The sequence below is a fragment of the Sphingobacterium siyangense genome (assembly GCF_007830445.1).
In the GTDB taxonomy this organism is placed as follows: Bacteria; Bacteroidota; Bacteroidia; order Sphingobacteriales; family Sphingobacteriaceae; genus Sphingobacterium; species Sphingobacterium siyangense.
Map to the genome: position 1 here is coordinate 1 of NZ_VLKR01000013.1, position 57,671 is coordinate 57,671.

The 57,671-nt window shown below is 39.8% G+C and carries 54 protein-coding genes and 1 tRNA gene (1 of these 55 running past the window's edge); 23 read left to right on the top strand and 32 right to left on the bottom strand.

What is annotated here, in order from left to right:
* The 4 genes from IQ31_RS12720 to IQ31_RS12735 form a co-directional block, all read right to left on the bottom strand.
* Nucleotides 1-217, bottom strand: a 217-nt coding sequence (locus IQ31_RS12720) for a transposase (RefSeq protein WP_483259535.1), incomplete at its 3' end; no start/stop codon positions are given.
* 129 nt (nucleotides 218-346) lie between these two features.
* On the bottom strand, nucleotides 347-2,836 hold the full coding sequence (locus tag IQ31_RS12725) for a TonB-dependent receptor (RefSeq protein ID WP_145328224.1): 2,490 nt from the start codon (nucleotides 2,834-2,836) through the stop codon (nucleotides 347-349).
* A 143-nt stretch (nucleotides 2,837-2,979) separates the two neighbouring features.
* On the bottom strand, nucleotides 2,980-4,908 hold the full coding sequence (gene nagB, locus IQ31_RS12730; RefSeq protein ID WP_145328225.1) for a glucosamine-6-phosphate deaminase: 1,929 nt from the start codon (nucleotides 4,906-4,908) through the stop codon (nucleotides 2,980-2,982).
* Between the two features lie 141 nt (nucleotides 4,909-5,049).
* On the bottom strand, nucleotides 5,050-6,198 hold the full coding sequence (locus IQ31_RS12735) for a methionine aminotransferase (protein ID WP_145328226.1): 1,149 nt from the start codon (nucleotides 6,196-6,198) through the stop codon (nucleotides 5,050-5,052).
* A gap of 72 nt (nucleotides 6,199-6,270) precedes the next feature.
* On the opposite strand from IQ31_RS12735, the gene IQ31_RS12740 reads away from it, so the two are divergent.
* Nucleotides 6,271-6,954, top strand: a complete 684-nt coding sequence (locus tag IQ31_RS12740) for a peroxiredoxin family protein (RefSeq protein WP_115045986.1) — start codon at nucleotides 6,271-6,273, stop codon at nucleotides 6,952-6,954.
* A 153-nt stretch (nucleotides 6,955-7,107) separates the two neighbouring features.
* On the opposite strand, the gene radA is transcribed toward IQ31_RS12740, so the two are convergent.
* The 3 genes from radA to IQ31_RS12755 form a co-directional block, all read right to left on the bottom strand.
* Nucleotides 7,108-8,493 (bottom strand): DNA repair protein RadA, encoded by a 1,386-nt coding sequence (gene radA, locus IQ31_RS12745; protein WP_070562381.1) that lies wholly within the window; start codon nucleotides 8,491-8,493, stop codon nucleotides 7,108-7,110.
* A gap of 238 nt (nucleotides 8,494-8,731) precedes the next feature.
* A complete protein-coding gene (locus IQ31_RS12750) occupies nucleotides 8,732-9,892 on the bottom strand; it encodes a dipeptidase (RefSeq protein WP_115045989.1) in 1,161 nt (386 codons plus the stop codon).
* Complete coding sequence (locus IQ31_RS12755) at nucleotides 9,889-11,613, bottom strand: serine hydrolase domain-containing protein (protein ID WP_145328227.1); 1,725 nt, start codon at nucleotides 11,611-11,613, stop codon at nucleotides 9,889-9,891. Before IQ31_RS12755 ends, IQ31_RS12750 begins: the two co-directional genes overlap by 4 nt.
* A 224-nt stretch (nucleotides 11,614-11,837) precedes the next feature.
* Here IQ31_RS12755 and xseA point away from each other — a divergent pair, with 224 nt between their 5' ends.
* Nucleotides 11,838-13,124: an exodeoxyribonuclease VII large subunit gene (gene xseA / locus IQ31_RS12760; RefSeq protein WP_145328228.1), complete on the top strand. Its 1,287-nt coding sequence runs from the start codon at nucleotides 11,838-11,840 to the stop codon at nucleotides 13,122-13,124.
* Nucleotides 13,125-13,173: 49 nt separating this feature from the next.
* On the top strand, nucleotides 13,174-13,395 hold the full coding sequence (gene xseB, locus IQ31_RS12765) for an exodeoxyribonuclease VII small subunit (RefSeq protein ID WP_070562394.1): 222 nt from the start codon (nucleotides 13,174-13,176) through the stop codon (nucleotides 13,393-13,395).
* A 25-nt stretch (nucleotides 13,396-13,420) separates the two neighbouring features.
* On the opposite strand, the gene IQ31_RS12770 is transcribed toward xseB, so the two are convergent.
* From IQ31_RS12770 to IQ31_RS12780, 3 genes are all read right to left on the bottom strand, one after another.
* A complete protein-coding gene (locus IQ31_RS12770) occupies nucleotides 13,421-14,065 on the bottom strand; it encodes an MgtC/SapB family protein (protein WP_070562397.1) in 645 nt (214 codons plus the stop codon).
* A 148-nt stretch (nucleotides 14,066-14,213) separates the two neighbouring features.
* Nucleotides 14,214-14,927 carry a pirin family protein gene (locus tag IQ31_RS12775; protein ID WP_070562400.1) on the bottom strand — a complete coding sequence of 238 codons (714 nt, stop codon included), beginning with the start codon at nucleotides 14,925-14,927 and terminating at the stop codon, nucleotides 14,214-14,216.
* 99 nt (nucleotides 14,928-15,026) lie between these two features.
* On the bottom strand, nucleotides 15,027-15,773 hold the full coding sequence (locus tag IQ31_RS12780) for an aspartate/glutamate racemase family protein (protein WP_145328229.1): 747 nt from the start codon (nucleotides 15,771-15,773) through the stop codon (nucleotides 15,027-15,029).
* Nucleotides 15,774-16,106: 333 nt separating this feature from the next.
* Here IQ31_RS12780 and IQ31_RS28240 point away from each other — a divergent pair, with 333 nt between their 5' ends.
* Together IQ31_RS28240 and IQ31_RS12790 are read left to right on the top strand one after the other, a co-directional pair.
* On the top strand, nucleotides 16,107-16,466 hold the full coding sequence (locus IQ31_RS28240) for an AraC family transcriptional regulator (RefSeq protein WP_145328230.1): 360 nt from the start codon (nucleotides 16,107-16,109) through the stop codon (nucleotides 16,464-16,466).
* Between the two features lie 47 nt (nucleotides 16,467-16,513).
* On the top strand, nucleotides 16,514-16,888 hold the full coding sequence (locus tag IQ31_RS12790) for a VOC family protein (RefSeq protein WP_145328231.1): 375 nt from the start codon (nucleotides 16,514-16,516) through the stop codon (nucleotides 16,886-16,888).
* A gap of 692 nt (nucleotides 16,889-17,580) precedes the next feature.
* Here the strand turns inward: IQ31_RS12790 and IQ31_RS12795 are convergent.
* Both IQ31_RS12795 and purD read right to left on the bottom strand, forming a co-directional pair.
* Nucleotides 17,581-17,652 (bottom strand) — tRNA-Glu (locus IQ31_RS12795).
* An 89-nt stretch (nucleotides 17,653-17,741) separates the two neighbouring features.
* Entirely contained in the window at nucleotides 17,742-19,016 is a 1,275-nt protein-coding gene (purD, locus tag IQ31_RS12800) for a phosphoribosylamine--glycine ligase (protein ID WP_112375194.1), read from the bottom strand.
* Nucleotides 19,017-19,140: 124 nt separating this feature from the next.
* Between purD and IQ31_RS12805 the strand changes: the two genes are divergently transcribed.
* From IQ31_RS12805 to idi, 7 genes are all read left to right on the top strand, one after another.
* A complete protein-coding gene (locus IQ31_RS12805) occupies nucleotides 19,141-21,813 on the top strand; it encodes a carboxypeptidase-like regulatory domain-containing protein (RefSeq protein WP_145328232.1) in 2,673 nt (890 codons plus the stop codon).
* Between the two features lie 36 nt (nucleotides 21,814-21,849).
* Complete coding sequence (locus tag IQ31_RS12810; protein ID WP_088159781.1) at nucleotides 21,850-22,614, top strand: enoyl-CoA hydratase/isomerase family protein; 765 nt, start codon at nucleotides 21,850-21,852, stop codon at nucleotides 22,612-22,614.
* Nucleotides 22,615-22,631: 17 nt separating this feature from the next.
* Nucleotides 22,632-23,315: a hypothetical protein gene (locus IQ31_RS12815; protein WP_145328233.1), complete on the top strand. Its 684-nt coding sequence runs from the start codon at nucleotides 22,632-22,634 to the stop codon at nucleotides 23,313-23,315.
* 32 nt (nucleotides 23,316-23,347) lie between these two features.
* Nucleotides 23,348-25,084, top strand: coding sequence for a phospho-sugar mutase (locus tag IQ31_RS12820; protein ID WP_145328234.1), 1,737 nt, complete (start codon nucleotides 23,348-23,350; stop codon nucleotides 25,082-25,084).
* Nucleotides 25,084-25,626, top strand: coding sequence for an NUDIX hydrolase (locus tag IQ31_RS12825; protein WP_088159778.1), 543 nt, complete (start codon nucleotides 25,084-25,086; stop codon nucleotides 25,624-25,626). Before IQ31_RS12820 ends, IQ31_RS12825 begins: the two co-directional genes overlap by 1 nt.
* Nucleotides 25,627-25,705: 79 nt before the next feature.
* A complete protein-coding gene (locus IQ31_RS12830) occupies nucleotides 25,706-27,019 on the top strand; it encodes a nicotinamide mononucleotide adenylyltransferase (protein WP_075990474.1) in 1,314 nt (437 codons plus the stop codon).
* Nucleotides 27,020-27,095: 76 nt separating this feature from the next.
* Complete coding sequence (idi, locus tag IQ31_RS12835) at nucleotides 27,096-27,635, top strand: isopentenyl-diphosphate Delta-isomerase (protein ID WP_088159777.1); 540 nt, start codon at nucleotides 27,096-27,098, stop codon at nucleotides 27,633-27,635.
* A gap of 77 nt (nucleotides 27,636-27,712) precedes the next feature.
* Here idi and IQ31_RS12840 read toward each other — a convergent pair whose 3' ends face one another.
* From IQ31_RS12840 to gcvP, 3 genes are all read right to left on the bottom strand, one after another.
* Nucleotides 27,713-28,540, bottom strand: a complete 828-nt coding sequence (locus IQ31_RS12840) for an N-acetylmuramoyl-L-alanine amidase (protein WP_145328235.1) — start codon at nucleotides 28,538-28,540, stop codon at nucleotides 27,713-27,715.
* Nucleotides 28,541-28,747: 207 nt separating this feature from the next.
* Entirely contained in the window at nucleotides 28,748-29,404 is a 657-nt protein-coding gene (locus IQ31_RS12845; RefSeq protein ID WP_075990471.1) for a hypothetical protein, read from the bottom strand.
* A 212-nt stretch (nucleotides 29,405-29,616) separates the two neighbouring features.
* Nucleotides 29,617-32,490, bottom strand: a complete 2,874-nt coding sequence (gene gcvP, locus IQ31_RS12850) for an aminomethyl-transferring glycine dehydrogenase (RefSeq protein ID WP_088159775.1) — start codon at nucleotides 32,488-32,490, stop codon at nucleotides 29,617-29,619.
* A gap of 575 nt (nucleotides 32,491-33,065) precedes the next feature.
* Here gcvP and ctlX point away from each other — a divergent pair.
* Nucleotides 33,066-34,016 (top strand): citrulline utilization hydrolase CtlX, encoded by a 951-nt coding sequence (gene ctlX / locus IQ31_RS12855; protein ID WP_120335663.1) that lies wholly within the window; start codon nucleotides 33,066-33,068, stop codon nucleotides 34,014-34,016.
* 158 nt (nucleotides 34,017-34,174) lie between these two features.
* On the opposite strand, the gene IQ31_RS12860 is transcribed toward ctlX, so the two are convergent.
* From IQ31_RS12860 to rpmB, 7 genes are all read right to left on the bottom strand, one after another.
* Nucleotides 34,175-37,360 (bottom strand): TonB-dependent receptor, encoded by a 3,186-nt coding sequence (locus tag IQ31_RS12860; RefSeq protein WP_145328236.1) that lies wholly within the window; start codon nucleotides 37,358-37,360, stop codon nucleotides 34,175-34,177.
* A 297-nt stretch (nucleotides 37,361-37,657) separates the two neighbouring features.
* Nucleotides 37,658-39,247: a bacillithiol biosynthesis cysteine-adding enzyme BshC gene (gene bshC, locus IQ31_RS12865; RefSeq protein ID WP_145328237.1), complete on the bottom strand. Its 1,590-nt coding sequence runs from the start codon at nucleotides 39,245-39,247 to the stop codon at nucleotides 37,658-37,660.
* A 363-nt stretch (nucleotides 39,248-39,610) separates the two neighbouring features.
* Complete coding sequence (gene rimO, locus IQ31_RS12870) at nucleotides 39,611-40,948, bottom strand: 30S ribosomal protein S12 methylthiotransferase RimO (protein ID WP_120335660.1); 1,338 nt, start codon at nucleotides 40,946-40,948, stop codon at nucleotides 39,611-39,613.
* 18 nt (nucleotides 40,949-40,966) lie between these two features.
* Nucleotides 40,967-41,929, bottom strand: coding sequence for a signal recognition particle-docking protein FtsY (gene ftsY, locus IQ31_RS12875; protein ID WP_046672598.1), 963 nt, complete (start codon nucleotides 41,927-41,929; stop codon nucleotides 40,967-40,969).
* Between the two features lie 139 nt (nucleotides 41,930-42,068).
* A complete protein-coding gene (locus IQ31_RS12880) occupies nucleotides 42,069-42,230 on the bottom strand; it encodes a DUF4295 domain-containing protein (protein WP_070562566.1) in 162 nt (53 codons plus the stop codon).
* Nucleotides 42,231-42,281: 51 nt separating this feature from the next.
* Nucleotides 42,282-42,464 (bottom strand): 50S ribosomal protein L33, encoded by a 183-nt coding sequence (rpmG, locus tag IQ31_RS12885; protein WP_002998409.1) that lies wholly within the window; start codon nucleotides 42,462-42,464, stop codon nucleotides 42,282-42,284.
* 75 nt (nucleotides 42,465-42,539) lie between these two features.
* Nucleotides 42,540-42,773 carry a 50S ribosomal protein L28 gene (gene rpmB, locus IQ31_RS12890; RefSeq protein WP_046672597.1) on the bottom strand — a complete coding sequence of 78 codons (234 nt, stop codon included), beginning with the start codon at nucleotides 42,771-42,773 and terminating at the stop codon, nucleotides 42,540-42,542.
* 217 nt (nucleotides 42,774-42,990) lie between these two features.
* Between rpmB and IQ31_RS12895 the strand changes: the two genes are divergently transcribed.
* The 3 genes from IQ31_RS12895 to IQ31_RS12905 all read left to right on the top strand — a co-directional run bounded on the left by IQ31_RS12895 (nucleotide 42,991) and on the right by IQ31_RS12905 (nucleotide 44,677).
* Nucleotides 42,991-43,242, top strand: coding sequence for a signal peptidase (locus tag IQ31_RS12895; RefSeq protein WP_145328238.1), 252 nt, complete (start codon nucleotides 42,991-42,993; stop codon nucleotides 43,240-43,242).
* On the top strand, nucleotides 43,226-43,948 hold the full coding sequence (gene recO / locus IQ31_RS12900) for a DNA repair protein RecO (RefSeq protein ID WP_145328239.1): 723 nt from the start codon (nucleotides 43,226-43,228) through the stop codon (nucleotides 43,946-43,948). The genes IQ31_RS12895 and recO overlap by 17 nt, the downstream gene beginning before the upstream one ends.
* A 240-nt stretch (nucleotides 43,949-44,188) precedes the next feature.
* Nucleotides 44,189-44,677: a DUF805 domain-containing protein gene (locus IQ31_RS12905; protein WP_145328240.1), complete on the top strand. Its 489-nt coding sequence runs from the start codon at nucleotides 44,189-44,191 to the stop codon at nucleotides 44,675-44,677.
* A 144-nt stretch (nucleotides 44,678-44,821) separates the two neighbouring features.
* On the opposite strand, the gene IQ31_RS12910 is transcribed toward IQ31_RS12905, so the two are convergent.
* Together IQ31_RS12910 and IQ31_RS12915 are read right to left on the bottom strand one after the other, a co-directional pair.
* A complete protein-coding gene (locus IQ31_RS12910; protein ID WP_088163406.1) occupies nucleotides 44,822-45,016 on the bottom strand; it encodes a quinol oxidase subunit 4 in 195 nt (64 codons plus the stop codon).
* Between the two features lie 201 nt (nucleotides 45,017-45,217).
* Nucleotides 45,218-45,409, bottom strand: coding sequence for a cold-shock protein (locus tag IQ31_RS12915; protein WP_046672593.1), 192 nt, complete (start codon nucleotides 45,407-45,409; stop codon nucleotides 45,218-45,220).
* Nucleotides 45,410-45,571: 162 nt separating this feature from the next.
* On the opposite strand from IQ31_RS12915, the gene IQ31_RS12920 reads away from it, so the two are divergent.
* The 6 genes from IQ31_RS12920 to gcvT all read left to right on the top strand — a co-directional run bounded on the left by IQ31_RS12920 (nucleotide 45,572) and on the right by gcvT (nucleotide 49,965).
* A complete protein-coding gene (locus tag IQ31_RS12920; protein ID WP_075990460.1) occupies nucleotides 45,572-46,288 on the top strand; it encodes an SIMPL domain-containing protein in 717 nt (238 codons plus the stop codon).
* A gap of 2 nt (nucleotides 46,289-46,290) precedes the next feature.
* Nucleotides 46,291-46,782 (top strand): DUF4112 domain-containing protein, encoded by a 492-nt coding sequence (locus IQ31_RS12925; protein ID WP_075990459.1) that lies wholly within the window; start codon nucleotides 46,291-46,293, stop codon nucleotides 46,780-46,782.
* A 145-nt stretch (nucleotides 46,783-46,927) separates the two neighbouring features.
* Nucleotides 46,928-47,296, top strand: coding sequence for a DUF4359 domain-containing protein (locus tag IQ31_RS12930; RefSeq protein ID WP_088159766.1), 369 nt, complete (start codon nucleotides 46,928-46,930; stop codon nucleotides 47,294-47,296).
* 1 nt (nucleotide 47,297) lies between these two features.
* Nucleotides 47,298-47,990, top strand: a complete 693-nt coding sequence (locus IQ31_RS12935; protein ID WP_145328241.1) for a pseudouridine synthase — start codon at nucleotides 47,298-47,300, stop codon at nucleotides 47,988-47,990.
* Nucleotides 47,984-48,802: a DUF6929 family protein gene (locus tag IQ31_RS12940; RefSeq protein WP_145328242.1), complete on the top strand. Its 819-nt coding sequence runs from the start codon at nucleotides 47,984-47,986 to the stop codon at nucleotides 48,800-48,802. The genes IQ31_RS12935 and IQ31_RS12940 overlap by 7 nt, the downstream gene beginning before the upstream one ends.
* A gap of 80 nt (nucleotides 48,803-48,882) precedes the next feature.
* Nucleotides 48,883-49,965 (top strand): glycine cleavage system aminomethyltransferase GcvT, encoded by a 1,083-nt coding sequence (gene gcvT, locus IQ31_RS12945; RefSeq protein WP_075990455.1) that lies wholly within the window; start codon nucleotides 48,883-48,885, stop codon nucleotides 49,963-49,965.
* Nucleotides 49,966-49,998: 33 nt separating this feature from the next.
* On the opposite strand, the gene IQ31_RS12950 is transcribed toward gcvT, so the two are convergent.
* Genes IQ31_RS12950 through IQ31_RS12960 form a run of 3 tightly spaced genes read right to left on the bottom strand, consistent with a single transcriptional unit; the run spans nucleotide 49,999 to nucleotide 50,846 of the window.
* Nucleotides 49,999-50,229 carry a DUF6358 family protein gene (locus tag IQ31_RS12950; protein WP_046672586.1) on the bottom strand — a complete coding sequence of 77 codons (231 nt, stop codon included), beginning with the start codon at nucleotides 50,227-50,229 and terminating at the stop codon, nucleotides 49,999-50,001.
* A gap of 1 nt (nucleotide 50,230) precedes the next feature.
* Nucleotides 50,231-50,530 (bottom strand): hypothetical protein, encoded by a 300-nt coding sequence (locus IQ31_RS12955; protein ID WP_046672585.1) that lies wholly within the window; start codon nucleotides 50,528-50,530, stop codon nucleotides 50,231-50,233.
* A 1-nt stretch (nucleotide 50,531) separates the two neighbouring features.
* Nucleotides 50,532-50,846 carry a rhodanese-like domain-containing protein gene (locus IQ31_RS12960; RefSeq protein ID WP_088159763.1) on the bottom strand — a complete coding sequence of 105 codons (315 nt, stop codon included), beginning with the start codon at nucleotides 50,844-50,846 and terminating at the stop codon, nucleotides 50,532-50,534.
* Between the two features lie 257 nt (nucleotides 50,847-51,103).
* Here IQ31_RS12960 and IQ31_RS12965 point away from each other — a divergent pair, with 257 nt between their 5' ends.
* Nucleotides 51,104-52,408: a M20/M25/M40 family metallo-hydrolase gene (locus tag IQ31_RS12965; protein WP_145328243.1), complete on the top strand. Its 1,305-nt coding sequence runs from the start codon at nucleotides 51,104-51,106 to the stop codon at nucleotides 52,406-52,408.
* Here the strand turns inward: IQ31_RS12965 and IQ31_RS12970 are convergent.
* The 5 genes in view from IQ31_RS12970 to secA are tightly spaced (at most 20 nt apart) and all read right to left on the bottom strand, a layout consistent with a single transcriptional unit that may run on beyond the window.
* Nucleotides 52,405-52,905, bottom strand: a complete 501-nt coding sequence (locus tag IQ31_RS12970; RefSeq protein ID WP_088159761.1) for a GNAT family N-acetyltransferase — start codon at nucleotides 52,903-52,905, stop codon at nucleotides 52,405-52,407. The genes IQ31_RS12965 and IQ31_RS12970 overlap by 4 nt on opposite strands.
* Nucleotides 52,902-53,480: an MBL fold metallo-hydrolase gene (locus IQ31_RS12975; RefSeq protein ID WP_088159760.1), complete on the bottom strand. Its 579-nt coding sequence runs from the start codon at nucleotides 53,478-53,480 to the stop codon at nucleotides 52,902-52,904. Before IQ31_RS12975 ends, IQ31_RS12970 begins: the two co-directional genes overlap by 4 nt.
* Before the next feature lie 7 nt (nucleotides 53,481-53,487).
* Nucleotides 53,488-54,678 carry a M20 metallopeptidase family protein gene (locus tag IQ31_RS12980; protein WP_145328244.1) on the bottom strand — a complete coding sequence of 397 codons (1,191 nt, stop codon included), beginning with the start codon at nucleotides 54,676-54,678 and terminating at the stop codon, nucleotides 53,488-53,490.
* 13 nt (nucleotides 54,679-54,691) lie between these two features.
* Nucleotides 54,692-55,150 (bottom strand): SPOR domain-containing protein, encoded by a 459-nt coding sequence (locus tag IQ31_RS12985; protein ID WP_088159759.1) that lies wholly within the window; start codon nucleotides 55,148-55,150, stop codon nucleotides 54,692-54,694.
* A gap of 20 nt (nucleotides 55,151-55,170) precedes the next feature.
* Nucleotides 55,171-57,671, bottom strand: partial view of a preprotein translocase subunit SecA gene (secA, locus tag IQ31_RS12990; RefSeq protein ID WP_088159758.1) — the 3' portion only. Its footprint extends 787 nt past the window's final position; 2,501 of the gene's 3,288 nt are visible here — the last part of the coding sequence; its start codon lies off the right edge, out of view; the stop codon is at nucleotides 55,171-55,173.

The window sequence follows — 57,671 nt, forward strand, 5'->3', positions numbered from 1 at the left end:
AGCCAAACACCAAAACTTTCAACAACATCTGCGGATGATAACTGGAGCAGCCTTTTATCTTATAAGCGTCCAATAGGGACTGGATGTTGATCCGGTTGATTACATCGTTAACGATACGTACCGGATGACCTTTGGACACCAGTTCGTCCAAAGTTGGAGGAATGGCCATGATCTGGTCCTGATAGTAAGGCTTAAAAGTAGCTCTTTGAGATGGCATATATCCTTTTTGTTTACACTATAAATATATGAAAATCAAACAGTTAAAACAAATAATAAACCTTAGATAATGCAAAAAAAGAGACTGCCTTTTTGAGACAGCCTCTTCTGTTTATATAGACTTATATCTTTAAAACTTATAACTCAATGCAACCGCAGCATTTCTTGGATCAATCTGATTAATAAAACCACCGCGGAAGTATGAATTCAATCCGATCTCATTGGTGATATTATTTACGAAGACTTTCGCATCAAATTTGCGCCATTTATATCCCACCTGTGCATTTAATGTGGTATATGCGGGCATATTGAAAGGTTCTGTACCATAATATTCGCCGTGTCCATTTGGGGTTAAGCTATATTCATTGACAGGTCGGTCTCCAACATAATAAACTCCGGCACTTAAGCTCAGGTTCCGAAGAGCTCCTTGATTAAATACATATTGTATCCATGCATTTGCCGTATGTTTTGGCGCATTCATCGGTGCCGATCCATCCATATAAGATGGTGAATTTTTATAACGTGCGTCTAAATACGCATAGCCCAACATCACTGTCAAATTTTCCAATACACGACCGTTCAACTCTGCCTCAATACCATCGCGCACCAAATCCCCGGCCTTAAAGTATAATCCTGTGGCGACATTCGTGCCTGGTGTATACTCCGCATTCGTCAAGTTTGAGGTATAAATATGGAAATAGGTTAAATTGAAACGTAAACGATTATTCAGCCAATCGGATTTAATTCCCCCCTCAAATTGTTCGGTTTTAGAAGCACCTGCCGCTGTACCATCTGTTAAAGGATTTGCCGCATTTCTTAAATTCGTTGAGTTTGTATAAGATCCAAATACGTTGAAATTCTCAAATGGCGTAACAATCACTCCCGCCATTGGATTCCAAGCCGACTCCCTTTTATTACCGTTTGATGTAAAATCTTTTGTTGTAATTTCGGAATAACGTAAACCTAATACAGCCTTAATGTATTTGTTAAATTCAATAACGTCTTGCCCCATAAATCCTATAGAAGAATAATAACTCCGTACAGGAGTTCCTGCTGTATAGACAATTTGCTTTCCTTTCCGCTGGTTACCCAACGAATCGACGTATACCACTTCCGAAAGATCATTCACCCAATCACCATGGATATCAATAATATCAATTACATTGCTATTTTGATCGGCTTTTTTCAAAAGAACATTTTTCTCCAGTGGACTTAATTTTCCGGCAAAAGAAGTTGTTGTCGCATCAGCAATACGATAGTCCACCCCTGCCTGAACCAAATGTTTTACCTTACCCGTATAAAGATCTTTTCCGATCAAGTCAAACTGGAAAGTTTTATTTTTGTCATCGCGCAGGCTCTTACTCATTGAGCGCGAGAAGGTATTATATTGTTTTGCATCATCTTTAATCAATGAGGAAGATGATGATTGGTTATCAACCTGATAAGATGACGTTGCGATAGAGGCTCGGATGCTCCAGCGATCAGTCAGTTCATGATTGATCTGCGCCATAAAGCTCTTCATCTCTGTATTATTATTATCGGAATTGAAGCCCAAAAACTTATTGTTCGGGATAACATATAGCGCATTCACCCCCTGTGAAGGATTTAAATTGACAGCGGAATTAACCGGCGTGCGATTATCATTAAAATAATCACCCTCCAAAGTAATTGTTGTCTTATCCGTTGGTTTCCAAGCTAACGATGGATTTAAATAAACACGGTTAGAGGATACACTTTTACGGTAGCTATCACTACGTTCATACGCGCCATCCATTCGAAAAGCAACGGTCTGTTTTTTATCCAGTACCGTTTGGAAATCAAAGGTTGGGCGGAATTGTCCCCAACTTCCTGCACGAACACCCACCTCACCGGAATTCGTGAAATTAGGGGTTTTAGTGACCACATTAATTACACCACCGGCATTACCAATATCGGTAATAACACCCTGTGTAACGGCAGCAGACCCTTTAATCATTTGAATAGACTCCACACCTTGCATATCAACAACTCCAGATGCAGTTTGAAATTGAGAGTCCATCCGCACGCCATTCTTCAATACAGGCACCCCTCTGAACCCACGGGTTGACAAAGATTCTTTAACACCCCCATAAGAACCAAACAAGGTTACACCGGGAATATTTCTTACAGCATCCGTCAAAGTAAGAATACCCTGATCTTGAATTACCTTATTGGAAATGACAGAAATACTCTGAATTTGATCCGAAGGTTTTAATGGCATACGTGTAATCATCTCCAAGCCTTTTGGCTTTTTGTTACGTTCACCAAACACTTCTACCTCATCAATGGCCTGCTCATTGCTCACTAGCGTAATGGGATCAATAATCACTTCAGGGCTTTTCGTGCTAAAAACATAATCGACAACGGTTGTTTGGTAGCCCATGTAGGTGAATTTAATCACCGTATTTTGGTCGATGCCATGCAGTCTAAAATGACCTCTATGGTCCGTACGTACTTTTTTATCTCCGATTGAAACGGTTACTGAACTTAAAGGATTATTTTGTGTATCGACGACTTTACCTTTGACGATTCCCGAAGTTTGACCATATACTGCACCTCCGATTAAAAATGTAGAAGCAAGAGCTAGTAAGTGTTTGTCCATGTTAATAATTTTGGGTAATTATTTTTAATTATTCTAAATAATAACGCAAAGGTATAAAAAATAAGCTATTTAGAATGATTAAAAACAAAAAAGTCCTGAACCAACTCAGGCTCAGGACTTTTTTGTTTATTTAGACAATCATTTTAGTCAAATTTCCATCTTACAAACGCTTCGATAGCTTCATAGTTTGCCAAACCTAGTTGGTCATATAAAGCTGCTGTTTCGCTTGTACGATCTTCAGCACGCACCCAGAATTCACGTGGATCATCTCCAGGGAATACAGGCAAATCTTTTTGAGACTGGTGTTTAAAGATGGCTAAACGTTTGCGATAAACTTCTTGTGGTGATAAAGGAACGGCCATTTGGATCTCGTGGATAGGATATTCATGCCATGCTCCACGGTATAACCACAACCAACAATCTTTTGTCCACTCATCCGTTTTACTCAATCTGTTTAGTGCTTCAAACAGAATGTCGAAACATACTTTATGTGTACCGTGTGGATCTGCAAAGTCACCCGCAGCAAATACCTGATGTGGTTTTACCTGACGCAACAATTCCATTGTTTGTCGAATATCATCTTCAAAAGATACATTTTTTGAAAACTTCTGTCTATCATAGAAAGGTAGATCCTGGAAATGGATATTCTCATCTGGCAAACCAACCAAACGGGCTCCTGCGATCGCCTCACCCTTACGGATTAATGCTTTGATTTTACGGACAAGTTCAGTATCGATCTGATTTGGTTTTTTTGTTGCAAAAATTGCTCTTTCTTCATCATAAATGCGGCCGATCTGAGAAGCTTCTGCCTCTGCCCCAATTTGTTTTGCAAGATCTTCAGCAAACTCCAGATAACGTACCACATCATCATCCCAAACTGCTGTATTACCACAAGTTTGGTAAGCAACATGGACATTGTGTCCTTGATCTGCCAGGCGAATAAATGTACCGCCCATCGAGATGACATCATCATCCGGATGTGGAGAAAATACAATCACATTTTTCTCCGCTGGGTTAGCACGCTCAGGACGTTGTGAATCGTCAACATTGGGTTTACCTCCTGGCCATCCCGTAATCGTATGTTGAAGTTCGTTAAATATACGGATGTTAATATTATATGCTGGACCGGTCTCTGTAACCAACTTGGCCATCCCGTGCGCATTATAATCCTCGTCGGTAAGTTTCAGGATTGGTTTTTTGATCTCTAAAGCCAACCAAACGACTGCTTTTTTAATTAATGAAGGTGTCCAGGTAACATCTTCTGCCAACCAAGGAAGATCAAAACGTGTCAATAATGATGCTGCCGCTTCATCAAGAATAAATTCAACGTTGTCCGATAACTGAAGATAAGTTGCAGGAATCTCCGAGGAGATTTCACCTTCAACTGCTTTTTTAATGATCTCAGCCTTTGTCTCGGTCCAAGCCATTAAAATAATCTCTCTCGCTTTAAAGATTGTACCTACTCCCATGGTAATCGCTTTTGTTGGTACATTTTCTTTTCCACCAAAAGCACGGGAAGCATCGCGACGAGTTAAATCGTCCAACGTTACCACACGTGTACCTGAGTTAGGTGCAGAACCTGGCTCATTGAAACCGATATGGCCTGTACGGCCAATACCTAATAATTGAATATCTAAACCTCCTGCTGCTGTAATCTTCTGTTCGTAAGCTTCACAGAATGCATTTACTTGGTCAGGAGCTAAGGTACCATCTGGAATATTTACATTAGCCGCATCAATATCTACATGATCGAACAAGTTTTTGTTCATAAAGGTCACATAACTCTGATCGGCATCAGGTTGCATAGGGTAGTATTCGTCAAGATTGAAGGTAATCACGTTCTTAAAGCTTAAACCTTCTTCTTTATGCAAACGAATCAATTCTTGATAGACTTTTACCGGAGTGGCACCGGTAGCAAGGCCCAGAACAGCTTTCTCACCTTTCTCTTGCTTTGCACGAATAATTTCAGCAATACGATTTGCAACGTTTTTCGAAGCTGAATTTTGATCTGGATAGACGCTCACAGGGACTTTTTCGAAGCGTGTTTCTTCCAATAAATTTAATCTAGCCATTTTATGGGTATGTTGATAAACGTGAATTACAAATTTATAAAATTAGTACCTCAAGTTGAAGTAAAATTTTAATAAAGTGGTTCTTTCTTAGCGATATTTTAAATAAAACCTTTTAGCTATTCTTTTACCCCAATAATACAGCTATACCTTATTCAGAATCTCGACAGCTTTTAATAGCGTTTCATCCTTTTTAGCAAAACAAACCCGCAAAACTTGTTGATTTGTAGCTTCTTTATAGAACGCTGAAAGTGGGATGGTTGCAATTTTGTGCTCCCTGGTTAACGAGCAAGCAAATTCAAATTCCTTCTCCTGACTGATCGCGCTATAATCGATATTCAGGAAATAAGTTCCTTCGCAGGGAAGAATCGTAAACCGGGATCCCTTTAATCCGTCTTTCAATAGGTTTCTTTTTCGCTCAAAAAATTCCGATAGACCTTTGACATAGCTTATATCCTCCAAATATTCCGCGATAGCGAATTGCATGGGTGTATTTACGCTAAATACATTGAATTGATGCACTTTTCTAAATTCCTGCGTTAATTGTGGCGGAGCAATGCAATAACCTATCTTCCAACCCGTGGTGTGCAATAGCTTTCCAAAGGAAGCAACAACAAAACTTCTCTCGCGTAATGAGTGTATTTCCAATACCGATTGGGGCGAGACACCATCGAAAACGATATGCTCGTACACTTCATCACTCAATAAGAGTGCGTTGGTACCTGCCAACAAGTCCCCAAGTTTAATTAACTCTTCTTTACCCAGCACTTTGCCTGTTGGATTATTCGGATTATTAATGATGATTAAACGAGTTCTGGAATTAATTAACGTAGCGACGTAACCCCAGTCAATCTGAAAATCAGGTGCCATTAATCGCACGGGAACAACTTTACCGCCAAACAATTCGATAGTCGGCGCATAACAATCGTATGCCGGTTCAAAAATAATAACCTCATCTTGCGGTCTAACGACTGCGGCAATAGCTGTAAAAATTGCTTGGGTACCACCTGATGTCACAGTAAGCTCCGCCGTTGCATCGACCGCCACGTTATAAACTTCCCGGTATTTTTTGGAGATCGTATCACGTAATGTCTGTGCTCCGATCATTGGCGCGTATTGGTTATGTCCCGCTTCCATTGCCTTAGAAACCAATTCCACCAACTTCGGATCGGTCTCAAAGTCAGGAAAACCTTGCGACAGATTTAAAGCGTGCTGCTCATTCGCAAGCATCGTCATTTTGGTAAAGATCGTCGTACCGACATGTGGAAGTTTAGAAGTTAGGTTAAAGTTCATTTTTTGACATTTTATTAATCTACTAAATTAGTGGATTTTCCTATATTTGTAAATATATATAAGAATAATAACATGATAAAATACATCACACTACTTTTTTTAATTCTGCCATTCATTGGTTCGGCACAAAAAAAGGAACTTACCAAAGAGGAGTATATTGCCCGCGTAAAGGCTGCTCCGGATTCTATTTCGACATTAGTTGACTTGCGTAGAGTTGGCGGATATGACCCGGTTTATCCCGAGCTTCAGGCGCTTTATAATACGTTGAGTAAAAATGTCAAGAATTCAAGTGAAGGGAAAGAGTTCCAAGACTATTTAAATACCTTGGAAACGGTTCAAATTGGAAAGACAGCGCCAGCGTTTACGCAAAATGACACCACTGGAAACCCTGTAAAGCTTTCGGACTTTAAAGGAAAATATGTGCTTCTTGATTTTTGGGCATCTTGGTGCCCCGATTGCCGTGTCGAAAGCCCGGATCTTGTCAAAACATACCAACAATTTAAAGGTGAAAACTTCGAAATATTGGGTATATCCTTTGATAAGGATCGCAATTCTTGGATCAAAGCCATCCATGCAGATAAATTGCACTGGCGTCATGTTTCGGATCTTAAACGTTGGCAAAATGATGTCGGAACATTATATGGCGTAAAATCTATTCCTCAGAATGTCCTGATCGATCCCAATGGGAAAATTGTCGCCAAGAATTTACATGGTGATGCTTTACGCGCGAAATTGAAAGAAGTCTTGAAAAAGTAAACTATAGACGATCCATAAAAAAGACCATGTTTTAGTAAAAGCATGGTCTTTTAATTTTTATTCTTTGAAGAAGGCCATTTTTCTGAAAAAATCTATTTTAAGATGATCCCAGTAAATTAGGATATTAAACGATTGATTACCCCTTTTTGTCGCTTAGCCAAACAAGGCACTGAAGATGTCCTCCAATTTGGCAACCGGACGGATGGCAATATTATATTTTTTAGCGTCCAATCCTTTGGTATTGAATTTAGAAATAAAAATACCATCAAAGCCCAGCTTCTCAGCCTCCTGTATCCGCTGTTCTATACGGTTTACAGCTCTGATCTCGCCCGATAAACCAATCTCACCTGCGAAAGTCAGATTGGAGCGAATCGCGATATCCTGTTGTGAAGAAATAATTGCAACAACGACAGCCAAATCGATCGCAGGATCTTCAACACGCAACCCACCGGCAATATTCAAAAATACATCCTGTGCGCTTAACCTAAAACCAAAGCGTTTCTCTAAAACAGCCAACAGCATATTTAATCGCTTCGTGTCGTAACCTGTGGAAGAGCGCTGTGCATTTCCAAATGCCGTATTACTCACCAGCGCCTGCACTTCAATCATCATAGGACGCATTCCTTCGAGCATCGCCGCAATGGAAACCCCACTTACAGGTTCATCGCGTTGGGAAATCATAATCTCCGAAGGATTTGACACTTCCCGCAGTCCCGACCCCTGCATTTCATAAATCCCGAGTTCTGAAGCCGATCCAAAGCGATTTTTGACGGCCCGTAAAATTCGGTAGACATGGTGGCGATCACCTTCGAATTGAAGCACCGTATCCACCATATGTTCTAAAACCTTGGGACCTGCAATAGACCCATCCTTGGTAATATGCCCTACAATAAAAACTGGTGTACTCGTTTCCTTTGCAAACCGAAGCAACTCTGCGGTACATTCGCGTACCTGAGAAACCGATCCTGGCGCCGATTCAATTTGTGAGGAATGTAAAGTCTGTATAGAATCTATGACTATGACATTGGGCTGTACCGTCTCGATCTGCTTGAAAATATTTTGAGTAGATGTCTCGGTAAGAATATAACAATTTGCTTTGGATGATTGTGACAATCGTTCTGCCCGCATCTTAATTTGCTGTTCGCTTTCTTCCCCAGAAATATAAAGGGTCTTCACTTGTGGAATCGATAAAGCGAGCTGTAACATCAACGTCGACTTCCCAATACCCGGTTCGCCTCCAATAAGGACCAATGACCCTGGAACAATACCGCCGCCAAGAACCCGGTTAAACTCCTGATCAGGAGTCAATATCCGTAATTCATCCTGATAGACAATTTCGTGAATGATTGCAGCTTTATTCGCTCTCTTTGTGCTTCCTCCTGTAGTAGAACTACGCCATTCAGGCACTTTTGAACTCGCCTTTTCGACGACTTCCTCAACAAAACTATTCCATTGTTTACAAGAAGGGCATTGCCCCATCCATTTGGGAGACTCGTAGCCACAGTTTTGACAGAAGTATGCAGATTTTGATTTTGCCATACTACGAAATTACAAATTTATAGCTGTTAAAAGCGCAATATCATGCGTCGCACGTATTATATGTTCCCCAAGACATTACGCAAGGACTGGTTAGCCCTTCGCTAATAATGCTTCGATAAGGGTTAAATTCATACGCTGTATTATTACGGTATATACTACATCACTGCTTTAACAATACCTCAACAATACTGCATGTATACTTGAACCCCACTGAAAAGCCTTAAAAAAGCCGACGTGTTTATCCTTCATTTTCTTTTAAGATCCGCAAGAAATTTTGTCCCATAATCTTCGCAACATCCGTCTTTGTATATCCTCTATCCAACAGCGCTTTGGTCAGTAACGGAAATTTAGAAACATCTTCTAGACCTTGGGGTGAGGATTCTATGCCATCGAAGTCCGAGCCTACAGCAACATGGTCTATACCCACTTTTTTGACCAAATAGTCAATATGATCCAATAATTTCGACAGTGGAGCATCGGCTTGCCGTTGAAGTTCCTTTGGCAACTTTTCATACATGGCCCAGGTACTCAATTTTGTATCTCCGGTATCGCCAAATTTACTTGCATACAAACCCTTAAGCCTTGTTTCATAGGCAGGATCCAAAAAACCTGAATAAAAATTCACACCAACAACGCCGCCATTTTTTTTCAGCGCCTCTAATTGTTCATCTTTCAGATTACGGAAATGTGGACATAATCCATAGGCGTTGCTATGCGAAACCAAGATCGGTTTGGTCGTTATCGACAGCACGTCATAGAAAGTCTGCTCTCCTCCATGAGACAGATCAATCATCATCCCCAATTCGTTCATTTTGCGGATAATTGCTCGCCCTTGCGCTGTCAACCCCTTATCTTTGGAACGCATATCTCCCGATTCCATCGCGGCACAGCTTGCCCAAGGCAAATTGTAGTTCCAGGTCAAAGTGAGGTATTTGGCGCCGCGCTCATGAAGCCGGACCAGATGGTCAACACTTCCTTCAATCATATTTCCACCTTCCACACCGATCAACGCAACTATTTTACCTGTTTTTAAGATCGCATCGATGTCACCTGAAGATTTTGCCAAACTTATTTTATCGGCATTTGCTGCAATCATCTTTTCCAATGCATCGATCTGGTCATTGGCATGCTTAAATGCTCCGGATTTCCACTTCGCGTCATCGGACCACACAGCAAAGACCTGCACATCTACACCGCCTTCCCGCAGTCGAGGCAAATCTGTCGCTCCCGTACTTATTCGCTGGCCGATATCTTTTCCCTGGAAAATGGACTCATAAATCACATCGTTGTGTCCGTCGACGACCACCAAATCTTGGTGTATCTGTTTATAGTCTTGACTATATCCAACATTGCTGAGTGTTGTCATTGCTAGTCCAAGTAATAAGAGGCCTTTTATCATTTTTGAATTTCATTGATCGTTTCATAAATAGCGTCCTGAATCCTGCTTCTGATATTTAGATCCAACAGCCTAGTACTCACCTGAGGATGTACGCGATTAGACAAAAAGATATAGATCAGTTGATTTTGTGGATCAATCCAAATACATGTTCCTGTATAGCCCGTATGTCCGAATACAGTGCTATTCGCTAACTTAGATGGATATTCATTTTTCGGATTCGGATCCCAGCGGTCAAAACCTAATCCCCGCCGACTGCTTGCCGATTGCCTAGAGGTAAATAAATCGATGGTTTCTGTTTTAAAGTAACGCTCACCTCCATACTCGCCTCTATTCAATAGCAACTGACCATAGATTGCCAAATCATTTGCGGTAGCAAATAATCCAGCATGCCCAGCAATACCGCCAGCCATTGCCGCACCCTGATCGTGTACATAGCCTTCTAACAATGTTTTTCGAAAGGAGGTATCCTGCTCGGTAGGAACGATTTCATCCTTTGCAAAACGCTCGCGTGGAAGGTAACCCGCACGGGTCATCCCCAATGGTCTATAAAAGTTTTCCTGCACATAATCTTGCATAGGCTCAGCAGTCTGATGTTCTGCAACTTCTTTCATCACATACATGCTGATATCACTATACACATAATTTCCCGTGGGTTTTACCGGTGATTTTAGCATTTCGGGCCACATGACATCACGGTAATAATTGTTGAGGATATAGCTGTTATCGGCCATTTTCACCTGATGGTTATCGTCGGCTGCCGACACAACATCGCCCCCCTTCAGATATTTATAAAAGGGAATAAAAGGTGTAAATCCCGCTTCATGTAACATGACGGAACGAAGTTTGATATCCTTTTTATTGGTATACTTTGCCTGCCACAGGTAGTGCCCCATAGTACTATCCAAATTAATAATATTCCGCTCGGTAAGACGCATAATGACAGGAGTAGTACCCGCAATCTTACTGACAGATGCGAGATCAAAAATATCAGTTGTTTTTGTGGGTATATCTTTGGAATACGTGTGAAAACCGTAAGATTTCTCCAAGAGTACTTGTCCGTCCTTCACGATCATGACTACAGCTCCTGGAGTTGCCTGCTTATCGATGGCTTCTTGTGCAATGGCATCAATTTTCTTCGTCAATTTGGTCAGGTTCAGATTAGAACTTGAGGCAGCGCCATATTGTATTCTTGTCTGTGTGGTTTTGACGTTACCGGCGGTAATAGAAATCCCACCAAAAATAGACATTGCCATCTGCTGCTGTCCAATTTCTGAAAAAGGAGCAAGCAATTCGATCAAATCAGATTGTGGATGCTCAGATAGGCTCTTTTTGTTTTTGTCATTTTCAAAAAAATGGCAAAGGATAACTTTTTTATTGTTTAATACAGCCTGCTTCAACTGTGTTAGACAATCGGCATCTAAATCATCTTCCTTTCCCGCCACAATAATGGTATTATAATATTTGATGTCCTCATCAAATTTATTAAAATCGAAAACTTTGGTGTTTGCATAACGAGCCAGTTGGTCCGTAAACATCCTATATTTTGCCGCGTTAGGAACAACAACTGCGATACGAAGTTGATCCAGATTTTTTAAAGGCAGCAACTGATCGAGGTTATTAAACAGTATCGTTTCGTTTTTAATTGTAGACTTATATTGAGCAAACAGGGGGCTAATACAGAACAAACCTGCAAATAATGCCCCAAAAAATCGTTTTTTCATTCTGCTTTTATCGTTTTTTAGGTTCTATCAAATAAAAATACGAATTATATAACGAAGGAATAGGTTCGTACGAAAAAAAATCAATTTTGTTACTTATACCTATTGCGCGTTTCTAGATTGATCTACTATTTTACCATCCACTTCAGGCTATGCGCAATTCATGGGAACCCCAATTGGCATTGCCCCCAATTGCATCATGAAGGTTTTTTCTGTAAGTTTGACTAATGCCAGAATTGATTCAAGATAAAACGATATTTTCCTTGCTGGAAGTCAGCCGCAGTATCCAAAAGACACTTGCAGAGCGGTATAAGAGTTTGTACTGGATCAAAGCTGAAATGAACAAGCTCAATCATTATACGCATTCTGGCCACTGTTATCCTGAACTGGTAGAAAAACAGGATGGAAAAATTGTCGCTGAAATTCGGTCGATCCTATGGAAAGCTGATTACAATCGTATCAACAACAATTTTCTTAAAGTCGCGCAAGAACCTTTACGAGAAGGGATCACGATGTTATTTCAGGCAAGTATTTCCTATGACCCTATGTATGGGTTAAGCTTGCGCATTGTTGATATTGATCCGACTTTTACCTTAGGCGAACTTGAAAAGGAGAAGTTAGACAGTATTCGAAAGCTGAAAGCAGAGGGCATATATGAGTCTAATAAATTATTGGACTTTCCTGTGGTTCCCAAAAGATTGGCAATTATTTCAGTAGAAACAAGTAAGGGGCTTTCTGATTTTTACAAGATTATTAATCAAAACCTTTGGGGTTACCGCATCGAATCCACGCTCTTCCCTGCATTGTTACAAGGAGACAAGTCAGTACCTTCTATTATAAATCAACTTGCCATTATTGCTGAAAAAATAGACAGGTACGATGTGGTCGCCATCATCCGTGGTGGAGGCGGTGAGGTTGGTCTTTCCAGTTATAACAACTACTTGCTAGCTCGTGCTATCGCTATATTTCCCATCCCCGTATTGACGGGTATTGGGCATTCGACGAATTATACAGTTAGCGAAATGGTAGCCTATAAAAACGCGATTACGCCCAGTGAGCTGGCCGATTTTCTGATTCAGAAGTTTCATAATTTTGCTATTCCAGTCGATCGGGCTGCAGAGCGTATACAGCAACTCATTCTTACCCGATTTAAAGAAGAGCACAATATATTATCTCAACTGGCAACGCATATACAATGGATCGGAAAGAGAGAAATTCAGACCTCGAGGGCGGCCATCCAGCAATTTCAACATGATCTTAACGCCTTGTTAAAATTGCGCTTTTATGAGCACAAAACGGCACTGGCTCATACCGAACGAATTATTCAGCTATCTGATCCAATTAGACTATTAAAACAAGGGTTTTCAATTACTAAGGTTAACGGAAAATTACTGCAGTCGGTGACACAAGTATCTCAAGGCGATGTAATACAGACGATACTCGAATATGGAGAGCTTACCAGTACTGTGACAGATAAATCTCCAAAGGAAGACCTAGATGAGAACAATACTTAATTTGGCATCGCCATACAAAATTTAAAGAAAGCATATCAAGCATAGCATAATGGGACAGAATTATACCTACACAGATGCCTTTAACGAGTTACAAACTATCGTGAGGGAAATAGAAAATGGCACAACAAACATTGATGAGCTCGCGGGAAAAATCAAGAGGGCTTCCGACCTCATTCAAGTCTGCAAAGCCAAGTTAACAGCGACGGAGGACGAAGTAAACAGTTTATTACAGCAGATAACCCCGACTCAGGAAACGGATGATGATGAATAAATAAAGCAAACAATATCGTAATTCCTTAATATTGATAGGCCACCACCTGCCTATCACGCCGCAGGGTTTCTACAAGCGCTCTATGCTGGTTAACATTCCCCGTCAATCGCCATACGGTATTCAAACTTTCTTTGTTATACCGTTGACTTATGACGACAGCTTTAAAGCCCATACTTCGGATTAACTGTTCCGTATGTTCAAAATCTGCCTCAGATAAGGTCTGCAGTTCATAGTCTTTTATCTTGTGATAATTGTCAATATAGGTTTGTAGATAAGTTAGCAGCGCTAATATCATCAGAACCAAGCCCACACCAATAAAAGCTAAAAATATATATCCGGCACCAACACACATACCTAAAGAAGCTGTAGCCCAAATTGTCGTAGCGGTCGTTATACCACTTACTTTATTGTCTTCTTTGAAAATCACGCCTGCACCTAGGAAACCGATACCCGTAATAATATTTGCGGCTAATCGATCTGGATTTGCCAAGCCAATTTTTAACGAAAGAATCGTAAAAAGACAAGATCCAAAGCTCACCAATATAAACGTCCTCAAACCCGCAGACTTATTGCGATATTCACGTTCAATCCCGATCAGCAGGCCTATTAAGACTGATAACATAATAAGCAAAATGTCTCGCGTTTCGAAAGGTTGAAATAGGTTATCCATGAGTTTATATCTTCTTCATCCAATTTAAGAAAAATAGGGAGATCTATCAAATGACCTCCCTATTCAAGAATAACTCTTTATCGATCCAATACATCGGAGCTTTAATCAGCAATAACGATATATCATAGTAAGCTTCATTTTCATCGACCTAATACATCGGCACTTCAATTAGCAGCAATGATGCATCATAGTAAGCCTCAATGCTTATTTTTTCTGTTTCGTATAAACCAATGGCATCCCTTCTTGAAAGCATTTCATTTGCTACAGCGATCTTTCCTTCCAAAACAAAAAGATAAAGTCCATTTTGCTCCGAATGAACAGTATAGTCTATCTTTTTACCCGCCTCTAGGTCTCCCAAGTTAAAATAGGCATCCTGATGTATATGTACAGCATGGTGATCCATTTTATCCGGTGAAACAATGGTTGCAAATTTATTGTTCCGACCCAGTTGAAGGTAGGATTTCTGATCGTATCTGGGCTCCAACCCTATTTCGTTGGGGATTACCCAAATTTGTAAAAATTTAACAAGATCCTTCTGATTGCTATTAAACTCGGCATGCTGCACACCTGTACCTGCAGACATGATCTGCACTTCTCCTGTTTGAATCGTACGGCCATTGCCTAGACTATCCTGGTGTATAAGTGTCCCTTCGAGTGGTATACTAACAATTTCCATATTGTGGTGACCATGCCGATCAAAACCTTGTCCGCCCTCTACCTGATCGTCATTCAATACCCGCAATGCACCAAAATTCATTCTTTCGGGATCAAGATACTGTCCAAAACTGAATGAATGTGCACTTTTCAGCCAGCCGAAATCAACATGGCCCCGATCATTTTCACGGTATATCATCTGTTGCATCTTGTCCTCCTTACTGCATAAGCTTCTACTTACAAAGAGGCAAAACCCACACCAACAGTAATTTACGTTGACAATATGACAATTTGTAAAAAGAGATCACTACAATGGTTTTAGCTTATCCGGAGCAAACGAATGAACAAGTGCACGAGCGAGAATTCTATTCGGGTCTATGAGAATCATCCCATTGTGATCCCGTTCGGGAATAGCAAAAGGCAACTCTGCACAACCCAAAATAATGACCTGTGCGCCTTTCTTTTTCAGGTCGTCCATAACCAACAATAGATCTTCTCTCGCTTTATTCGCGATCGGTACCGGCTGGGCCTTTATTCCATAGTCTTCATCATAGATTGCATTATTTACCTTCTCTTGTTGTGTTCCTTCTGGCTCAACAAAAACGAAACCTTTTCGAATAAAAGCTTCCCGATATAAACTGCAGATCTGCTCTCCAGCGGTAGATAAAATGCCTACTGTTGTGTCGGGATAGTTTTCCACTACAAACCGAACCGTTTCATGAACGATATGCAAGAGTTTCAACCCACTTCCCACACGCGCCATTTCATCTTGAACGACGGAAAAAATAGGCTCTGCATGTGCTGTATTGGATGGAATCGCGGCTATCGTCGCTCCAGCCGTTTCAAGTTGTCTTAAAATTGCAGCAATAGCCTTACCTGGATTAACATTGGATTTATCCAATAAATACGCCGTTCGGTCAGGGATCAAATTTGGACATGAGAATAACAAGAGCGGCAAGTGTTCCTGATCGGATCTTGCCGCCGTTTCATCTATAATTTTCTTTGCAATATCTAGACCTCCATAAGGGCCCAATCCACCTACTATTCCAATCATAAAAACTATTTTTTTATATCTAGATATAACCAATAGTCTTACAAATAGTTTGTAGAAATTACTATTCGTCGGACAGCTTTGGAAATGAAAAGCAGATCAATATCGAATTGAATAATAGCGATTAAGCCAGGAAATCCCGAAAAATAGAGCGGATTTCTTTTTCATGGTAGCGTAGAGGAAATTTCGTAAATTTAGATGACAACTTAAAAGTGTTCTGTTATGGTCGCATCATTGGTTATCGGTATCATATTTTTGTATGAGGAGGTAATTTCCAATTCTGAGCGTAAAAAAGTGTTGAGCCTGACCAGCTATTTAAAATCATGTTATTAAAGAATGCCATCTTCAACTGAACTGTATAAAAAACGTATTAACAAGGTAATTAACCATATCAATAGTAACCTTGATCACAACTTATCTCTTGAGGAGTTGGCTGCAATTGCCTGCTTCTCGCCATTCCACTTTCATCGTTTATTTAAATCCGTAACAGGTGAAACCGTCAAAAACTTCACAAATAGGATCAGAATGGAGAAGGCAGCCAGGTTGCTGCGATTCTCAGAAAACAAACTAAGGATTATTGCCTCAGAGTGCGAGCATCTTCACGCATTGGAGATATTCAAAAACAAAGAACAACTCTGCAACTGGGAACATTTTGAACTGGAGTTCTGCATTCCGATAAGGAAATTAAGGATGTAAGGCTCTCCAACCATTTATAGATAGAATAAACATAAATAAATAGAATTATGAAAAAAGTGACAGGCATCGGTGGAATTTTCTTCAAATGCAAGGACTCCAAAGCGGTTAATGAATGGTATAAAGCGCACTTGGGCTTTGATACCACACCTTACGGCACCAGTTTCGAATGGCTGGAAAAAGATTCAGGGAAGGAAGGCATCACTCAATGGAATCCCTTTCCGGAAAGTTCTGATTATTTCCATCCATCGGAAAAAGACTTTATGATCAATTACCGGGTTGACAACCTGGAAACCCTTGTTGAGGAACTCAAATCACAAGGGGTCACCATCCTTGACGATATCGCCACGTATGATTACGGGAAATTCGTTCATATCGTTGATCCGGAGGGTAATAAGATTCAATTATGGGAACCTAGATCATAGGAGTTCCATCTTACAAGCCCCGCATCATTGCGGGGTCTTTACAATAATATAGTTTCAAGGACCATTTTGCTAGTAAACCGCTGTTGCGGAAAGCAACACTCACTTTTAATACCTCATCCATATTAAACGATTCGCTCATCAATTCATCTACAGGCCACATCAAGTTTAATAGGATTAACAAACGGGATATTGAATATCCCTCGCCACATGATCGCAATCAGTTTGATAAAATGAAGAAAGAGGGTTTGTGTTTCGGTGAATTTTGTCAAAGGGGTTGCACTGATTGAAAAGCAAAAAGACTGCCCCGAGCATCGCGAGGGAGTGTCTTTTTGTCGCCGATTTTCTGGATCAGGCGATTTTTATTCAACGGTGTGCCAGGCAGAGATTCATGATCTTTCTAAAATTCTTGATGTATTTAGCAGTGGTTACGGCAGAGCAATTTGCCGTAGATTGCAAGTAAAATTCCTAGCCCACTATAAAGGCATGATCAACATGCCTGATATGCCGTAAAATGAAGTCAAGATGTCCAATATATGGATTTGATTACCAGAGTGCTTATTGATTCCAGTCAGTAATTATCTTCTAAAAAGTTACTCACCGAATTACTCACTTTTTTTATGAGAATAATTGAATATTTTGGTACTCTTATAAACTATAAAACCTGCAAAATATTTGCAGGTTTTTATCTTTTGTAGCCCGTAGGGGAATCGAACCCCTGTTTCAAGAATGAAAATCTTGCGTCCTAACCCCTAGACGAACGGGCCTTTTAATGCAACTCCAATAACATTGTTGTTTTTGGAGTTGCAAATATAGACCTTAAAATCAGTATTCCAAAAATAATTTTAAATATTTTTTAAATAAGGTCGAAACCGATATCTCTTCTGAAGTATTTACCTTCAAAATATATCCTTCCGGCATCTGCAGTTGCCTGCTGAAGGGCTTCGAACAGCGAATCTTGCAATGTGGTAACAGCAATTACACGTCCACCTGCAGTAACAATCTTACCATCTACTTCTTTCGTACCTGCTTGAAATACGATGGATTCTTTGACATTTTCAATATTGGCGATCTCTTTTCCCGACTCATAATCTCCAGGATAACCTCCCGCAACCAACATGACAGTTACGGCAGTTTTAGGAGATACCGTATAGGAACGTTGCTCCAGATTACCCTGTGCAACACCTTCCAGCAAATCTAACAGATCCGATTCAATACGCGGCAATACAGATTCAGTCTCTGGATCTCCCATACGAACATTATACTCGATGACATAAGGCTCTCCTTCCACATTCATCAAACCGATGAAAATAAATCCTTTATATGGAATGCCATCTTTTTTAAGTCCTTCAACTGTCGGCCGAATAATACGCTCTTCTACTTTATTCAAAAATGTCTCATCTGCAAAAGGAACCGGAGATATCGATCCCATGCCCCCCGTGTTTAGGCCTGTATCCCCCTCTCCAATACGTTTGTAATCTTTTGCAGAAGGAAGCACTTTATATGAATTCCCATCTGTCAAAACAAAAACAGACAATTCAATTCCTTTTAAGAATTCTTCAACAACCACAACTCGGCTAGCTTCTCCAAACTTTGAATCTGCGATCATCGCCTTTAACTCTGCTTTAGCATCTTCCAGCGTCTCACAGATCAACACTCCTTTGCCTGCAGCTAAACCATCGGCCTTAAGCACAATCGGCAATTTTTGCGTTTCAAGGTAAGCCAATCCATCTTCCAACGATGTTGCATCAAACGATCTTGAAGCAGCCGTAGGTACGCCATGGCGATCCATAAATTGCTTTGAAAAATCTTTTGAGCCCTCCAATTGAGCCCCCTCCTGTTGCGGCCCTATTACCGGGATATCTTTTAAATCTTCCCGATTTAAAAAATAATCATGAATACCTTTTACCAAAGGCTCTTCGGGACCGACGAGCACCATTTGCACGTTATTCTCCAAAACGAAGGAAGCAATAGCAGCAAAGTCAGTAACTTTAATATTTACATTCTGACCATACGCACCTGTTCCAGCATTTCCTGGAGCAATAAACAATTGATCTAAACGTGGACTTTTCGACAACTTATAGGCGAAGGCAGATTCACGACCTCCTGAACCGATTATTAGGATATTCATAACACAAAGATATTTTTTTTATGCTAATTTTAAGGTATCAGATCGTTTAAAATGAGACTAATATTTTGATTTATAAATTGATTAAAGGAAAAATATTTTCTAATTTTCATAAAACATTAGTCATATGTACGCTAAATTACTGCTGTTAGTAAACTGCCTGTTATTCGCTTTGCTGGCGTCGGCCCAGATCGATCAGACCTTGCAGAAACTGGATACTTACCATGAACGGCACATCAAGGAAAAGATTTATCTCCATTTGGACAAAAATGATTATTCGGCTGGCGAAACTATGTGGTTTAAACTTTACTGTACCACCGCCCCTTTTAATTATTTGAGCAACATCAGTAAAATTGCTAATGTAGAATTGATTTCTCCCACCAATAAGATCATTAAGAGTATCAAAATTCCTATTACACTCGGTCTAAGTATAGGCGACTTCAATCTGCCGGACACTTTGGAAGAAGGCTCCTACCGCGTTAGATCATTTACCCGATGGATGCAAAATGACTCTGTAGCCAATTTCTATGAACGCGTCGTCCCCATTACAAATGGTCGATCTGATCATATCATAACGAAAAGTGAACTGGTCAAAAACGGAACAGAAAACATGTTCCAGATTAATCTGAAAACCATTCAGGGAGCCCCGCTGATTAATAACAACATCAGTTATACCCTACAACCGAACAACAATAAAGAGAAATCCGGCCGACTGAAATCAAACGATAATGGAACAATAGCGCTGGAATTGAAAGATGATTTTAAAGGCGGGACACTGTCTTTACAATTTCTTTCGCTGGATAAAAGACGTATTCTAAAAAGTTTTGTCATCCCGGATCCAAACAACCAAAATAGCATCCAAATTTTCCCCGAAAGTGGCGAACTAGTCAACAACATATTATCCAAAACTGGGTTCAAAATCCTTAGCCCTAATGGTTTAGGAAAAAAAGCAAAAATAAAAGTTGTGGAGGAAAATCAAACAACAGTTGCCGATTTTGAAACCAATGCACTGGGAATGGGAAGTATCCCGCTCGTCTTACAGACAGGAAAAAAATACGTCGCTACAGCACTTTTCGAAGATGGATCGTCAACAAGTGCGTCATTACCGCCTGTACAGAATTCCGGATATGTTCTAACCGTAAATTCGGTACTAAAAGATAAGATTGCAGCACAACTTTCCGCTACTGCAGACTTGGTTAATGGCAAAGATATTTATCTAATAGCCCAATACAATGGCCTTGTACTTCATGCCGCCAAGCAGAAACTAAACGGAGCGGAGATCCTATTCAATATCCCCAAAAAAAACCTGCCATCCGGAGTTTTACAGTTGTCTATCTTAACAGACCAAATGATTCCTATTGTGGAAAGACTGGTGTTTAACTACAATACGACATCGACTTTACTTCCTGTCTCCGTAGAACTCAACAAGCTTAGCTTCACAACACGCGATAAAGTGATCGCGGATCTTTCGGTTAAGTATGAAGATAGTGACACCACGAGGTTTGCCGCGCTTTCTGCATCAGTGGTAAACCTCAGTAAGGTTGATTCTACGACAGACCGCTATTATTCATCTATTGTCTCGGAGCTTCTATTGAAATCTGATCTTCGTGGCTTTATTGAACGTCCCAATTACTACTTTGCGGATTTAACGAACATCAAACTGACAGAACTGGACAATCTCATGTTGATCCAAGGTTGGCGCAAGTTGGACTGGAAGAATTACATAAGTACATCAACAACTTCGCTCCTTCCTGAAAAAGGACTTACCATCGCTGGGACCATCAAGAAAACGGCCCGCAAGGCTGTGGTTCCAAATGCTAAAGTAACCTTAATACCGACGAGCAATATGTTGCTGAGTGTAGATACGCTGACAGACAATAATGGCCGATTTTCATTTGACGAACTTTTATTTGCAGACAGCGTCAAGTTTATTGTGACAGGTGATGGCCCTAAAGAGAAAAAAAGAGTTGATATTGTTATCGACAACCCGCTTACCCCTCCTCTAAATCCGAGTAAAGATCAACCCTTGTTGGTCAACGACATCAATACCACGCTGCTTACACAACTGAAAAATAGCCAACAATTCCTTGGCGAATTGGAAGCGGCGGGCATAATCCAAAAGAGCATTCGGTTGGAAGAGGTACAGGTCAATAGAGTACGAACAAATAAAGCTGACAAGAACTCCAGAAACCTCAATGGGCCAGGAAATGCCGATCAAGTGATCTCTGCAGACGAATTATCTGGCTGTGCTACATTTGCTCAATGCCTCAATGGACGGCTAAATGGTGTTATTTTTCGAAATGGAATCCCTTACAGCACAAGATCGATGAATAGTCCGATGCAAGTTGTTCTCGATGGAATGTATATTGAACCCGAGCAAATAGATATGATCAATACTGCGGACATTGCGAGTGTTGAAGTCTTGCGTAGCATTGGAAACACGGCAATTTATGGCATGTATGGAGGCAGTGGTGTTATTGTGATTACCAGTAAATCCGGAGATGCAATTGCTTCATCTTATACACCCACAGGAATTCTAACGATCACGCCAAAAGGGCTATATGTACCCCGAACCTTTTTCAAGCCCCAATATGATGCAACAATCCAACATAAGCTTACACGCGATCTACGGACAACAATCGCATGGGAACCAAATCTGATTACGCAGAAAGAAGGAAAAACACATTTCGATTTCTTTACTTCTGACGAACCTGGGACTTACAAACTAACCGTTGAGGGAATAAGCATGGATGGAAAAATTGCTCATCTGGAGTATCTAATAGAGGTAAAACCACAATAGCAGCGCAAACAAATCGTTATATTTAAAAACAAGGTTATGCAACATATTAAAACCAAAATAGAAGATCATATTTTAAGTATTTTCCTCGACAGGGGGAAGTCAAATGCCATCGACACTCAGCTATTGAAGGAACTGATAGACACCTTGGAATCTTCCCAGCAAAATGAAGCCATTTATGGTGCAATATTGATTGGCAAGGAAAACTTCTTTAGCGCAGGACTCGATCTAATTACCTTATTCCAATACGATGAAGAACAGATTCAGGAATTCTGGAATTTATTCTTGGAGGCGACATCGCTACTGGCCGCTTTTCCAAAGCCGCTCGTCGCTGCAATATCTGGTCATAGCCCAGCTGGGGGCTGCGTACTGGCACTCTGCTGCGATTATCGCATTATGGCCGAAGGGAATTTTGTGATTGGCCTTAATGAAATTCCAGTCGGACTCATCGTCCCTGAAAGTATATTTCAGCTTTATGCATTTTGGATCGGAAAACGGAATGCTTATCAGAATTTGCTCGAAGGTAAATTGCTCTCTCCTGTAGATGCAAAAACACAGGGGCTTATCGATGACATTGTTCCCGCTAATATACTCTTCAATACCGCAACAAAAAAGATAAAACAGATCACGCAGTTCAACCAAAAGACCTGGCAGACATCCAAATTGAACTTCCGAAAGGAAATAATCCTTAAATTGCGCGAGAATAGAGAAGAGACAATCCAGCGCATCCTCGAACAATGGTGGCTTCCGTCAACGCGCTCTATTCTAAAGTCAATTATTGAAAACTTGACTTCAAAGAAGTAATATTAAACAAAATCATCATGAGAAATCTCTTTTTCTTTATTCTTATTTGTCTCACTGCAAGCACAATCTCCTGCAGAAATAGTAAAAAAGAAGATAAGGCTGTAAAAATCGTACAGGATTCAATTCCTGTGGATACCCTACAAAAACCTGACACGACTGAAAAGGAAGTAAAGAAAGAGAACTCCGAAACGCTGGAGGAGGTACTGGAGAAACTTGCCAAGGCATATTCAGAACAGGACAGTAAAACAATAAATTCCTATATACATCCCAAATTAGGAATCTACATTATTTATCGTCCAGGCGCACTAGACTCTTATGTACACCAAAACAGTTTTAATTTTTCTAAGCCTGTACCAGAGTACCATTCTTATGAAAAGTTAACATACAAGGGTCCATTGAAGTCCGGAAAACTACCTATTTTTGATTGTGGTACGATGAAGTGGGATAAAGCCGGATTCTATTACGATAGAAAATCCCGCCCCAATGAATTATCTCAAACGGCAAAGTTCATGAATGAAATTCTTGACGCCAAAATTAGTAATACTGAATTACAGCGACTAAGAAATATAGAATTCAAAAGTTATAGAGCCATTATGACCTCCAATGAACATGAAGAACCCTTTGTTTTTCATGTGACAAAAGAGGGAGAAAAATGGTATATTACAGCCATAGACCGCGCTTATGCCGGATGTGACGCATAATATGTTGTACATTTTAACCAAACTTAACGATAATGAAAAATTTAGATAAAGACATACAAAGGAAAATCGAAGATTGGTTAACCCCAAGTTATGATGAAGGAACTCGAAAGGCAGTTCAGGATTTAATTGACAATAATGAAGAGACAGAACTTACGGATTCTTTTTACAGGGATCTTGAGTTTGGAACCGGTGGCTTAAGGGGCATTATGGGTGTGGGCTCCAATCGTATGAATAAGTATACGATCGGCAAAGCCACGCAAGGATTAGCCAACTATTTAAAGAAACAATTCCCAGATCAGGAGATTAAAGTAGCGGTATCTTATGATAGCCGCAACAATTCGCAGGCATTTGGCCAGCTGGTTGCCAACGTTTTTGCCGCCAACGGCATCAAGGTACATCTGTTCACCGAATTGCGCCCGACCCCAATGTTGTCGTTTGCCATTCGTCATTTCGGCTGTCAGAGCGGTGTTATGCTAACGGCTTCACACAACCCAAAGGAGTACAATGGTTATAAGGCTTACTGGAACGATGGCTGCCAGCTGACTGCACCTCATGATAAAAATGTAATCGACGAAGTAAACGCAATCAGTTCAGTGAGCGCTATTGAATTTGACGGGAATACGCAAAACATCATTCCTGTTGGGGAAGAAATCGATCAGCGCTATATCAATGCCAATAAAACATTAAGTATTCATCCGGAAGCGGTACTGGCTCAAAAAAACTTGAAAATTGTTTTTTCGCCGATACATGGTACCGGAATTACCATTGTTCCTAAAATGCTAGAAGCCTGGGGATTTGAAAATGTTTCAGTCGTTGCTGAACAGGCCACGCCCGATGGCAACTTTCCAACGGTAATCTATCCAAACCCCGAAGAGGAAGATGCAATGGCCTTAGCAAAGAAAAAAGGGGAAGAAATTGATGCTGACCTTGTATTGGCAACAGATCCCGATGCTGATCGTGTCGGGATTGCCGTAAAAAATAATAAGGGACAATTTCAACTGCTCAATGGTAATCAGATCGGCAGTTTATTGATATACTATGTCCTCAGTGCAAAAAGTGAACTAAAACAACTCGGATCGAATCCATATATTGTAAAAACTATCGTAACTAGTAATTTACAATCCGATATTGCAGATCACTATGGTGTAAAACATTATGAAACACTTACAGGCTTCAAATATATTGGTGAATTGATTACCAACCTAGGTGATTCAGCACAATATCTTGCAGGCGGAGAGGAGAGTTATGGCTATCTAGTAGGCGATCTAGTGCGTGACAAGGACGCTCCAAACGCTTGTGCTTTCCTAGCCGAAATGACCGCCTATTTCAAAACAAAAAGAAAAACAGTTTACGAAGTTCTATTAGATATCTACAAAGAATTTGGCTGTTATCAAGAAAAGCTCATTTCCCTAACTAAAAAAGGAAAGGCTGGTGCCGAAGAAATTCAAGCCATGATGAATGGCTTACGTCATAATCTACCAACCACACTCGGTGGAATAAAAGTCAAAGAAATCAGGGACTATCAGCTTTCCCAAATCACAGATATGAGTACAGGGGAGAGAAGAGCGATCTCATTGCCTAAATCTGATGTATTGCAATTTATAACAGTAGATGGCGATGTGATTTCTGCCAGACCATCGGGAACTGAACCCAAGATTAAATTTTACTGTTCTGTAAAAGAAAGCTTGAAAGATACTGCTGATTATTTCGATGTACAAACTATTTTGGAAGAAAAGGTTGACCGCATGATGAAAGATATTGTAAGCTAATGGAAAAGTGGAAACTATTATCCTCTGAATATATCTGTAAAGAGCCTTGGGCTACACTGCGCAGAGATACCTGTGAGCTTCCGGATGGACGGATCAATGACCATTATTACGTACTGGAGTATCCAGATTGGGTAAATATGATTGGAATTACTGAGCAGAACGAACTTCTGGTCATTAAGCAATACCGCCATGGAGCGGGCATTATTTCATTGGAGATTCCCGCAGGGACAACAGAAGCAGGAGAAGATCCTAAACATGCTGCTGTGCGTGAAATGCTTGAAGAAACAGGCTATCAATTTGATCAGATTGAAGAAATCGCCACGCTTTATGCCAACCCGGCGACAAGTGGCAATATTACCTATACCTATCTGATGACGGGGGGTAAAAAAGTTCAGGAACAGGCATTAGATGAACATGAAGAAATCGATGTTTATCGTATACCGCTTGAAGAAGCAAAAAGCATGTTGCTGGACAACAAATTCAGTCAGGCACTACATGCTAGTGCGCTATTCTATGCTTTCAACAAATTAGGCTTGTTATAAAACAAGCCTAATTTTATTCTGTTTTTTTCATTCATACTTTTAATTTTCACTAGCTTGCTGATTTTTGTACCTTTGCATCATGGCAAGAGAAATTTTTGAAACCAAGCGAAAGGCCCTGAAAATAAATCTAAACCCAGAGATTTATGGAACCTTTGCAGAGATCGGTGCTGGACAGGAAGTCGCACGTAACTTTTTCAACGCAGGAGCAGCATCAGGCACAATTGCTAAAACAATGTCAGCTTACGACATGGCTTTCAGTGATGCAATTTATGGTGAAGAGGCTGATGGTCGATATGTCAGCAGAACACGTTTAAAGAAAATGCTCTCCCATGAATTCAATCTTCTTACCCAACGACTTCATGGCGATAAATACTGCAACAAAAAATTCTTTGCTTTTGCAGATACGGTAACAACCCTCAATTTCACCAAGACAAATGAACCTCACGGCTGGATCGGACTTCGCTTCCAACATGAAGTTGGAGGCCCTACAAATGATATCATTGTCCATGTAAGACTACTAGACAGCGACAACCAATTGCAACAAAAAGTTTTAGGTATAATTGGTGTAAACCTATTATTTGCGGCTTATTATTATACAGACAATGTGCAGACCATGATCGAATCATTGGTCGATAACCTTTCTGTTGGTTCCGTTGAGATTGACCTGGTTAAATTAAACGGGCCTCTATTTGAAAACGTCAACCAACGTCTAATCAACTTATACCTGATTGCAAAAGGATTTGCTAAAGCCGCAATATTCCAGCCTGATGGTAAAGCGGTACAAATCAAAGATTATCTGTACAAAAAGAACATTATTTTACTTCGTACCAAATACCGTCAGAAATCCCTTCCAAACTTTGATCTCTTCAATCTTGCCGTTGAACAGTTCAAAAAAAATACGGGTGCAACTGACGCAGACACCATTGTATTAATTGAAGTCCTGATGGGAAATGTGTTGGAAGATACACATGAAATTACAGATGAAGACCTGCAAGAATTTGCTTCTAGGGCTGACGAACTATGTGCGACAGGCAATAATATTATCGTTAGCAACTTTAGAAGAAATAATCATTTAGCCGAGTTTATAAGCAACTTTAAGCCTAAGAACATTGGAATTGCAACCAACGTTTACAATTTAAAGAACATTTTCAATTCAGATAATTATAATAAAGAGTTATACACCAATGAACTTCTTTCCTATATCTCGGGGATGTTCAATAAAAATGTGAAACTCTACGCATATCCTTATCTCTTGAAAAAAGAAAATAAGATTATTACAACGCACAATATGCCGGTTTCTGAAGAAGCCAAACCTTTATTTGAATTCTTAATTAAAAACGGCTATATCATAGATATTGAAAATTACGATGAGAAATTTGTAAAAACCGTATAAGCAGATTATCTCCAAAATTATAATTTATTATATAGCCCAATTTTCTTAAATTGGGCTATATTTATTTTTGTGCCTTATGAAGCAAGAAAATGTAATACTGGTTGACAGCAATGACAGGATGATTGGTAGCATGGAGAAATATGAAGCCCATGAAAAGGGGCTATTGCACCGTGCTTTTAGTGTATTTTTGTTCAATGAGCAAGACGAATTGCTCCTGCAACAAAGAGCATTAAGTAAATACCACTGTGGCGGACTTTGGACTAATAGCTGCTGTTCGCATCAGCGCCTGGAAGAAAGTAACGTAGACGCCGCCAAAAGGCGCTTAATGGAGGAATTAGGAATTACTGCAACAGCTCTTCAAGATGTCTTCTCGTTCGTTTATAAAGCTCAATTTGACAACGGACTTACGGAGCATGAATTCGATTATGTCTTATTCGGAAAATTTAATGGAACTACAGAAATTAACGAAGAAGAAGTTGCCGCAACAAAATACATGAACCAACAGGAAATTCAAAATGAAATACAACACTCACCCGAGCAGTTTACTCCCTGGTTCAAACTAATCTATCAACGTGCTTTTGATACTTACTTTCGTATATATAAAAACAAATTATAACAATCTTATACCCTGCAAAAAAAAGATCCTGCCTTTTAAGAACCAGGATCTTTTTTTGCCTTTAGTTTAGCGAATCGCTATAAGAATTTTTTATAGATGGAATACAGAATTTTAAGATCATTCTCACTCATGAACGCTGTATTTACGTCCTGCTGAATGTAGTGAATCTTAAATGCTTTTATTGCCGCATCGAGATTACTTACATCGTAACCGATAATACGTAAGGCCATTTTTGGGTTAAAGTCTGCTGGAGGCACCTCTAAATAGTCCTCATACCAAAAGCCGAATCCTTGATCAGCCAGTTTTTTCCAAGGAAAACGTGACGGATCATTTTTTCGGGTTGGTGCCAAATCCATATGTCCAATAAAATTTGCCTGCGGGATTCTATAGGTCGTTTTTAAATAAGTCAACAACTGCGTCAAGGCGTTTATCTGGGCATCAGTCCAAGGATCAGTAGTCCCATTATTATCGAGCTCGATGCCAATGGAAGAAGAATTGAGGTCCGTATCATTACCCCATTTCCCCAAGCCCGCATGATGCGCACGATACAGGTCATTGACCATCTGTACTACTTTTCCATCCCGACCAACCACATAATGGGAGCTTACACCTGCTTTCGCGGAATGAAATGTACGGATGGTCTGTCCCAAAGAATCCTGTGCAGTATGATGAATGACAACAAAATTTGGTTTACGGATGCCAAAATTAATCGAGGCGATCCATTGTTGTTCTTTGACATTCACCTTCTCCAATTGACCGATGACAGGCGATTGTTTATAGAGTTTTGAAAATTCTTTTGCTTGCTTTTTATATACCTTTTCAGTCTTCGCGTATTTACCTCCCGCACAGGAAGCCAATAATGCTGTTGCGACACAAAGATTGATGGAAAATTTTAGTATCTTCATATTGAAATGTTTCAGCACAAACTAAGGTAAATTTGCCAACAAAAACAAATTTATTAGCTTCGTCCTATAGTTCGACATAATTTCCAAATATCCTTTTCTTATACATTGCGAAACAACGCTGCCTGCTTTAAAAAAAGCCCAAACCAATGTTTGAGCCTTTCCCATATCAACTATGCATTTCCTGCTTAACTGAAATTATATTTTCTATTATTTCAGTGCGCTGAGGTTCAATTTTGCCAAAAATCCTTTCAGCTCGTCGAGGCTATACCCATTCCCCCGAAGGGTAATCAGATAGCGGTCTTTCTCGAGATAACTTATTTCGGAGCTTTTTGCCGTTGAGCCTTCCACTCCTTTGCTATCTGTTGTTTTTGCTCGTTTACCTTCAAATTCGCCAGTTTTTTCTATTTCAGTATCTGTAATTTTCTCTGAATCTACCATGAAGCCCATTTGCGCCAAGCCCACGATTGCCGAAGCTGTCTCGCCCGCACCATCAATGATATTGACTTTAATTTCCTTCTGGTTATCGACAGTATACGTAGCCTCTCCAGATACAACTTCTGCCCCATACATTGATCCGCCAGAATAGGACGTTCTTTTTAAACCATCTAAGCTTTCCGGTAAAAAAGCCTTCAACTCTTCCGAACTTAAGGGTTTCTCGGATTTAAGTTTGGCTTGAAGGTCTTCCAATTTTTTTGCTCCATCACTCAGATTACCCAAGTTGGATACTCCCTTAACTACATCCGAAATCCCAGCCTCTTTCTCCTTAGCATCTTCACCACCTTCACTGGATTTGCTGTTGCCGCAGCTCGCGACCAAAAGGCCCAGTCCTAAGAGAACAGGCATTACTTTCCATTGTCTTTTCATGATTATCAGTTTTAATTAAAACGCTAAAAAGAACAAAATAATATAATTAATCTAAATTTTAAAATCTGTTCGCATACGATCTTTAGACCTTAAAGCGCGACCTAAATTTCTACCTGTTACTTGTTTTTTCTAAATACTGCCGAATGGGACTGCGCTGCACAAAAAAAAGGCCTCTATGCGAGTATAGAGGCCTTCCGTTATAACTACCGAGATTATGCTTCGGCGTATTCTTCAATTGAAGGACACGAACAAATCAATGTACGGTCACCTTGAGAGTCGTTCACACGACCTACTGAAGGCCAGAATTTACGTTCTCTTACATACTCCAATGGGTATGCGGCAGTTTGACGACTGTAAGGTCTGTCCCACTCATCTGCAGTTACAACCGAAGCTGTATGTGGTGCATGTTTCAGTACATTGTTAGCTTGGTCCACGTCTCCTGCTTCAACCGCAGCGATCTCTTCACGGATAGCAACTAATGCATCACAGAAACGATCCAATTCAGCCTTAGACTCAGATTCAGTAGGCTCAACCATCAATGTTCCTGCAACAGGGAAAGAAACTGTCGGTGCGTGGAAACCATAATCCATTAAACGTTTTGCAATATCTGCAACCTCGATACCAAAGTTTTTGAATCCACGGCAATCTAAGATCATTTCGTGTGCACAACGTCCGTTAGTACCTGAATAAAGTACTGGATACGCATTTTCTAAACGTGCCTTAATATAGTTTGCATTTAATATTGCGGTTCTTGTCGCATTTGTCAAGCCTTCACCACCCATCATTGAAATATAAGCATGAGAAATAAGCAAGATTGATGCTGAACCAAATGGAGCTGCAGAAACAGCAGAGATACCCTCTTCACCAGAAGTCGAAACCACTTCGTGGTTAGGTAAGAAAGGAACTAAGTGTTTTGCAACACCGATAGGTCCCATACCTGGACCTCCACCACCGTGAGGAATACAGAATGTTTTATGGAGGTTCAAGTGACAAACATCGGCACCAATATGCCCTGGGCTTGTCAATCCAACCTGTGCATTCATGTTCGCACCGTCCATATAAACCTGACCGCCATTTGCATGAACAATTTCACAGACTTCAATGATCGACTCTTCAAATACACCGTGTGTAGAAGGGTAAGTCACCATCAGTGAGTTCAAGTTTGCAGCATGTTCAGTCGCTTTTGCTCTTAAATCTGGAATATCGATATTTCCTAATTCATCACATTTCACAACGACCACTTTTAAGCCTGCCATAGAAGCAGAAGCCGGGTTGGTTCCGTGTGCAGAAGCAGGGATCAAACAGATATTACGTCCATGATCACCACGGCTCTCATGGTAAGCACGGATAACCATCAGACCAGCGTACTCACCTTGTGCTCCTGAATTTGGTTGGAAACTCATCTTCGCAAAACCAGTAATTTCAGACAACCAATCGTTCAATTCACCGATCATTTGCATATATCCAGAAGTTTGATCTGCAGGAGCAAATGGATGCAAACCGCCAAATCTCGCCCAAGTAACTGGCACCATTTCAGCTGTAGCATTCAATTTCATCGTACATGAGCCCAATGGAATCATCGAGTGGCAAAGCGATAAATCTTTTGCTTCCAACGATTTGATATAGCGCAACATCTCATGTTCAGAATGATAGCTATTAAAATTTGGATGTGTTAAGTAGGCAGAAGTACGTACTAAATCGGCAGGAATTGAAGAACCTAAATTCTCTTCTAATGCATCGAAATCTACGTCATTCAATGTTTTACCTTGAATTTTAGCAAATACTTTGACGATCGTCTTAATATCTTCGTATGTGGTTGTTTCGTCGATAGCGATTGAAACTTCCGAACCATTATAATAGAAGTTTAATTCGTTATTTAATGCTTCAGATTTCAAAGCACCAGCATGTGCACCTAAGTCTACACGTAAAGTATCAAAATAAGCCGCATTCAATTGCGTATAACCCAACGACTGTAATGCTTGATCCAACAGATTGGCCAAAGCATTGATACGTGATGCTATATTTTTGATTCCTTCTGGGCCATGGTAAACGGCATAGAAAGAAGCCATAATCGCTAAAAGAGCTTGTGCAGTACAAATATTTGAAGAAGCTTTATCACGGCGGATGTGTTGTTCACGAGTCTGCAAAGCCATACGCAATGCATACTTTCCATTTGAATCGGAAGTAACACCAATAATACGACCAGGGATATTACGTTTGAAGCTGTCGCGTGTCGCAAAATATGCTGCATGAGGACCACCAAAGCCCATCGGTACACCAAAACGTTGCGAATTACCAACAACAACATCTGCACCCCATTCTCCCGGAGGCGTTAACAATGCTAAGCTCATCAAATCTGCCGCAGCACATACGGTAATATTCTTACTGTGAGCTGTAGCTGCAAATGATTTATAATCAACAATAGAACCATCCGCTGCAGGATATTGAACAAATGCAGCAAATACATCATCTGTTAATTCTGATTCAGCAATAGCCGCAATTTTAAGTTCAATACCAAAAGACAAGGCACGGGTCTTCAAAACATCAACCGTCTGCGCATAGGCATTGTCCGACACCAAGAATACATTAGCATCTTTATTTTTCCGAGCTGAATAAAGCATAAACATGGCTTCAGCTGCAGCCGTAGCTTCATCCAACAAAGAAGCATTTGCTATTTCTAAACCAGTAAAGTCACAAATTACAGTCTGGAAGTTCAATAAAGCTTGTAACCTGCCTTGTGCAATCTCCGCCTGATAAGGAGTATACTGCGTATACCATCCTGGGTTTTCAAATACATTTCGTTGAATTACACCCGGAAGGATTACATCGTAGTAACCTTGACCAATAAAAGATTTAAAAACTTTATTTTTCTCAGCGATTTCCGCAATACGCTTTAAATAGGCTACCTCAGACAATGCTTTAGGAAGATTTAAAGGTTTTGGAGCACGAATTTGAGAAGGGACCGTTTGGTCAATAAGTTGGTCAATTGACGAAACGCCTAATTTAGCCAACATTTCATTCGCTTCAACTGGACTTGGGCCATTGTGGCGACTTTCGAATTTTTCTTGGAAGTGTATATTGCTCATGTGTGCAAAAAGTTAACGCTTATAGATAGTTAGCGACATAATAATTAGGCAATTAACTCTCTTATAAACAGTCGTTTTTTGGATGAGCAAAGATAGCAAAATAAATGACTGAAAACGAAGCAAAAAAGTGGATAAAAAGTCAGTTTTACTGAGCTACTGAAATGCAATCGATTGTCTTTGTCAATTAATTTTTGGAATAACCTCAAACATACAGATTGTTCATTATAAATATAACAAACAATACAACAATCGCTTGCTACAATTTTAAAAAAACACCGGGTTATCTGTTATTTCACCTACGTATTTCTTTTATTACTTCACTATTCTTTTTTGCAATGCCAATGAATTTTCAATAAATTAGTATATGTACCAATTGTAAAGTGACTTCGAAATAACGATATACACTTTTTTGCTAAGAACAACTGATATCAAGGGTATTTTGTTATCAGTAATCTTAACGAAGAAAACATTATCCAGCTAGGGAAGCATCTCTTTTGACAAATGTAAATTATCACAAAAAACGAATATCATTTCTTTTTAACGAATATAAAACAGCGAAGTAACGATTATAAACCATGAGAAAACAGGTAACAGACAGCGTTCTTTTAGTAAGACCCTCTGTCTTCCGTAAAAATGAACAGACTGCGGTCAACAACTTCTTCCAAAAGGATATCGAAAATCTCAGTATAGAAGAAGTCAACAAAGAAGCGCAAGGAGAGTTCGACGCGCTAGTAAATGAATTGAAGTCACATGGAATTTTGGTGACTGTCATTCAAGACGACGAGAAATCCGAAAGCCCCGACAGTATATTCCCCAATAATATTGTCTCCTTTCATCAGGATGGAAAAATAATTTTCTATCCTATGTTTGCCCCCAATCGTCGAAAAGAACATTTATTGGATTTCGAAGGTCCATTGAAGCAAAACGGTTATTATGTAAAACTAACTAAGGATCTCAGTGAAGCCGAAAACAATAAACAATATTTGGAGGGCACTGGCGCACTTGTCTTGGACCGCGCTCACCGTGTAGCCTACTGTGCCTTATCCGAAAGGGCAGACCGGGATATGCTCGATGAATACTGCAGGACTGAAAACTATACACCTGTTGTATTTCACGCCTTCCAAACTGTCCATGGAGAGCGGAGACCTATCTATCACACCAATGTGGTGCTAGCCGTAGGCGAAGACTTTGCCATCTTATGCCCACAGGCAATCGATAATCAGGCTGAGCTCCAAACGCTGCTGAAGAGTCTAAAAGATACAGGCAAAGAGATCATTGAAATCAATGAGAACCAACTCGAATCTTTTGCAGCAAACTGCCTCCAGGTGAGAAATAAATATGGTAATCGTTTTATTGTCCTGAGCAATCAGGCTTTATCCTCATTGACTTTATACCAAACAGCGCAATTGGAAAAGCATGGTAAAATCATCCATCAAGATCTACATGTTATCGAGACATGTGGTGGTGGAAGTGTACGCCACATGATGGCTGAAGTTTTTCTTCCGAAAGAAAACATGCTGAGCTAGTCCCAAGCATAATGATGTATCTAGGCTGCTCTTTTTAAAATAAGCCTATTTACCTAATCAGGCTTATTTAATAGACAAATAAAAATGCCCCTTAGAGCAATGGCTCTAAGGGGCATTATCTTTTCTAAAACAATCTAATTCCTATTTCTCCAGTCAATTTAGAACGAATACCTCAATCCCAATTGGAATTGGTACGGATTCCCTGAAGGCGATACAATACCAGAGTTGTTCAATCTATAATTGAACTGTTGCTTAACAGGGTCGAATGCCGGAATTTCGGGATTTCCATTTGCTGCCGCTGTTTTTGATACAGCATACAACGATTGATTACCTAAAGATTCATTGACACCCCAGGTTTTCTTAAAGAGATTCGCAACATTGAAGATGTCCGCTGAAAGCTCCAAAGCATGTGTTTTGTAAAGGTTGAATTTTTTAGCTATTCTTAAATCAATCAAACCGTAAAAGCTATTGATACCGCCATTTCTTTCGGCCATCTTACCTTGGTACTTTTTAATATAATCTTTCAGACTTTGACTGGCTTCACCATTCGCCAACAACGCATTCATGGCATCTGCCAAAGCCTTTGGCGTATTTGGACTATTGGGATCGAAAATAAAGGCCAAGTCATTCGAATTGGATACAAAATCGCCATTGATATTACCTCCAGCAAGCAAGCTGTAGCGTGTTCCTCCAATTCCCGAATAACGAACCCCTACACTGACACCATAAAATGTAGGTAGTGTACCATAAATAACAATTTTATTTCGGAATTGATTATTCGAATAACTCATCTTACTCAAATCTCTTGGATCATCCTTTACCGCCAGCGATAAGGTCGCTGTATTGGCAACATTCCCATTGTAGGACGTGTTATCTTTCGCATCGTTCCACGTGTAGCTTACAGAAATCGATCCATCTTTGTAGTACTGATAACTTGCATCCAATACAACTGCAAACTGATTTACTTTTCCCTCAGAGTTTAGTTCTAACACGCGCCCAAACTTATTGGAAATCCTTCCCTGTTTCCAATCTGGAACACCATTGACAATAGCCGTCGCCGGTACGAATACCCCACGATTATCTTCATTCGCCAATCTAAAGAACGGATCTTGAACCATATTACGATCAACATACATGTAGTTGTTGCGCCCTAGATTCATATATCCTGAAAGACTCGCTTTTAACTTTTCGGTAAAGAAATGCGTGTAAGATACATTGGCCTTGTACACCACTGGTATTTTCGCATCAGCTCCATAGGTGTTGATTGTTGGCACCTGAAATTGTGCCAGGGTTGGCGTTGTTGACGGATCTTGTCTGTACCCCACAAAATTAGGTGTAGGCACATCGTTGCCACGAACATCTACTGTCGCAAAATGTTTCCCATCAAAAGTTAAATTATTGATGGTCATGTAATTATTAATATCAGATGCAAAGATACCTGCTCCTACACGGAAAAAATCTTTTCGTTCTTCATTCACATCCCAAGTCATCTGGAAACGAGGCTGTACAACAAAAGATTTCAACTTGTGATCTGTACGTACCCCCACTTCTTTCAGCAATTCTTCATTTAGAGGAGAGGTTGGATAATGACCATAATCCAATCGTAGTCCCGCAACCAGATCCAACCCTTTCGCCAATTTGGTCTGCAGCTGTCCATACGCACCAGCATTAAATATCTTCCCGATCACAGTTGGATCGGCCACCAAAGGGACCTCCCGGTAAAATGCATAAGGTTTTAGGTTTGCAAAATTTTGCAATGCCGTATTGGTCTCATCGTCCCTAAAATGAAAACGTCCGTTGACTTCACTTCCGTAAATCGAATTTGCATGCGTATACATCAAATCCACACCAAAAGTATAATTGATATTATCTGTACTATAATAAAGGTTATTGACCAACTGTACGACATTATTCTTAAAGGACTCTTGTGCAAACCGGTGACCGCCTAATTGAATATTGGTTGACAAATTACTTCCGTCAATGGTAGACACCACATTCTCTACAATAGCACGGGGAATATTTTGACTAGGCAACATATCTCCAGGACTACTTTTTTGAAAGGTATAAAGGTGCTGCAATTTCAGTTCATTGGTAAGCTTTGGGGAAATGGAAGTACGTAAAGTTGCTAAAAAGCTGTTATCAATATTCTTGTCATTTCCGTATGATTCATATAAATTGATGGCGGTATTATCCTCTAGACCAAGCTTATTGAGGTCACTTGTAAAGTTATTCCGTATTGTCAATAAGTTCTTTTCATTGATCTGCCAATCTATACGACCAAATATAGCATCCGAATTTCGTTTCTTATCGAAAGAACCATATTGCCTATCATTACTCAATCCATATTTTTCACGTCCTATACGGATATACTCATCCAGGGTCGATTGTGTAACATTGAAACGCTTTTCATCTGCTGGCGAATTGATATCTGCGATAATTAAGGGGCGGGCATCGCGTTGGTGATCCCAAGCTACAAAATAATGTAACTTGTCTTTAATGATGGGACCGCCTAATGTAAATCCATATTGATATGTAGAGAAATCGTTGCTTCGTTTGTTTCCTCTAATATCGTATGGGCTGGACAACCAATCGGCCCTTGAATAAAGCCATGCGCTTCCGTGCGTTTGATTTGTTCCTTGTTTGGTTACCGCACTGACTGTTCCTCCCCCTGCTCTTCCATAAGTCACATCATATTGGTTGGTGACCACTTTAAATTCACGAACGGCTTCTATCGAAATGGAAAACGGAGCACCACTACGACTGGTTGTTGAACCTGCAGAAGTCGGGTTTTTGGCATTCATACCATCAATCGTAAAATTAGTAGAGGAACCCAACTGACCACCGATATTATCTCCCTTACTCAAAGGAGACAGGTCCATCAGCGAAGTAAAATTCCGACCGTTGACAGGCAATTTCGCAATATCCTTGGCCGTAACCGCTGTAGCAGCACCTAGATTTTCTATTTTATTCTTTAGGGTACTTATTCCTGTTAATTCAACCGTTTCTAATACATTTGAGGTATTTTGGATAGGAATCTTCAGGCGGACCATATCGCCTTGATTTAAATTAAATCCCGAACGCACTTGTTCGCCATAGCCTATATAAGTTACTTTGATCGTGTATGGGCCGCCTAAAGGCAACTCCTTAAAGTTGAAATCGCCATTTGCATTGGTCGAAGTCTTCGTTGTGAAACCCGTTGATTCATTACGTACTTCAATTGAAGCTCCGTGAACTCCTTTATCATTTTCGTCCGTAATCTTGCCGGAAAACCCAGCTTGGGTCGTTTGGGCATACAAACCTGTTCCAAGCGCAATGGCACATGTTGTGAGTAAAAATTCTTTCATTTAGTTGTTGGTTGTGATAATGAAAGCAAAACTACACTGGAACTGTTAACAGGAGCTAAACGAAATATTATGAAATTATAAACAAAGCATTTTAAAATATATATTAATAAAAATGAAAGCGATTTTGAAAAAAACAGGGGAATATCGGAACATGCAACAAAAGCATTTTAAATAGGGATAGAAATAGACTGTATCTGCAAAAAGCCTGCATGATTCATAAAAACCAACAGAAATGATCCGAACCGACGGTCTTTCTTGCGAATAACATCACAAAAAAAGTCAGCCGAAGCTGACTTGCTAATACAAAATTGTAAACTTAAAATCCAATGGATTAAAGTATTTGTAAAGATCCCTAAATAGGTTATCTCCATATTTGACATAGAGTAACGCAAAATTTTCAGACCTTTCCTGTAGTCCTCCGCCAGGAAAGAGCTTTTCCTTCACATTATCAATATCGGTTAAAGCATGTTGATGATTTCGCTTTTCGGCTTTCATCAGCTTTTTCTCCAAATTATTGATCGCTTTTTTTAACCGCGCTTTTACCGCTTCCGTACTAGGGCCTAAACTTGGATCTATTTTGTGGGTTCGTAACTTTATCTTACCAAAAATAGCGTTCAGCTCCATCCATTCGTCATTAAGATTCAAACGTTCTTTGGTATGACGTCGAACATATTCTTTTTTCAGCACTTCTGCTGGACGAAAGATACTCTTAAAGGTTAGATCAACGCGAAATAATTTAGCCGCAACGTTGTCCTCAGTTATCATCGCTGAATTGCGCGGTATCAAAATTGGAAAATCTACCTGATATTGGTCAAAGTTAGACTTCAGTTGCATCCAGTAGACCATTTCGGCGCCACCACCAATATAAGCAAGATTGGGAAGTATAATTTCCTGATACATCGGACGCATAACCACATTTGGACTGAAACGCTCTGGATAATGATCAATCTCATGTTCAAGCTCAGCCTTCGTAAAATAAATATTCTGGTGCAATACTTCGTATCGACCATCCGCAGCGATCACCAAGCGCTCCCTAAAGTCATCCGTCAAATAAAAGAAATTAATCTCACGAGCATGCACTTGGGTAGAGAAACCATTTGATTCCAGCTCTTCCGATCGCGCTGTTATTGCCTTAAAGCTTTTTTCAGATAAGATATCTTCCTTAATAATTGGCTTGAACAGTTCCTTCAATTCCCTGTCATCCGCATCGACGATCAAAAGACCGTAAGACTTAAACAACTCATTGACCATATACCGTGTTGCATCTGCTAATCGATCATGGTTCAAATAGGCTTCTTCCACAATCCGTGTAAGTTTAGTCGAATTTTCGGAAAGCCCTAAAATATTTGTGTACTGCTTCACAGCATCAACAATTGTTGCTGTATCCATTCGCCCGGTAGCAGAAACTGCAGGCGTATCCCAACTAATTTTCTTTCCGAAGACTTTCGTATGGTTGATTTCTTCAAAATCATGATCTTCAGTCGCCATCCAATATACAGGAACAAAATTTTTATCGGGGTGTTTGCTCTTCAAATCTTCGGACAAACGTATTGCCGTCATGATTTTAAAAATAAAATACAAAGGTCCGGTAAAAATATTGAGCTGATGTCCCGTCGTGATGGTATAAGAATTCTGGTCGAGCAACAGTTCTATATTGGCAGCTACAGCAGGAGAATCCTTTAATAGCTTGCCATATTGCTTTTTAAGACGCTCAACAAGAATCTCCCGGTGTTCAAATTTCTTCTTTTCGTTCAATTGCTTTTCAAAACCAGCCCAGGTAGGCCAGTTTCCTACAAAAGATTTTAAGGCTTCATCATGCGCCAAATAAGCCAATAAAGTCTTAGAGAAGCTATTTGTTTCACTATATTCAATATAAGTTGCCTTCATCTGCAAATTTTATTAATTATTCTCTATTCTTAATTGATAACGAAAATCCCCCAAAGCAAGCTGACATGGCAGTGCATCTTTTTCGCTAAATAGAACCTATTTTCAATTTTAATCAGAAGGATGATTCACCATAAGACCACAGGCTTTCTTGAATCTGATTTTAAACGGCTATAGATTGTTTAAAATGGGGATTGTACGCTTACAAATGTATCTAGTTTGCGTCGACAAAATAGTGAATTTTCACAAAAAGCTTGTCCCGCTTTTAAATTATATCATTTTATTGACAATTGTCTATAAACAAACGGGCCTCCTTTGAATAAAGGGGGCCCGTTTGTTTATATTATCATCTATAAGCTTTAAAACTTATTTCCTTACAATCTCACCATATAGATCGAAATCTTCAGCTCGGTCGATTTTTACCTGAACAAAATCACCAATACGTGCATAAGAATCTGCAGCAGGAATCAAAACCTCATTGTCGACTTCTGGAGAATCGTATTCTGTGCGGCCAATAAAGTAATCGCCGTCTACCCGATCAACCAATACTTTATACGTATTGCCCACTTTGGACTGATTGATATCATACGAAATACCTTGCTGTACTTCCATGATAGCTTCCACTCGCTCTTCTTTTACTTCCTGTGGCACATTATCCTCTAACGAATGTGCGTGCGTCTTTTCTTCATGAGAATAGGTAAAACAGCCTAACCTGTCAAAACGGGTCTCTTCAACCCAATCCAACATCTCCTGGAAATCCTGTTCAGTTTCACCTGGATAACCACAAATTAATGTTGTACGCAACGCGATATCTGGAACTTTGTCACGTATTGCATTGACAAGATCGATCTGTTTCTGTTTCGTTGTACCTCTTCGCATAGACTTCAACATCGGATCAGATATATGTTGCAATGGCATATCCAAGTAATTACAGATATTTGAACGTTCATTCATGGCGTCCAAAATATCCATTGGGAAACCCGAAGGATAGGCATACTGCAGTCTGATCCATTCGATACCATCAACATCTGACAAATGGCGCATTAAATCAGAAAGATTGCGCTTTCCATAGATATCTAAGCCATAATAGGTCAGGTCTTGTGCAATCAGAATCAATTCTTTCGTGCCGTTCGACGCGAGAAATTTTGCTTCTTTCACAAGATCGTCAATGGATTTGGAAACGTGTTTACCACGCATCAAGGGAATTGCACAAAAAGAGCAGGGACGGTTACATCCTTCGGCAATCTTAAAGTAAGAAAAATGCGAAGGTGTTGTCAATAAGCGTTCGCCCAACAATTCATGCCGATAATCAGCACCAATGGATGACAATAGATCCGGCAAATCATTCGTACCGAAAAAGGCATCAACATTGGGGATTTCAGACTGTAGCTCTGGCTTATATCGTTCAGAAAGACAACCTGTAACGATCACTTTATTGATTTTACCCTGATCTTTTAGATCCGAATATTGTAAGATCGCATCAATAGATTCCTGCTTGGCATTATCAATAAACCCGCAGGTATTGATGACGACGATATCATTCGCCTGTATATTGGATGCTTCATGCACGACTTCCATCTGATTGCCCTTCAACTGGCCCATCAGGACTTCACTATCGTGAATATTTTTCGAACAGCCCAAGGTCACCACATTGACACGTGGTTTATTGATCAAAGGCGCTGGTTTCGCGTATTTTGTCTTCATATGATTAGAAGGTAGACTCTATTTGAAAAGGGAGTCTACAAATTCCTTTTTGTTAAACAACTGAAGATCACCTATTTTCTCTCCTACACCAATGTATTTCACCGGGATCTTAAATTGATCAGATATACCAATAACCACCCCACCCTTAGCCGTTCCATCGAGTTTAGTCAATGCTAAGGCATTCACATCGGTTGCCTGTGTAAACTGCGTACATTGCTCAATGGCATTTTGCCCTGTCGATGCATCCAAAACCAACAAGATTTCATGTGGTGCACCAGGAACAACCTTCTGCATCACATTTTTGATCTTCGTGAGCTCATTCATGAGGCCAACCTTATTGTGCAAACGGCCTGCGGTATCAATGATACACACATCTTCACCATTTGCCACTGCCGATTTCACGGTATCATAGGCCACTGAAGCAGGATCCGAGCCCATTGCCTGAGCGACAACACGCACGCCAACACGCTCACCCCATAATTTAAGTTGATCAACAGCAGCTGCCCGAAAGGTATCTGCTGCTCCCAATACAACTTTGCTTCCAGCTTGTTTCAACTGATGAGCCAGCTTGCCAATGGTCGTTGTTTTGCCAACCCCATTAACACCTACAACCATAATAACGTATGGTTTATGATCGCCATAATTGAAATTCTCGAAATCAGCACTATTGTTCTCTGCCAGTAGCGTTTGAATTTCCTCTTTCAGGAGATTGTTCAGTTCAGAAGTAGAAACGTACTTATCGCGGGCAACACGGGCTTGTATGCGATCAATGATTTTTAAGGTAGTTGTAACCCCAACATCAGAAGTAACCAAAACTTCTTCCAGATTATCCAGCACATCGTCATCTACTGTTGACTTACCAACGACAGCTTTTGTAATCTTGGAAAGAAAGCCTTCTTTTGTTTTTTCCAAACCTTTATCTAAGGCCTGTTCTTCTTCTTGTGTTTGTGGTTTTTTCTTAAAAAAATCAAATAATCCCATGGAGTGTAGTAGTGAAAATTGATGTTCAAATATAAACAAATGTCCTCAACAAAAAAAGCCCTTTCGGTAGGATACCAAAACGGCTATTTTTATCGAATTCTTTTTAAAGAAAAACTTTAAAAAAGGAAAATGCTACTAGTTATTTTTGAGCTGCTGCAACTACGTCTTTCACTTTATCGTTGTGAACCATACCTTCTTTGAAAGTATACGCGCCAGTTTTTGCAGATTTAGTAGTAATAATAACCTTTGTAAATTCTTTACCGCCACCTTTTTGTAACGATGCAACTGCTTTCTTTGCCATGGTATATTAATATTTTACTTAGCTTCTCTTTCAAGGGCCAAGATGTGTGACTTACTTAATTTCTTTATGAACAGTAACTTTTCTCAATACTGGGTTGAATTTTTTCAATTCCAAACGCTCAGTTGTGTTCTTTTTGTTTTTAGTAGTGATGTAACGAGACATTCCCGGAAGACCACTTTCTTTGTGTTCAGTACATTCTAAGATAACTTGTACTCTATTTCCTTTTTTAGCCATTGTTTTACTTTATTTTGATCCTATTATAGGATTGAAATTCATGAATAATCTTAATGTAACAGGCGCGACAATCAATTAGATTGACCCTTTAACGATAAATTTATTGATCGCTGCTGTAATCCCGTTCTTGTTGATAGTCTTGATAGCAGAAGTAGATACTTTTAACGTAATCCAACGATCTTCTTCTGGAATGTAAAAACGTTTCGTTTGTAAATTTGGATAGAATTTACGTTTAGTTTTAACGTTTGAGTGAGAAACGTTATTTCCTGTTAACGCCGCTTTGCCTGTTAAATCACAAATTCTTGACATGATATTATTTTTTTGTTGTCTTTATTACAATATGTTAATCCTTTGCACTCTCTGCAAAGAGTTTGCAAATATCTATATTTTTTTTGGGATAAGCAACAAGATAATTGGAATTATTTTTAAAAATAGTTCTACACAGGAATGGTAAGGGCAAAAATAAAGGATTTTATTGTATTATATTTGCTCTGTAAAGAAAAATAGTTTTCAACAATTCACATTTATGAACAAATATCTTCGCAAGGGCATAAGGGAAATAATCATTGGTGTCGTGCTTGTAATCTTAGGATATTATCTGATGGAACAGCGCTCCAACTGGTATAAACTCGCTATGCTTGTCGGAGTTATTGCATTTAGTATCGGTGTCCTGACTTTAATCTATCGCATGATTCGTAAGGTAGACCGAAATGCCATTATTGAGATGCGTGAAGAATCGCATAAAAAAGATAAAGAAGGAGATGCTGAACAAAACTAGGGGTATAGTCTTAAAAACAACCAACTATTCGGAAAGTAGCCTTGTGGCGCAGCTCTACACCGAACAGTTTGGCATGCAATCCTATCTCATTACTGGCGCAAGGAAGCCGAAAGCAAAAATCAAGGCCAATATCCTGCAACCCTTACATTTACTGGAAATTGTCGCTACACATAAAGATAATGGTTCATTACAGCGGATTGCCGAAGCTCGTCAAGTCCCTGTTCTGCAAGAAATTCCTTATGATATTGTCAAAAGCTCGCTCGCTCTTTTTCTGAATGAAATACTCTATAAAATTCTGAAAGAACAGGAAAACGACCATTATCTTTTTGAATTCATCCACCAATCTATCCGTTGGCTGGATGAAACGCATTTAAATCTGGCCAATTTTCATCTTGTTTTTTTAATCAAGCTAACCCGTTTTCTCGGATTTTATCCGGCTGAATCTAAGCAGGCCCACCCTTATTTTAATCTTCATGAAGCGACCTTCTCAAATAGCCTTCCTGAACATCCGCTTGTATTACAGGAACCACATACGTCTATTTTCAGAAATTTAATCGAATCCGAATATTCGAATTGCGACCGCATCAAAATGAGCAGTTCGGATAGGCAATTTTTGTTGGAAAAAGTGCTCGACTTCTATCGTCTGCACCGCACAAATTTTAAAGAAATAAAATCGCTCTATATACTCGAAGAAATTTTTATATAATTAAGCCCAAGTTTCCTATTCAAAAGATCCAACAGGCGCTCTTTGGATAATAGGAAATAAATATCTCCTGCGAAACGTGAAACAATCGAAGCAAAAAACACGGCAAACACATCACTGGCAATCAACCACTTGCTAACATAAACTATCCTCTCAGATAAATTCTTGGTACATTTATTGTAACAAAATTGAAATAACATTTGGTTTACTAACATCATTTTCACCTAAAAAAGTATTAAAAATATGGAACTTAAAGAAAACTTTTTAAAGGTTGTTCGAGACAACTATGCCAACTTTGAAGGAAGAGCCCGCCGAAAGGAATATTGGATGTTTTTCCTTGCAAATCTTATCATTAGCGCAGTATTTGGAATACTGGGACAAATTGCAAGCTTATTTACGTATGTCTCAGGCTTAGTCAGTTTAGCTTTACTAATTCCAGGGATAGCCGTTACGGTCCGAAGACTACATGACACCAATAAATCAGGCTGGTTTATATTAGTCGCCTTGATTCCATTTATTGGTTGGATCTATCTGCTTTACTTATTGGTATTGGAAGGTGACAAGGCTTCAAATCAATATGGACCAGACCCCAAGGCGATTGAAAACGGCTCAAATCATCCCTTTAATCAAAGCCCAGATCCATTCGGTTCTTCTCGGCCACAGGATCCATTCGGAAGTTCGCAGCCCTCGAATCCTGCGCCACCTGCACCCGATAAAGATCCCTTTGCTTAAGGCTAACCCATATAAAAAGCCCTTTCACAATCTTGTGAAAGGGCTTTTTGTTTAAATTCTATTTTTGATCTTTCCCGATCAACTAACGAAAATTCACCGCCCCAAGAATTGATAGCGGCGTGCCCCTTTAAAGTCTAACTAGAACTAATATCTATTCTTTTTCTTTTGTTGCCCGGGAGCAAAATCACGAGCAGACTGCTCTCCGTAATATTTTTTAGCCTGACCTGGCGGCATTTTTTTCGGACCTCGGCCATGGCTGTGGCCATGATGAGTGGAATAACATGCCGACATGGAAACCGCTATTACGACAGAAAGAACCAATAATAAAGTGCGTTTCATCTTAATCTCCATATTTTAAACACTTCATTACAATTATCAGTCCAAAATGTTTAACCGACCATAACGACCGCCCCCGCACCTACTCTTTGGAATTTCCAATGCTAAAGGATAATATCAATCCTGGCTCATGAAATACAACTGCATAAAAAAGCCCATGCTGTTCGCATAGGCCTTTTCACAATAAATATATCTTCAATCTAATTAGATAACTCTTACATTTACCGCATTAAGACCTTTACGGCCTTGTTCAACTTCGTAAGATACATTGTCATTCTCACGAACTTTGTCTACTAATCCCGAAACGTGAACAAAAATTTCGCTCTCGCCTGAGTTAGGGATGATGAAACCGAAACCTTTGGTCTCATTAAAGAATTTTACTTTACCTTCTTGCATGGCACTATATTATTAATTTCCCTAAAGGTATAGAAATAAAATCAAAAATCTTAACCTTTTTATTTTTTTTATCCGTTAAACTTTTTCATCAACTTTGGCTCCAATCTTGTAGCAAAGCGATAATAGCAATCGTATTATTATAAAAACTTTAAGACAAAAAACATGAAAAAAATACTTTTAGGACTTGCATTTTTAGGTTTGATGACTCAATTAAACGCTCAACAAATGGTTAATAAAGAATTTGTATCCACGGTAGGCCGTGCCGAAGAGGAAGTAACTCCCGATATCATCTACATCGATGTAACACTGAAAGAGTTTTATGAGAATGGTAACACCAAGAAAAAAGCTGCAATAGACAAATTAGAAAAGGATCTGTTTGATTCGGCAACAAAAGCTGGTGTTAAAAAAGAGGATTTTACCATCCAAAATATCTGGAGTTATAACGTCCCGGACAAAAAGAAAAAAGATACAGATATTCTACTTTCGAGACAATACCGTATCAAGGTAACCAACTTAAATAATCTGGATCAATTACTAGATGGAGTCGACAAAGCTGGTATCCAAAGCACTTATATCAGTGAATATGACTATTCGAAGAAAAAAGAACTGGAAAAAAGTTTAAAAACCAAAGCTGTATTGGATGCCAAAGCTAATGCACAGATTCTAGCAGAAGCAGCAGGTCAAAAAATTGGCAAAGCTATCGTATTATCTGAAACACCGCAACAAATTATATTTGGCGTTCAACCGATGATGCGTAACGCCATGTATAAAGGCGCCATGGCCGAAGCTGCAGATAGTGCTGCTGGCAATGGGCTTGATTTAAATATCAGACCGATGAAAGTAACGAGTGAGATCAGCGCTTCGTTCGAGTTATTGTAATCATGCATAGAGAAAAAACTCCAGCAGATAAATTAAAACAAATTGACCAAGATTTCGGTTGGATCGACCGAATATCTTGGTTAATGGATAATCAGTTTAAAATCGGAGGATTTCGGTTTGGGTTAGATCCGCTGTTAAACCTTATTCCCCTAGGAGGAGCAATAGCGGGTTTTGGAACATCACTAGTCTTAGTCATAGCCATGTGGCGTAATGGCGCCAGCCCCAAGCTCGTCATACGCATGCTCCTCAATATTTCCCTGGATGCAATTCTTGGGAGCATTCCTTTCCTCGGAAACCTGCTCGATTTTTTTAGCAAAGCCAACGAAAAGAATATCAAATTACTGAGACAACATTATTATGAAGGAAAACATACGGGTTCAGGTATCGGCATCGTCATCAGTATCCTGATTGTCTTTTTCCTCCTCATCGCTGTTACATTGTATCTTATCTGGACATTATTCTCCTGGGCTTTTTCGCTGCTGAATGGTATCTAAAACCAACAATTCCTGTCATTCTCTCGCTAAAATGGAATCCTTGGTATTTCTGGGAAAACAATGACCTATATCTAATATCTATTTAATAATTTTGATGTCGATAGTCATCCCGTTATGACATTCAAAACTTAATCTCGAATTTAAAATGAGTAAAAAAAGAATATTTGCACTGATTTTGATCGTCGTCATGCTGGCTGCAATTTTGACTAACCCCAGCAAAGAGGAACATGAAAAAATTGTCCGTGCGAAAGCCGAACAATTATTAAAAAATCAGCTTCATGCCAAAGATAAAGAGTTTTTTGGCTTGGGAATGCAGCTCTTCGGAAATGACATTGTCGATAAATTTATCCAAAGTTCCGTTGTGGTAGACAACTACTATTTGTTTTCCTTGACAAAAATAAAATGGCAGGGCACCGAACAGATCATAGGCGGAGGAGCTTTTAAACACATCTGGCTGAGCCCAAAAATTGATGAAAAAGCAGACGAAATTATTGCTGCATTGAAAAAGATCTAACATGCCTTTAGAAATACTTTACGAAGACGAATCTATCGTTGCAATCAATAAACCGCATGGACTATTGGTACACCGATCTTCTATCGCACGCGATGCTTCAGCGTTTGCGCTACAGCTCCTTCGGGACCAACTAGGAAAAACAGTTTATCCTGCACATCGTTTAGACCGGAAGACCGGAGGCATACTGCTATTTTCATTAAATAAGGAGACCGACCAATATTTACAAAAAAGTTTTCAGGAGCGTAAGGTCGACAAAAAATACCTCGCCGTCCTCAGAGGTTTCGCGCCAGCAGAAGGTCTGATTGATTATCCTTTAAAAAGGGACGATGGTACGGTTCAGGAAGCGCAAACATCTTTTCGTTTACTTGCTCAAAGCGAGCTGGCCGTTACCTTCGGGAAATTTCCGACGTCACGATACAGTCTCGTCGAAGCCAATCCAATTACAGGTCGTATGCATCAGTTACGCCGCCATTTCGCTCATATCTTCCATCCAATTATCGGCGATCGCCCGCACGGATGCAACAAACAAAACAAGTTCTGGAAAGAAACGTACCAAATGGATACCATGCTATTGCATGCCTCGGAGCTGACCTTTAAACATCCTTTATCGGGCGAAGACGTTCATATCAAAGCGCTCCTACAACCCGATTTCATCAGGGTATTGGAAATATTAAACCTCAATGAAGTATGTTAAAATTGATTCTCGAAGCTTTCATAAGCATATCCGGTATCACCGCAGCTTCTGGTATTGTCTATCAGGATAGTCAGATCCATATCGTTTCTGACAATAGCAATTACATCTACAGCTATCATATCGCAGACCAAAAGTTGTCTAAAACCGTACTACTGCGCTCTGATCCGATGGAAAACATGGCTAAAGCAGCTAAAATGGATTTGGAATCGATTACTTTCGATGGAAGCCACTATTACCTTTACGGCTCTGGTTCTACCCCAAACAGAAACAATCGTTTTATTTGGGACGGCAAAACAGTCCTTCAGGAAGACTACAGTAAAATCTATTCTTCCTTAATGGAAAAATTCAGTATTTCCAAAGAAGACTTCAATATTGAAGGCGTTGTTCATTTAAAAGATAAGATCTTATTTTTTAACCGGGGAAATGGTCCTAAAGGCACAAATGCCATTTTAGAGTATCACCCGCTTTCTCCCGGCCTGTCCCGATTTATCCCGATTGAACTACCCAAGCTAAATGGCATCTCGACAGGCTTCTCAGATGCGACCCTGGTTGGAAATGAAATCTATTTTATCGCTACCGCGGAAGACGCAAAATCGACCTATCTGGATGGAGAAATCGGAGGCTCCCTTCTTGGAAAAATACCGTCAGATCTTTCTGGCAAACTCGAGACATTCGAAATTCCTGAAAAGCATAAATTTGAAGGAATCACGTTAAAAGAGAAGACAGCCCAAGGCCTTGTTTTCCTGCTGTGTGAGGATACCGATAGCGAAGATGATCATATGACCATCTATTCGCTCCAGGTAAGCAATTAAATCGATTGTTCTAAAATGGATTCACAGTGAGGAATCACGTATATTTTATTAAATTTGTAGCTGATTAAAACTTAATTTTTATGTTAAAAAATACTGCCCTTTCGGAGACGCACATTGCTTTAGGAGCAAAAATGGTTCCCTTTGCAGGCTTCAACATGCCCGTACAATACACAGGCATCAATGATGAGCACGAAACAGTTCGCACAGGTGTAGGAGTTTTTGATGTAAGCCACATGGGTGAATTCATCCTAAAAGGTGAAAAAGCCTTGGATCTACTTCAAAAAATATCTTCCAATGATGTGTCAAAATTATACGATGGCAAAGTTCAATATGCTTATATCCCCAATGAAACTGGCGGTGTAGTTGATGACTTCCTAACATACCGTATAGACGATAAGACATATTTTTTGGTTGTGAATGCGTCAAATATTGAGAAAGACTGGAACTGGATCTCCAAGTACAATACAGATGGTGTGGAGATGAAGAATATCTCTGATCAAACCTCTTTATTTGCGGTACAGGGTCCTAAGGCTGCTGATGCACTTCAATCGCTTACAGATATCGAATTAGCTCCAATGGAATACTATACCTTTGCAAAAGGTACATTTGCGGGTGTAGAAAATGTATTGGTTTCTGCAACAGGATATACTGGCGCTGGAGGTTTTGAAATATATGTAGCCAATGAAGATGCCCAAAAAGTATGGGATGCTATTTTTGAAGCAGGTAAAGCTTATGGAATCAAACCAATTGGTTTAGGTGCCCGTGATACTTTACGTCTAGAAATGGGTTTCTGCCTGTACGGAAATGATATCGACGATAATACATCCCCCTTAGAAGGCGGTTTGGGCTGGGTAACGAAGTTTACAAAAGACTTTGTGAATTCTGCGGCGCTTAAAGCGGAAAAAGAAGCTGGTCTAAAGAAAAAGCTTGTTGGTTTCGAAATGATTGACAGAGGCATTCCTCGTCATGATTACGAAATCGTTGATGCTGATGGAAATGTAATTGGACGTGTTACTTCGGGAACGCAATCACCAACATTGAAAAAATCAATCGGTTTGGGTTATGTGGATACAGCTTTTTCAAAAGACGGCACCGAGATCTTTATTCTGATCCGCAATCAAAAAATAAAAGCAAAAGTAACAAAACCACCATTTGTGAAGTAATAAAAAAAGCCTGCTTAAAGCAGGCTTTTTTTATTACTTCTTCTTTTGTTTTGTAGTAGGTTGCTGTTTACCGCTTTCTTTTTGTTGAATAAGCGATCGAACTCGTTTACTTAAAACAACGCGGAGGTAGATCAAAACCACCAAAAAGGCGATGGATAATCCCGTTACCAACATGTTGCCGGCCTTATACCCTTCGAAACCACTGTAAACTAAAAATACAATAGCCAAACTCAACACGATGTTTAGAAAAAAATACTTTAACATATTACTTTTTTATTAATCCCAATACCCGTTGTCTCCATCCTCCAAAGAAATAGAATGCTCCCCCAACAATGTTTAATAAAACGATCGTCAAAGCCATCAGCATCCTTTCTGTGTTAGAAATTGTCCTCGAAAGCATGATTTCCCGTAGAACCAATATCACCCATAGGAGAGACAATAAAATGGAAAGGCTACCTAATATAGGGAATATACCAAGGTTAAATAATCGAGCTAAAATAGCTACGCTATAAAAAGCAAGACTAAACAAGAAAGCTTGCTTAGTCTGATGCTCCAAATTCTTCATCTTAATAAACGTCTAACTCTGGATCGATTTCCTCTTTCCAAGCTAAAATTCCGCCTTTTAAGTTTGCAAGATTGTCAAAACCCTGTTGTTCCAATAACATAATCGCCTGTGCAGAACGTTTTCCAGAACGGCATTGTACGATAACAGGTTTATCTTTCGAAATCTTATCCGCTTCGATCAATATACCTGAAAGTGGAATATTCAATCCATTTAAATTTGATACTTCATACTCAAAGGATTCACGAACGTCTATCAACTGAAAATCTTCGTTGTTATCGATTTTATTCTTTAATTCTTGTACAGATACTTCTTTCATTTTCAAACTATTTAATATTCAAATATACTACATTTTTTCCGAAAGTGTTCGCTTTCATAGATGCTCAAAATCAGCCATTGTTAATGAGAATAGCATAAAATATACCTCAATTTTTAGTGTATTAACGGCGTTAGAAATGCTAGACGGGATTTCCCTATCTTCGCATCATTTTGTCTGCATCATTTTAGGATTTTTTTTCATGCACAATTCGCTTGTAGAATTTTCCTTATCTTCACCGAGACTTTACTAAGCTTTATATGAATTCAATACCTAAAATTATACTGTCCATATCTTTACTAGCACTCTCGGCAGTAACTTATGGACAGCAAGTTATTTCCGAGCAGGAACGCCAAGATGTGAGCCGCATACTCAATACCCTAGCCGCTGACGATATGCGTGGGAGATCGGCTTTGACAAAAGACATCGAACCAGCTGCAGATTTTATCGCTGCCGAAATGAAGAGAATAGGCCTTAGCCCCTACGCAGAACAAAATTACAGGCAAACATTCCAATTGGATAAAATCTCTCCGGTAAGCAAATCCGCAACCATCAATAAGCAGCTGATCCCAGCTGACCATGTTATTTCACTTGGAAACCACGTTGATTTACAGTGGGATAATCGAAGTAGCCTTAACATCGTCGAAATAAAATCGGGCGATGATTTTGCGAAAGTATTTAGAGAACATTCTCTAGCCAAAGAAAATACACTTGTATTGGTAGACCCCTCCTTTGAAAGCTATTTTGTGCGTTTTGGTCAAATGCTCAACTCTCCTAAATTTATAGAGGACCCCTCCAAACAAAAACCATCAATTGTCTACCTTTTAACAGCGGAGAAACCCCAAACTTTTCAAATTCATATTGAACGGAAGCTTCAAAATTTCCCCTTGTTTAACGTGGCAGGAATAATCCCCGGGAAAAGTAAACCGAACGAATACGTTATCTTTTCGGGACATTACGATCATATTGGCATCCTTCAGGCAGTAGGCCAAGATTCTATTGCCAATGGCGCCGATGACGATGCCTCAGGTGTGACCGCAATGTTAACCCTGGCAGATTACTACAACAAACAAAATAATAATGAAAGGACCCTTATTTTCGTCGCTTTTACGGCAGAAGAACTGGGCATGTATGGCTCAAAATATTTTTCCAACCACATCAATGCTGACCAGGTAGTCGCGATGATCAATATGGAAATGATCGGAAAAGACTCAAAATTCGGTCCCAATACGGTATATATCACGGGATATGATCAATCCAATCTAAGCGAATTGATGCAGGAGAATCTGAAAAATACAACCTTCAAATTCTACCCAGATCCTTATACCAAACAAAATCTGTTTTATCGAAGCGACAATGCAGTATTAGCGGCCAAGGGAGTTCCGGCACATTCGTTCTCAACCTCTCAAATGGACAAGGATGAATACTACCACACCGTAAAAGATGAGGTATCTACACTAAACGTTCAGAACATTATTTCCAGTATAGAAGCGATCGCGATAGGTACCTCGGGAATTGTAGAAGGTAGACAAACACCTTCCCGTGTCGAAAAACTAAAAGATTAAGAAACAGCTGAAGCTTTGACTTCCTTTTGCATAACATAGTCGTTTAGCACATAATCATAATAAGGAATATCAATAGTTTCAATGACCTCAAAGCCCTGCTTTAAATAGAAATGGTAAGCAGGGTTATTTCTATTTACATTTAGTTCAAGAATACCTTTACCTTTTAGTCGTGTTTTTTGTGAAGCGAAGTCTATCAGTGCCTTTCCGAAACCTTTTCCTTGAACGTTAGGCATCAAGTAGAGCTTTTCAATACGGACGCGATCTTCAAGAGTTCTCAAGGCAATAAATCCTTGTGCTACCCCTTCTTCTTTCAAAACATAGAAAAATTGGCCATTAACCATGCTTTCCGCTAATCCTTCTACGGTATAGCTTTTTTCCAGCATAAAGTCAATTTGGTCCTGTGAAAGTATCTCTCCATAAGTAACTGGCCAAATAATATGCGCCATATTGGAAATGCTTCTGATATCGCTTTGTTCTGCCAATTCTATTGTTATCATGCGATCTTTTCTCCTATTAATATGTATTTTACATGGGAAAATTTAAGGGCAAATAGGCCGTCTTTTTCCATTTCGTATTCGTTGTCACCAATTTTAATCAAGCCTTCGTGCGTATTTTTTTCATCAGCATCAAGTCCCTCAATTCGGATCCTTTCCCCTGCCGGCTTCCATTTGGTGAATCCTGTTGTCACAAAACAATAGCGAACCCCATTCGTGATAAGGACAACATTAATCTGCTCAAGATAGGGCTCGTAATACGCCACATCAAGCTGATCGGTCAAGATATTCACCGCTTTATAATGATGTGCTATAAGGTATTCAATAGCCGTCCTTAGAAAAACATTATTATAGGAAATTACCTTCAGATTCTCCTGTGACGCGTTAATGGTATTTTTTGTAAAAACAATATCGAACTTATACCCTCGTGCATCCAGTAAATCCATTGTTCCTTCTTCGATTACAATGGTTGGGCTCCATTCCAGTAGCTGGCCCAAATCCTCTTCATCAATAAGGAAAAGATCTTCAATCAGTAATGCGGGTTCCTGATTTTCGCGGACAATATGATGAGATGACATATATAATTTAATATCCGAGCCTACGTAACGTGATATAAGCCATCAATCCCGTACTGATCTCCAACGAGCTTTCGTCCACATCAAAGGTAGGCGTATGAACAGCTGAAGAGATCCCTCGCGCCGCATTGCCTGTACCCAAACGATAGAAACAAGCATTAATTTCTTGCGAATAATAGGAAAAATCCTCCGCGGCAGGCCATAGATCTAAGTCTACAACATTTTCCTTACCAAGATATTCTTCTGCAAAAGTGCGTGCATTTTTAGTCAATTGAGGTTCGTTTATTAAAAAAGGATATCCCTTACGGACCTCAAATTCACAAATTGCACCCATACTTTCAGCAATGCCGACAGCAATTTTCACCATTCTTTCATGCGCCTCAGCACGCCACTCCTCGTCAAATGTGCGAAATGTACCTTCCAGATATACCTGATCAGGAATAATATTTGTCGCTCCATTGGCAATAATCTTTCCAAAAGATAAAACCGTTGGGGTACGTGGGTCTGCAAATCGACTAGCGATCTGTTGCAAAGCGGTAATGATCTGTGCTGTAATAACAATTGGATCAATATTTTGGTGCGGATGTGCACCATGCCCGCCCCTGCCTTTGACTGTCATAAACAGTTCATCGCAGGAAGCCATATATTTTCCCTCACGGAAACCAACCTTGCCTACCTCAATAAAGGGCATCACATGCTGACCTATTATGGCTGAGGGGGCAGGATTCTGCAAAGCGCCCTCTTTGATCATTAAGGAAGCTCCTCCTGGCAAGCGCTCTTCGCCAGGCTGGAAGATCAATTTGATCGTTCCTCCAAATTCGGCTTTTAGGCTATTCAATATTTTAGCTGTCCCCAAAAGTGAGGAGGTATGTACATCATGGCCACAGGCATGCATCACTCCTGGGGTGTTGGAACCATATGAACGCCCCTCCACTTCTTGAATTGGTAAAGCATCCATATCTGCGCGCAACGCGATAACTTCATCTGAGGGTAGGTCACCTTTGATTAAAGCGACAATCCCCGTATCAGCTTTAGCCTCATAAGGAATTCCCAATTCATCCAATTGCGCTTTTACAAATGCCGAGGTATTGTATTCTTCGAAGGAAAGTTCAGGATTCTGATGAAGATGTCTACGGTTGGAAACCGTATCTTCAAAATATTGATGAGCTAAGGCCAGGACTTTTTCTTTCGTACTTGCCATAAGGTTGATTGATTTATTGATATACAAAAACGTTCTCTGAAAAAACAAAGACGTTGCTAAAATATTGACGTAACTCGCGCATGAAGGCATTTGCTTCAGAGCGACTTCTAAAATCACCTACCTTGACGCGATAATTGGGTTCATCATAGGTGATATAAGTATCAATATCTTTATACATACTTCGGAAACGTGTCTGCTCCGAAAAGGCCTGATTCCGATTCGATCCAGCAAAGATCTGTACACGGAATCCCCTTACTTTGACCCGCGTCGCCGCTGAGCGGACAACGGGTTTAGCAGGAACTACTGTCGCTTTGCTTTCGACAGGATTGATCCCCATAGCTGCCCTGAAATTTTGAAGCTGTGTAATCAATGAATCTTTGGTTACAATTACTCCACCTTTTTCTTGTGCGTTTACCTGAACTAGCGCAAACAACACAAGTGCATGTATGAAAATCAATCCTCTCTTCAGCATAGTTTAACCTTTCTTATCGATTAGTTATTTGCGCCGTGGCAATTTTTATATTTTTTTCCTGAACCACAAGGACATTCGTCATTGCGTCCAACAGTATTCTCGTTACGAACAGGTTCTTTTGGACCTTCATTCACATCCTCCTCACTCACACCTGTAGGCGAAGCCAATTCAGCTTTCGTTTCAATCGTTTTTACTGGAGCCTGCTGTACTTGTCTCGCTTGCATAGAAGTCGGTTCTTGACCAGGGATCTCTCCTTTGAAAATAAAGCTAACGACATCCTTATTCATTGAAGCCAACATCGATTTAAACAAATCAAATGCCTCCATTTTATAAATGATAATCGGATCCTTTTGTTCATAAACAGCATTTTGAACGGATTGTTTCAAATCATCCATTTCACGCAAGTGCTCTTTCCAAGCCTCGTCGATTAATGCTAATACGATTCCTTTTTCAAAAGATTTGAAAACTTCTTTACCGTTGCTTTCGATCGCTTTTTTCAAATTCGCAGAAACTTGAATGCCACGGATACCATCCGTAAATGGAATAACGACATTTTCGACGATTTGACCTCTTTCCGCATACACATTATTCAATACAGGAACTGTCAAAGCGCCAACGGCTTCAATTTTATGGTGGTAAGCATTAATTGCATGCTCAAATAGACGATCGGTCAAGCCTTCAATTTTGCCTTGCGCAAATTCTTCCGCAGTAATTTCTGGTGTAATCGCAAAAATACGGATTACTTCGATTTGGAAATCTTCATAGTTACCTTGCTCTTTTGCTTCAACGACAATTTCTTCGGCTACATCAAAAATCATGTTGTTCAAATCCACATCCAAACGTTCTCCAAACAAAGCGTTTTTACGCTTCGAATAGATTACAGTACGTTGTGAATTCATGACATCATCGTATTCCAATAGACGTTTACGAATACCAAAGTTATTCTCCTCCACTTTACGTTGTGCACGTTCGATGGATTTAGTCAACATACTATGTTGCATCACTTCACCTTCTTCAACACCCATTTTCACCATGATGTTAGAGATTCGCTCTGAGGCAAATAAACGCATCAAGTTATCTTCCAAAGAAACGAAGAATTGCGAAGAACCCGGGTCTCCCTGACGACCTGCACGACCACGTAACTGACGGTCAACACGACGAGATTCGTGTCTTTCGGTACCGATAATTGCAAGACCGCCAGCATTTTTAACTTCTTCGGTCAATTTAATATCCGTACCACGACCAGCCATGTTGGTCGCGATGGTTACTTGTCCTGGGCGTCCAGCTTCAGCTACGATATCAGCTTCTTTTTGGTGTAACTTCGCATTTAATACATTATGTTTGATCTTACGCAATTGAAGCATACGGCTCAATAACTCCGAAATTTCAACCGATGTCGTACCAACCAATACTGGACGTCCCGCATCTGTCAATCGTTGAATTTCTTCAGCTACTGCATTGTATTTTTCACGTGCCGTACGATAAATCAGATCTTGACGGTCATCGCGTTGTGCAACACGATTCGTCGGAATTTCGACCACATCAAGTTTGTAAATTTCCCAAAGCTCACCGGCCTCCGTCGACGCTGTACCTGTCATACCCGAAAGCTTATGGTACATACGGAAGTAATTTTGCAGTGTAATCGTTGCGTAAGTTTGTGTTGCATCTTCTACTTTCACATTCTCCTTTGCTTCGATCGCCTGGTGTAAACCATCGGAGTAACGGCGGCCGTCCATGATACGACCTGTTTGCTCATCAACAATTTTCACTTTACCTTCATCAACGATATATTCAACATCATTTTCAAACAAGGTATATGCTTTTAACAGCTGGTTAATCGAGTGAATACGCTCTGCTTTAATTGAATAGTCGCGCAGCATGTCTTCTTTCTGAGCTGCCTTTTCTTCCAAAGTCAAAGAAGACTTTTCAATTTCGGCAATCTCAGTACCAACATCCGGTAAAATAAAGAATGAAGGATCTTCACCTGTTGCTGTAATCAACTCGATACCTTTTTCTGTCAATTCTACTTGATTATTCTTTTCATCAATCACAAAATAAAGTTCTGCATCTACTTTAGGCATATTTTTATTTTGCTCTTGCATATAGTAGTTTTCTACTTTTTGTAAGATAGAACGATTAGCACCTTCACTTAAGAACTTGATTAATGCTTTATTTTTAGGTAAACCTCTATAAGCTCTTAACAATGCTAAACCTCCGCCTTCAACATCAGAATCTCCTGCCGCCAACGCTTTTTTAGCATCATTCAAGACTGTATTGATGTAAGCTTTCTGTACATGTACCAAACGTTCGATACGCGGTTTTAATTGGTAGAATTCGTGTTGATCGCCACGAGGAATCGGACCTGAGATAATTAATGGTGTACGCGCATCATCAATCAATACAGAGTCAACCTCATCGACCATGGCAAAGTGTAATTTTCCTTGCACCAATGCGTCTGGAGTCTGAACCATATTATCACGTAGATAATCGAAGCCAAACTCATTATTCGTACCATATACGA

What these genes read in the sequence shown, in the direction of transcription:
- IQ31_RS12725 (WP_145328224.1), bottom strand. Translation starts at nt 2,836, where the DNA reads ATGGACAAACACTTACTAGCTCTTGCTTCTACATTTTTAATCGGAGGT.
- nagB (WP_145328225.1), bottom strand. Translation starts at nt 4,908, where the DNA reads ATGGCTAGATTAAATTTATTGGAAGAAACACGCTTCGAAAAAGTCCCT.
- IQ31_RS12735 (WP_145328226.1), bottom strand. Translation starts at nt 6,198, where the DNA reads ATGAACTTTAACCTAACTTCTAAACTTCCACATGTCGGTACGACGATC.
- IQ31_RS12740 (WP_115045986.1), top strand. Translation starts at nt 6,271, where the DNA reads ATGATAAAATACATCACACTACTTTTTTTAATTCTGCCATTCATTGGT.
- radA (WP_070562381.1), bottom strand. Translation starts at nt 8,493, where the DNA reads ATGGCAAAATCAAAATCTGCATACTTCTGTCAAAACTGTGGCTACGAG.
- IQ31_RS12750 (WP_115045989.1), bottom strand. Translation starts at nt 9,892, where the DNA reads ATGATAAAAGGCCTCTTATTACTTGGACTAGCAATGACAACACTCAGC.
- IQ31_RS12755 (WP_145328227.1), bottom strand. Translation starts at nt 11,613, where the DNA reads ATGAAAAAACGATTTTTTGGGGCATTATTTGCAGGTTTGTTCTGTATT.
- xseA (WP_145328228.1), top strand. Translation starts at nt 11,838, where the DNA reads ATGCCAGAATTGATTCAAGATAAAACGATATTTTCCTTGCTGGAAGTC.
- xseB (WP_070562394.1), top strand. Translation starts at nt 13,174, where the DNA reads ATGGGACAGAATTATACCTACACAGATGCCTTTAACGAGTTACAAACT.
- IQ31_RS12770 (WP_070562397.1), bottom strand. Translation starts at nt 14,065, where the DNA reads ATGGATAACCTATTTCAACCTTTCGAAACGCGAGACATTTTGCTTATT.
- IQ31_RS12775 (WP_070562400.1), bottom strand. Translation starts at nt 14,927, where the DNA reads ATGCAACAGATGATATACCGTGAAAATGATCGGGGCCATGTTGATTTC.
- IQ31_RS12780 (WP_145328229.1), bottom strand. Translation starts at nt 15,773, where the DNA reads ATGATTGGAATAGTAGGTGGATTGGGCCCTTATGGAGGTCTAGATATT.
- IQ31_RS28240 (WP_145328230.1), top strand. Translation starts at nt 16,107, where the DNA reads ATGCCATCTTCAACTGAACTGTATAAAAAACGTATTAACAAGGTAATT.
- IQ31_RS12790 (WP_145328231.1), top strand. Translation starts at nt 16,514, where the DNA reads ATGAAAAAAGTGACAGGCATCGGTGGAATTTTCTTCAAATGCAAGGAC.
- purD (WP_112375194.1), bottom strand. Translation starts at nt 19,016, where the DNA reads ATGAATATCCTAATAATCGGTTCAGGAGGTCGTGAATCTGCCTTCGCC.
- IQ31_RS12805 (WP_145328232.1), top strand. Translation starts at nt 19,141, where the DNA reads ATGTACGCTAAATTACTGCTGTTAGTAAACTGCCTGTTATTCGCTTTG.
- IQ31_RS12810 (WP_088159781.1), top strand. Translation starts at nt 21,850, where the DNA reads ATGCAACATATTAAAACCAAAATAGAAGATCATATTTTAAGTATTTTC.
- IQ31_RS12815 (WP_145328233.1), top strand. Translation starts at nt 22,632, where the DNA reads ATGAGAAATCTCTTTTTCTTTATTCTTATTTGTCTCACTGCAAGCACA.
- IQ31_RS12820 (WP_145328234.1), top strand. Translation starts at nt 23,348, where the DNA reads ATGAAAAATTTAGATAAAGACATACAAAGGAAAATCGAAGATTGGTTA.
- IQ31_RS12825 (WP_088159778.1), top strand. Translation starts at nt 25,084, where the DNA reads ATGGAAAAGTGGAAACTATTATCCTCTGAATATATCTGTAAAGAGCCT.
- IQ31_RS12830 (WP_075990474.1), top strand. Translation starts at nt 25,706, where the DNA reads ATGGCAAGAGAAATTTTTGAAACCAAGCGAAAGGCCCTGAAAATAAAT.
- idi (WP_088159777.1), top strand. Translation starts at nt 27,096, where the DNA reads ATGAAGCAAGAAAATGTAATACTGGTTGACAGCAATGACAGGATGATT.
- IQ31_RS12840 (WP_145328235.1), bottom strand. Translation starts at nt 28,540, where the DNA reads ATGAAGATACTAAAATTTTCCATCAATCTTTGTGTCGCAACAGCATTA.
- IQ31_RS12845 (WP_075990471.1), bottom strand. Translation starts at nt 29,404, where the DNA reads ATGAAAAGACAATGGAAAGTAATGCCTGTTCTCTTAGGACTGGGCCTT.
- gcvP (WP_088159775.1), bottom strand. Translation starts at nt 32,490, where the DNA reads ATGAGCAATATACACTTCCAAGAAAAATTCGAAAGTCGCCACAATGGC.
- ctlX (WP_120335663.1), top strand. Translation starts at nt 33,066, where the DNA reads ATGAGAAAACAGGTAACAGACAGCGTTCTTTTAGTAAGACCCTCTGTC.
- IQ31_RS12860 (WP_145328236.1), bottom strand. Translation starts at nt 37,360, where the DNA reads ATGAAAGAATTTTTACTCACAACATGTGCCATTGCGCTTGGAACAGGT.
- bshC (WP_145328237.1), bottom strand. Translation starts at nt 39,247, where the DNA reads ATGAAGGCAACTTATATTGAATATAGTGAAACAAATAGCTTCTCTAAG.
- rimO (WP_120335660.1), bottom strand. Translation starts at nt 40,948, where the DNA reads ATGAAGACAAAATACGCGAAACCAGCGCCTTTGATCAATAAACCACGT.
- ftsY (WP_046672598.1), bottom strand. Translation starts at nt 41,929, where the DNA reads ATGGGATTATTTGATTTTTTTAAGAAAAAACCACAAACACAAGAAGAA.
- IQ31_RS12880 (WP_070562566.1), bottom strand. Translation starts at nt 42,230, where the DNA reads ATGGCAAAGAAAGCAGTTGCATCGTTACAAAAAGGTGGCGGTAAAGAA.
- rpmG (WP_002998409.1), bottom strand. Translation starts at nt 42,464, where the DNA reads ATGGCTAAAAAAGGAAATAGAGTACAAGTTATCTTAGAATGTACTGAA.
- rpmB (WP_046672597.1), bottom strand. Translation starts at nt 42,773, where the DNA reads ATGTCAAGAATTTGTGATTTAACAGGCAAAGCGGCGTTAACAGGAAAT.
- IQ31_RS12895 (WP_145328238.1), top strand. Translation starts at nt 42,991, where the DNA reads ATGAACAAATATCTTCGCAAGGGCATAAGGGAAATAATCATTGGTGTC.
- recO (WP_145328239.1), top strand. Translation starts at nt 43,226, where the DNA reads ATGCTGAACAAAACTAGGGGTATAGTCTTAAAAACAACCAACTATTCG.
- IQ31_RS12905 (WP_145328240.1), top strand. Translation starts at nt 44,189, where the DNA reads ATGGAACTTAAAGAAAACTTTTTAAAGGTTGTTCGAGACAACTATGCC.
- IQ31_RS12910 (WP_088163406.1), bottom strand. Translation starts at nt 45,016, where the DNA reads ATGAAACGCACTTTATTATTGGTTCTTTCTGTCGTAATAGCGGTTTCC.
- IQ31_RS12915 (WP_046672593.1), bottom strand. Translation starts at nt 45,409, where the DNA reads ATGCAAGAAGGTAAAGTAAAATTCTTTAATGAGACCAAAGGTTTCGGT.
- IQ31_RS12920 (WP_075990460.1), top strand. Translation starts at nt 45,572, where the DNA reads ATGAAAAAAATACTTTTAGGACTTGCATTTTTAGGTTTGATGACTCAA.
- IQ31_RS12925 (WP_075990459.1), top strand. Translation starts at nt 46,291, where the DNA reads ATGCATAGAGAAAAAACTCCAGCAGATAAATTAAAACAAATTGACCAA.
- IQ31_RS12930 (WP_088159766.1), top strand. Translation starts at nt 46,928, where the DNA reads ATGAGTAAAAAAAGAATATTTGCACTGATTTTGATCGTCGTCATGCTG.
- IQ31_RS12935 (WP_145328241.1), top strand. Translation starts at nt 47,298, where the DNA reads ATGCCTTTAGAAATACTTTACGAAGACGAATCTATCGTTGCAATCAAT.
- IQ31_RS12940 (WP_145328242.1), top strand. Translation starts at nt 47,984, where the DNA reads ATGTTAAAATTGATTCTCGAAGCTTTCATAAGCATATCCGGTATCACC.
- gcvT (WP_075990455.1), top strand. Translation starts at nt 48,883, where the DNA reads ATGTTAAAAAATACTGCCCTTTCGGAGACGCACATTGCTTTAGGAGCA.
- IQ31_RS12950 (WP_046672586.1), bottom strand. Translation starts at nt 50,229, where the DNA reads ATGTTAAAGTATTTTTTTCTAAACATCGTGTTGAGTTTGGCTATTGTA.
- IQ31_RS12955 (WP_046672585.1), bottom strand. Translation starts at nt 50,530, where the DNA reads ATGAAGAATTTGGAGCATCAGACTAAGCAAGCTTTCTTGTTTAGTCTT.
- IQ31_RS12960 (WP_088159763.1), bottom strand. Translation starts at nt 50,846, where the DNA reads ATGAAAGAAGTATCTGTACAAGAATTAAAGAATAAAATCGATAACAAC.
- IQ31_RS12965 (WP_145328243.1), top strand. Translation starts at nt 51,104, where the DNA reads ATGAATTCAATACCTAAAATTATACTGTCCATATCTTTACTAGCACTC.
- IQ31_RS12970 (WP_088159761.1), bottom strand. Translation starts at nt 52,905, where the DNA reads ATGATAACAATAGAATTGGCAGAACAAAGCGATATCAGAAGCATTTCC.
- IQ31_RS12975 (WP_088159760.1), bottom strand. Translation starts at nt 53,480, where the DNA reads ATGTCATCTCATCATATTGTCCGCGAAAATCAGGAACCCGCATTACTG.
- IQ31_RS12980 (WP_145328244.1), bottom strand. Translation starts at nt 54,678, where the DNA reads ATGGCAAGTACGAAAGAAAAAGTCCTGGCCTTAGCTCATCAATATTTT.
- IQ31_RS12985 (WP_088159759.1), bottom strand. Translation starts at nt 55,150, where the DNA reads ATGCTGAAGAGAGGATTGATTTTCATACATGCACTTGTGTTGTTTGCG.